Annotated in this window: 52 protein-coding genes, 3 pseudogenes and 1 riboswitch (1 of these 56 only partly in view); of the genes and pseudogenes, 10 read left to right on the top strand and 45 right to left on the bottom strand. The window is 53.3% G+C overall.

Annotation, left to right across the window (positions count from 1 at the left end; translation table 11 throughout):
• Together JQC72_RS11225 and tnpA are read right to left on the bottom strand one after the other, a co-directional pair.
• Nucleotides 1-390, bottom strand: partial view of a hypothetical protein gene (locus JQC72_RS11225; protein ID WP_205495662.1) — the start only. It extends 759 nt beyond the left edge of the window; only the first 390 of its 1,149 coding nucleotides appear in the window; it begins with the start codon at nt 388-390; its stop codon lies beyond the left edge, outside the window.
• A gap of 61 nt (nt 391-451) precedes the next feature.
• A pseudogene (tnpA, locus tag JQC72_RS11220) lies at nt 452-892 on the bottom strand (IS200/IS605 family transposase).
• A gap of 360 nt (nt 893-1,252) precedes the next feature.
• On the opposite strand from tnpA, the gene JQC72_RS11215 reads away from it, so the two are divergent.
• The gene (locus tag JQC72_RS11215; RefSeq protein WP_205495661.1) at nt 1,253-1,606 is read left to right on the top strand and encodes a L,D-transpeptidase; all 354 of its coding nucleotides are present in this window, start codon (nt 1,253-1,255) and stop codon (nt 1,604-1,606) included.
• A gap of 105 nt (nt 1,607-1,711) precedes the next feature.
• Here JQC72_RS11215 and JQC72_RS11210 read toward each other — a convergent pair whose 3' ends face one another.
• The 8 genes from JQC72_RS11210 to JQC72_RS11175 all read right to left on the bottom strand — a co-directional run bounded on the left by JQC72_RS11210 (nt 1,712) and on the right by JQC72_RS11175 (nt 11,319).
• Nucleotides 1,712-3,052, bottom strand: a complete 1,341-nt coding sequence (locus tag JQC72_RS11210) for a S8 family serine peptidase (RefSeq protein WP_205495660.1) — start codon at nt 3,050-3,052, stop codon at nt 1,712-1,714.
• Between the two features lie 483 nt (nt 3,053-3,535).
• On the bottom strand, nt 3,536-5,161 hold the full coding sequence (groL, locus tag JQC72_RS11205) for a chaperonin GroEL (RefSeq protein WP_205495659.1): 1,626 nt from the start codon (nt 5,159-5,161) through the stop codon (nt 3,536-3,538).
• Between the two features lie 63 nt (nt 5,162-5,224).
• Nucleotides 5,225-5,509, bottom strand: a complete 285-nt coding sequence (gene groES / locus JQC72_RS11200; RefSeq protein ID WP_205495658.1) for a co-chaperone GroES — start codon at nt 5,507-5,509, stop codon at nt 5,225-5,227.
• Nucleotides 5,510-6,269: 760 nt separating this feature from the next.
• Nucleotides 6,270-7,034: a twin-arginine translocase subunit TatC gene (gene tatC, locus JQC72_RS11195; RefSeq protein WP_205495657.1), complete on the bottom strand. Its 765-nt coding sequence runs from the start codon at nt 7,032-7,034 to the stop codon at nt 6,270-6,272.
• Between the two features lie 57 nt (nt 7,035-7,091).
• Entirely contained in the window at nt 7,092-7,760 is a 669-nt protein-coding gene (locus JQC72_RS11190; RefSeq protein WP_205495656.1) for a redox-sensing transcriptional repressor Rex, read from the bottom strand.
• Between the two features lie 118 nt (nt 7,761-7,878).
• Complete coding sequence (locus JQC72_RS11185) at nt 7,879-8,880, bottom strand: molybdopterin-binding protein (protein ID WP_205495654.1); 1,002 nt, start codon at nt 8,878-8,880, stop codon at nt 7,879-7,881.
• Nucleotides 8,881-8,925: 45 nt separating this feature from the next.
• On the bottom strand, nt 8,926-9,522 hold the full coding sequence (locus JQC72_RS11180; RefSeq protein ID WP_205495651.1) for a 5-formyltetrahydrofolate cyclo-ligase: 597 nt from the start codon (nt 9,520-9,522) through the stop codon (nt 8,926-8,928).
• A 540-nt stretch (nt 9,523-10,062) separates the two neighbouring features.
• Nucleotides 10,063-11,319 (bottom strand): ammonium transporter, encoded by a 1,257-nt coding sequence (locus JQC72_RS11175; protein ID WP_205495714.1) that lies wholly within the window; start codon nt 11,317-11,319, stop codon nt 10,063-10,065.
• Nucleotides 11,320-11,550: 231 nt separating this feature from the next.
• On the opposite strand from JQC72_RS11175, the gene JQC72_RS11170 reads away from it, so the two are divergent.
• The 3 genes from JQC72_RS11170 (at nt 11,551) to JQC72_RS11160 (ending at nt 15,550) form a co-directional block, all read left to right on the top strand.
• A complete protein-coding gene (locus tag JQC72_RS11170; protein WP_205495650.1) occupies nt 11,551-13,452 on the top strand; it encodes an ABC-F family ATP-binding cassette domain-containing protein in 1,902 nt (633 codons plus the stop codon).
• A gap of 257 nt (nt 13,453-13,709) precedes the next feature.
• Nucleotides 13,710-14,951 (top strand): MFS transporter, encoded by a 1,242-nt coding sequence (locus JQC72_RS11165; RefSeq protein WP_335342447.1) that lies wholly within the window; start codon nt 13,710-13,712, stop codon nt 14,949-14,951.
• The gene (locus JQC72_RS11160; protein ID WP_205495648.1) at nt 14,948-15,550 is read left to right on the top strand and encodes a transglutaminase-like domain-containing protein; all 603 of its coding nucleotides are present in this window, start codon (nt 14,948-14,950) and stop codon (nt 15,548-15,550) included. Before JQC72_RS11165 ends, JQC72_RS11160 begins: the two co-directional genes overlap by 4 nt.
• 721 nt (nt 15,551-16,271) lie before the next feature.
• On the opposite strand, the gene JQC72_RS11155 is transcribed toward JQC72_RS11160, so the two are convergent.
• The 7 genes from JQC72_RS11155 to JQC72_RS11125 all read right to left on the bottom strand — a co-directional run bounded on the left by JQC72_RS11155 (nt 16,272) and on the right by JQC72_RS11125 (nt 23,106).
• Nucleotides 16,272-16,883 carry a class I SAM-dependent methyltransferase gene (locus JQC72_RS11155; RefSeq protein WP_205495646.1) on the bottom strand — a complete coding sequence of 204 codons (612 nt, stop codon included), beginning with the start codon at nt 16,881-16,883 and terminating at the stop codon, nt 16,272-16,274.
• Nucleotides 16,884-16,915: 32 nt separating this feature from the next.
• The gene (locus JQC72_RS11150; protein ID WP_205495644.1) at nt 16,916-17,872 is read right to left on the bottom strand and encodes a 5-oxoprolinase subunit C family protein; all 957 of its coding nucleotides are present in this window, start codon (nt 17,870-17,872) and stop codon (nt 16,916-16,918) included.
• Entirely contained in the window at nt 17,869-18,636 is a 768-nt protein-coding gene (locus tag JQC72_RS11145; protein WP_205495642.1) for a LamB/YcsF family protein, read from the bottom strand. The genes JQC72_RS11150 and JQC72_RS11145 overlap by 4 nt, the downstream gene beginning before the upstream one ends.
• Nucleotides 18,637-18,656: 20 nt before the next feature.
• Complete coding sequence (gene pxpB / locus JQC72_RS11140; protein ID WP_205495640.1) at nt 18,657-19,388, bottom strand: 5-oxoprolinase subunit PxpB; 732 nt, start codon at nt 19,386-19,388, stop codon at nt 18,657-18,659.
• A gap of 552 nt (nt 19,389-19,940) precedes the next feature.
• The gene (locus JQC72_RS11135) at nt 19,941-20,876 is read right to left on the bottom strand and encodes an aldo/keto reductase (RefSeq protein ID WP_205495633.1); all 936 of its coding nucleotides are present in this window, start codon (nt 20,874-20,876) and stop codon (nt 19,941-19,943) included.
• Nucleotides 20,877-20,889: 13 nt separating this feature from the next.
• Nucleotides 20,890-21,861, bottom strand: coding sequence for an LLM class oxidoreductase (locus JQC72_RS11130; protein WP_205495631.1), 972 nt, complete (start codon nt 21,859-21,861; stop codon nt 20,890-20,892).
• A gap of 30 nt (nt 21,862-21,891) precedes the next feature.
• Complete coding sequence (locus JQC72_RS11125) at nt 21,892-23,106, bottom strand: MFS transporter (protein WP_205495629.1); 1,215 nt, start codon at nt 23,104-23,106, stop codon at nt 21,892-21,894.
• Between the two features lie 206 nt (nt 23,107-23,312).
• On the opposite strand from JQC72_RS11125, the gene JQC72_RS11120 reads away from it, so the two are divergent.
• The 5 genes from JQC72_RS11120 (at nt 23,313) to JQC72_RS11100 (ending at nt 28,555) form a co-directional block, all read left to right on the top strand.
• Nucleotides 23,313-23,645 (top strand): winged helix-turn-helix transcriptional regulator, encoded by a 333-nt coding sequence (locus tag JQC72_RS11120; RefSeq protein ID WP_205495627.1) that lies wholly within the window; start codon nt 23,313-23,315, stop codon nt 23,643-23,645.
• Between the two features lie 278 nt (nt 23,646-23,923).
• Nucleotides 23,924-25,543 carry a DcuS/MalK family sensor histidine kinase gene (gene dcuS, locus JQC72_RS11115; RefSeq protein WP_419179864.1) on the top strand — a complete coding sequence of 540 codons (1,620 nt, stop codon included), beginning with the start codon at nt 23,924-23,926 and terminating at the stop codon, nt 25,541-25,543.
• Between the two features lie 14 nt (nt 25,544-25,557).
• Nucleotides 25,558-26,262 (top strand): response regulator, encoded by a 705-nt coding sequence (locus JQC72_RS11110; protein WP_419179865.1) that lies wholly within the window; start codon nt 25,558-25,560, stop codon nt 26,260-26,262.
• A 231-nt stretch (nt 26,263-26,493) separates the two neighbouring features.
• A complete protein-coding gene (locus tag JQC72_RS11105) occupies nt 26,494-27,777 on the top strand; it encodes a dicarboxylate/amino acid:cation symporter (protein ID WP_205495625.1) in 1,284 nt (427 codons plus the stop codon).
• Nucleotides 27,778-27,976: 199 nt separating this feature from the next.
• The gene (locus JQC72_RS11100; protein ID WP_419179863.1) at nt 27,977-28,555 is read left to right on the top strand and encodes a hypothetical protein; all 579 of its coding nucleotides are present in this window, start codon (nt 27,977-27,979) and stop codon (nt 28,553-28,555) included.
• Nucleotides 28,556-28,694: 139 nt separating this feature from the next.
• Here the strand turns inward: JQC72_RS11100 and JQC72_RS11095 are convergent, their stop codons facing one another.
• The 28 genes and pseudogenes from JQC72_RS11095 to JQC72_RS10960 form a co-directional block, all read right to left on the bottom strand.
• The gene (locus tag JQC72_RS11095) at nt 28,695-29,744 is read right to left on the bottom strand and encodes an LLM class flavin-dependent oxidoreductase (protein ID WP_205495623.1); all 1,050 of its coding nucleotides are present in this window, start codon (nt 29,742-29,744) and stop codon (nt 28,695-28,697) included.
• Between the two features lie 230 nt (nt 29,745-29,974).
• Entirely contained in the window at nt 29,975-31,414 is a 1,440-nt protein-coding gene (locus tag JQC72_RS11090) for a 4-hydroxyphenylacetate 3-hydroxylase family protein (protein WP_205495622.1), read from the bottom strand.
• Nucleotides 31,386-32,870: a 4-hydroxyphenylacetate 3-hydroxylase family protein gene (locus JQC72_RS11085; protein ID WP_205495621.1), complete on the bottom strand. Its 1,485-nt coding sequence runs from the start codon at nt 32,868-32,870 to the stop codon at nt 31,386-31,388. Before JQC72_RS11085 ends, JQC72_RS11090 begins: the two co-directional genes overlap by 29 nt.
• A 67-nt stretch (nt 32,871-32,937) precedes the next feature.
• Nucleotides 32,938-33,741 carry a MetQ/NlpA family ABC transporter substrate-binding protein gene (locus JQC72_RS11080; RefSeq protein WP_205495619.1) on the bottom strand — a complete coding sequence of 268 codons (804 nt, stop codon included), beginning with the start codon at nt 33,739-33,741 and terminating at the stop codon, nt 32,938-32,940.
• A 10-nt stretch (nt 33,742-33,751) separates the two neighbouring features.
• Complete coding sequence (locus tag JQC72_RS11075) at nt 33,752-34,414, bottom strand: methionine ABC transporter permease (protein ID WP_205495617.1); 663 nt, start codon at nt 34,412-34,414, stop codon at nt 33,752-33,754.
• Complete coding sequence (locus JQC72_RS11070; RefSeq protein ID WP_205495614.1) at nt 34,407-35,177, bottom strand: methionine ABC transporter ATP-binding protein; 771 nt, start codon at nt 35,175-35,177, stop codon at nt 34,407-34,409. Before JQC72_RS11070 ends, JQC72_RS11075 begins: the two co-directional genes overlap by 8 nt.
• Nucleotides 35,178-35,557: 380 nt before the next feature.
• On the bottom strand, nt 35,558-36,754 hold the full coding sequence (locus tag JQC72_RS11065) for an acyl-CoA dehydrogenase family protein (protein WP_205495607.1): 1,197 nt from the start codon (nt 36,752-36,754) through the stop codon (nt 35,558-35,560).
• A gap of 17 nt (nt 36,755-36,771) precedes the next feature.
• Entirely contained in the window at nt 36,772-37,857 is a 1,086-nt protein-coding gene (gene sfnG, locus JQC72_RS11060; protein ID WP_205495605.1) for a dimethylsulfone monooxygenase SfnG, read from the bottom strand.
• On the bottom strand, nt 37,848-38,432 hold the full coding sequence (locus tag JQC72_RS11055; RefSeq protein WP_205495603.1) for a hypothetical protein: 585 nt from the start codon (nt 38,430-38,432) through the stop codon (nt 37,848-37,850). The genes sfnG and JQC72_RS11055 overlap by 10 nt, the downstream gene beginning before the upstream one ends.
• 27 nt (nt 38,433-38,459) lie before the next feature.
• Nucleotides 38,460-39,053: an NADPH-dependent FMN reductase gene (gene ssuE, locus JQC72_RS11050; protein ID WP_205495602.1), complete on the bottom strand. Its 594-nt coding sequence runs from the start codon at nt 39,051-39,053 to the stop codon at nt 38,460-38,462.
• A gap of 223 nt (nt 39,054-39,276) precedes the next feature.
• Entirely contained in the window at nt 39,277-40,770 is a 1,494-nt protein-coding gene (locus tag JQC72_RS11045; protein ID WP_205495599.1) for a cobyric acid synthase, read from the bottom strand.
• Nucleotides 40,771-41,027: 257 nt separating this feature from the next.
• Nucleotides 41,028-41,570, bottom strand: a complete 543-nt coding sequence (gene cobO, locus JQC72_RS11040) for a cob(I)yrinic acid a,c-diamide adenosyltransferase (protein WP_335342446.1) — start codon at nt 41,568-41,570, stop codon at nt 41,028-41,030.
• 49 nt (nt 41,571-41,619) lie between these two features.
• Nucleotides 41,620-43,023 (bottom strand): cobyrinic acid a,c-diamide synthase CobB, encoded by a 1,404-nt coding sequence (locus tag JQC72_RS11035; RefSeq protein WP_335342445.1) that lies wholly within the window; start codon nt 43,021-43,023, stop codon nt 41,620-41,622.
• The gene (locus JQC72_RS11030) at nt 43,020-44,150 is read right to left on the bottom strand and encodes a cobalt-precorrin 5A hydrolase (RefSeq protein ID WP_302104778.1); all 1,131 of its coding nucleotides are present in this window, start codon (nt 44,148-44,150) and stop codon (nt 43,020-43,022) included. Before JQC72_RS11030 ends, JQC72_RS11035 begins: the two co-directional genes overlap by 4 nt.
• Nucleotides 44,147-44,938 carry a precorrin-4 C(11)-methyltransferase gene (gene cobM / locus JQC72_RS11025; protein ID WP_205495595.1) on the bottom strand — a complete coding sequence of 264 codons (792 nt, stop codon included), beginning with the start codon at nt 44,936-44,938 and terminating at the stop codon, nt 44,147-44,149. The genes JQC72_RS11030 and cobM overlap by 4 nt, the downstream gene beginning before the upstream one ends.
• Nucleotides 44,935-45,645: a precorrin-2 C(20)-methyltransferase gene (gene cobI, locus JQC72_RS11020; RefSeq protein WP_205495594.1), complete on the bottom strand. Its 711-nt coding sequence runs from the start codon at nt 45,643-45,645 to the stop codon at nt 44,935-44,937. The genes cobM and cobI overlap by 4 nt, the downstream gene beginning before the upstream one ends.
• A gap of 341 nt (nt 45,646-45,986) precedes the next feature.
• Nucleotides 45,987-47,204: a precorrin-6y C5,15-methyltransferase (decarboxylating) subunit CbiE gene (cbiE, locus tag JQC72_RS11015; RefSeq protein ID WP_205495593.1), complete on the bottom strand. Its 1,218-nt coding sequence runs from the start codon at nt 47,202-47,204 to the stop codon at nt 45,987-45,989.
• On the bottom strand, nt 47,167-48,303 hold the full coding sequence (locus tag JQC72_RS11010) for a cobalt-precorrin-5B (C(1))-methyltransferase (RefSeq protein ID WP_205495592.1): 1,137 nt from the start codon (nt 48,301-48,303) through the stop codon (nt 47,167-47,169). The genes cbiE and JQC72_RS11010 overlap by 38 nt, the downstream gene beginning before the upstream one ends.
• Nucleotides 48,304-48,313: 10 nt before the next feature.
• A complete protein-coding gene (locus JQC72_RS11005) occupies nt 48,314-48,961 on the bottom strand; it encodes a precorrin-8X methylmutase (RefSeq protein WP_335342444.1) in 648 nt (215 codons plus the stop codon).
• Nucleotides 48,912-49,736, bottom strand: coding sequence for a precorrin-6A reductase (gene cobK, locus JQC72_RS11000; protein WP_205495710.1), 825 nt, complete (start codon nt 49,734-49,736; stop codon nt 48,912-48,914). Before cobK ends, JQC72_RS11005 begins: the two co-directional genes overlap by 50 nt.
• 222 nt (nt 49,737-49,958) lie before the next feature.
• Nucleotides 49,959-50,837 carry a sirohydrochlorin chelatase gene (locus JQC72_RS10995; protein WP_205495589.1) on the bottom strand — a complete coding sequence of 293 codons (879 nt, stop codon included), beginning with the start codon at nt 50,835-50,837 and terminating at the stop codon, nt 49,959-49,961.
• Nucleotides 50,838-50,855: 18 nt separating this feature from the next.
• Entirely contained in the window at nt 50,856-52,481 is a 1,626-nt protein-coding gene (gene cobJ / locus JQC72_RS10990; RefSeq protein ID WP_205495588.1) for a precorrin-3B C(17)-methyltransferase, read from the bottom strand.
• Nucleotides 52,482-52,492: 11 nt separating this feature from the next.
• Complete coding sequence (locus JQC72_RS10985; protein ID WP_205495587.1) at nt 52,493-53,809, bottom strand: sigma 54-interacting transcriptional regulator; 1,317 nt, start codon at nt 53,807-53,809, stop codon at nt 52,493-52,495.
• Nucleotides 53,810-53,833: 24 nt separating this feature from the next.
• Nucleotides 53,834-54,352, bottom strand: a complete 519-nt coding sequence (locus tag JQC72_RS10980) for a HEAT repeat domain-containing protein (protein WP_205495586.1) — start codon at nt 54,350-54,352, stop codon at nt 53,834-53,836.
• 11 nt (nt 54,353-54,363) lie between these two features.
• Entirely contained in the window at nt 54,364-54,558 is a 195-nt protein-coding gene (locus tag JQC72_RS10975; RefSeq protein ID WP_205495585.1) for a CbtB domain-containing protein, read from the bottom strand.
• A 188-nt stretch (nt 54,559-54,746) separates the two neighbouring features.
• A complete protein-coding gene (locus JQC72_RS10970) occupies nt 54,747-55,403 on the bottom strand; it encodes a hypothetical protein (RefSeq protein ID WP_205495583.1) in 657 nt (218 codons plus the stop codon).
• Complete coding sequence (locus tag JQC72_RS10965; protein ID WP_205495582.1) at nt 55,390-55,866, bottom strand: hypothetical protein; 477 nt, start codon at nt 55,864-55,866, stop codon at nt 55,390-55,392. The genes JQC72_RS10970 and JQC72_RS10965 overlap by 14 nt, the downstream gene beginning before the upstream one ends.
• A gap of 252 nt (nt 55,867-56,118) precedes the next feature.
• Nucleotides 56,119-56,312: riboswitch (cobalamin riboswitch) on the bottom strand.
• A 350-nt stretch (nt 56,313-56,662) separates the two neighbouring features.
• Nucleotides 56,663-57,098, bottom strand: a pseudogene (locus JQC72_RS10960) (helix-turn-helix domain-containing protein); the annotation flags it as partial.
• Between the two features lie 12 nt (nt 57,099-57,110).
• Here JQC72_RS10960 and JQC72_RS10955 point away from each other — a divergent pair.
• Nucleotides 57,111-57,404 (top strand): annotated as a pseudogene (locus JQC72_RS10955) (MFS transporter); the annotation flags it as partial.
• Nucleotides 57,405-57,671: the final 267 nt, after the last annotated feature.

Here is a 57,671-nt window from a genome sequence, read left to right as displayed (position 1 = left end):
CATTGCTGCAAATCCTTCACTTGCCCATTTTTCCAAACGTTTGTGAGGTGTTTCTCCTGATAAATCATATACAACCTCTTTTTGATAGGGGATCTCCACTTCCTTCGGCTCCACCGTCTGTGTTTTGGCGGGATCTGTCATGCTGAAGTTCAGCTCCAGTCTGCCATCCCCGGTCAGATCGACCAGATCAACCCGTTGCAACTCGCTTCCGCGTTCGGCAAGGGTCACTTTCTTCCACTCATCATCATCGATCTTCTCCACAATCAGCACATGAATTTGCTCCGTTTTTCCCCTTTTTTGATAAAAGGCGATGCCTTCCAGTCTTTGATCTCGATTCAGATCAACCATCATGATTTCTTTTTGAAGGAGTCCCTGTTTCGCATGTATCAATTTCGCACCTTTTGGCAAATTTTTTAGGATCGTTTGTTGAATCTCTCCTTTTGTTGGCGGTTCAAAACCAAATAAAGGAACTGAGCAGCCGGATAAAAGAAAGATTCCTATCAAACAAAGCAATAACAATCGCTTCAAAATTGCCCATCCTCTCTACAAGTAATTCCGAACCAGCCTGATTAACAAAGTATGAGCGTGTCCGCAAACTGGGCAAATGAGAAAGTGATTGAATTCTTGTCTCCGTTTTCTGGAAGTCACCCATTTCATTTTTGGTATGACGTCAGATGGCGAATTACTGGGTGGCAGTTTAAAAACAGATGTCTGTGATCTGTCATCACCTCCATGGCAAGGATATTCCAGCTATTTTCCTGACAAATGTCTTTCACCAACTGTTTGAATCACTCTTCCACTTGGTTTATCAACAATTTTCTGCGATAAGACGGGCAGAAAACAAAGTGATTGCAATCAGAGATACCGTCGTTTTCTTCTTTTGAATCAGTATTTTATTTATACAGAAACAACCAAAAACAAAAAGATGTTGCTCTAAGCATCCTTCCCAGATGTCACCGAGCAACACCACCTTTCATCCCACGGTTCAAGCCATGAGCTTTCAGGAGATGAAAAGACATCCCCATTATAGCAAAATATCTCTTTTCCGAGAGAAAAGAAAAGAGGAATATATATAAAAATATATATTTTCAATGGATTGACCTGACCAAGCACATGTTTTGGGGATAAATATGTTCCATTTATCTGTCTGACAGTGAGATGTTGTTTTTAGCATGGAAATCATTGATCCGTGGCAACTCCTCACAACGACACCCTTTCGCCCATAAACTGTTGTGAAAGGAGGGTGTTGGATATGCCCAGAATTGACATCTCCCTGTCAAGAAGACGTCTGTTTCTGTATGAGGGAAATGTGCTGATCAGGAGCTATCCGATCGGAATCGGTAAAATCGCCACGCGAACCCCTATCGGTCGTTACGTGATCATCAACAAGGTTCCCTACCCGTACAGTCGCCCGGGTGGCCCTCTCAGTCCCTACGGCACACTGTGGATGGGCCTGTCCCGACCTGGATACGGCATTCACGGAACCAATCGCCCGTCCTCCATCGGTAAGATGGTATCCAGGGGTTGTATCCGCATGTTCAACAAAGACGTGGAAGATCTTGGACGAAGAGTCGGCATCGGTACATCGGTGACGATCAGCCCCTGACGCTCCGTCCTCTCACAGTCAACACCCCGAGTTTTCCCACCTCTTTCCCTTAACGGAAAAACCCAGGCGCCCTGCCGGGCAACCTGGGTTTTTTGGCTTCAGCGATCAGCGTCGTACGTTTTTCGCTGCGACAACTGCTTGATATGCATCCACATACCCTGCGCCCACCTGATACTCCTGATAACCGCTCATCGGTCGGGCCGTCTGCACCAACAGGTTTTTCACCTGATCCGGCGTCAATTGCGGATTGGCTTCCAGCATCAACGCCACGACGCCGGAGATATGCGGCGTGGCCATACTGGTGCCGCTCGCCGTGGTGTAATACGGCAAATACTGAGGAGGGATGTACTGCACGTCTTTCCGCGTACCCAACAGATTCAACACCAATCCGGTGGTGGATTTGGTGGATACAATGTCCACACCCGGAGCAGTGATGGTCGGATGGAGCAACGGATCTCCCGGCACGCCGCGTGAGGAGAAATCGGCCAGCTTGCCGTCTTTTGTCCCCGCTGCCACCCCGATCACCCATGGTGCCACCGAATAGGGGTTCAGCGTGTGATTGTCCGGCCCCTCGTTCCCCGCCGCAAATACGACCACCATACCGGCATCGTGCGCTTTTTTGCTGGCCACGTTGATGGGGTCGTTCGGGTCGTAGTCCCCGGTCGTTCCCCAACTGTTGCTGATCACCCGGATGTGGTATGCATTCCTTTTCTCCAATACGTAGTCAAACGCTTCCAGAGCCCATATGACGGTGATGGCTTCTCCCGTTCCGATCCCGACCAGTTTGGCTCCGGGTGCCACCCCTTTGTACGTACCGTCACCGGCTGTACCGTTACCCGCGATAATCCCGGAAACATGCGTCCCGTGACCGCTGGTGGTATCTGTGTTTTCCACATTTTCGAGATAAACCGTCTCCCCGCCGAACAGCGAATTCCCCAACAATATCTTTACATTTTGAACGGTTGTCTCTCCAAATTTCAGATCGGGATGTGTCGCATCAATACCCGAGTCGATTACCGCCACACCAACACCTTTCCCGGTGTAGCCCAGCTTGTTCCATACACGATCCGCCCCGATGTACGGAACGCTGTCCTTCAACAGGTACCGCAGGGGTTTGTCGTAGTAGATGGAACGAATCTCCCCACGTTGGAACAACTGTTGCAGTTGTACGTAAGGGCCTTCCACCGCCACCATCGGCAAATGCCGGAATGTCCGCGTTTTCAGCCCCAGCGCCTGAAGCAGCGACACATCGGCAGCCGTTGGTTGATCATAATATGTGACGACAGCACGAACTCGGGACAAGTCCGTCAACTTGCCCAATTGATCCACGTTTTGCAATATTGGGTCCACTTTTGGTAAAGAAGCCGCCTGAGTCCCTCCGGCCGGTATCATCCAAGTCGTCAACAGCAGCCAAACCAATGTCACAACCACCATCCGGCGTCGCATCGCCCCACCACCTTCGAAGATTTTGTATTGATTGGGAGTTTGTTCCCATTATATCTCCGGTGTCGACGACCGCCCATCCGGCGGAATCCCTATTTCCCTCGGACAATGGTTATAACTCTTCGGAAAACTTCAACTGAACATGAGACTGCTGACAAAGCGGTAAAATCACTCGCGCTTCCGGGTGAACCGTTTTCCTTCTCGCTTCTGTTTTGCTGCGCTCAAAGGTGGCTCATTGGAAAACGGCCACCCTATTTTAGGGTAGTGGGTCCGAAGTTCCCGTCTGGCGACTCTAGCGGTTATAGCGGTTACAATGGAGCGGAGACGGGAAATCGAAGCCTGCGGACATTGTCACCCCCCTGCGAACAGGGGGTGTCGGGTAAACATAAGGCGACACACACTTTCCCGGGAGTCCGACCGATGCTCAAGACAAAACAAAAGCCGCCGACCTCAAACGGTCGACGGCTTTTGATCTGCGGGAGACGATTACATCATCCCGTCCATGCCGCCCATGCCCGAGTTGTTGTTGTTGCCTTTTTCCTCTTCCGGTTTGTCGGCCACAACGGCTTCGGTGGTAAGCACCATCATGGCCACGGAAGCGGCATTTTGCAGCGCGGAACGGGTCACTTTGGCCGGGTCCACAACACCGGCTTTGATCATGTCGACCCACTCGCCGGTCAGGGCGTTGAATCCGATACCCACATCTTCTTTTTTCAGGCGTTCCACGATGATGGAACCTTCCAGACCGGCGTTGAAAGCGATTTGACGTACCGGCTCTTCCAGCGCACGTTTGATGATGTTGACACCGGTTTTTTCGTCGCCGGACGCTTCCACCGCTTCCACCGCGCGGATGGCGTTGACCAACGCGGTACCGCCGCCAGCCACGATCCCTTCTTCCACCGCGGCACGAGTAGCGTTGAGCGCGTCTTCGATGCGCAGTTTTTTCTCTTTCATTTCGGTTTCGGTTGCGGCACCCACTTTGATGACCGCTACGCCGCCAGCCAGTTTGGCCAGACGCTCTTGCAGTTTTTCTTTGTCAAATTCAGACGTGGTTTCTTCGATTTGTTGACGGATTTGTTTGATGCGGGATTCGATTTCCGCTTTGTCGCCATAACCGTCCACGATGATGGTTTCTTCTTTGGAGACGCGGACTTGACGCGCGCGACCCAGATAGCTGATGTTGGCGGTTTTGAGATCCAGACCCAGCTCTTCGGTGATGACTTGACCACCGGTGAGCGTGGCGATGTCTCCCAACATCGCTTTGCGGCGATCGCCGAAGCCAGGTGCTTTCACAGCCACAGCGGTGAAGGTTCCGCGCAGTTTGTTGACCACCAAGGTCGCCAAGGCTTCACCTTCCACATCTTCGGCGATGATGAGGAGCTGCTTACCTTGTTGCACCACTTTTTCAAGCAGCGGCAGAATGTCTTGGATGTTGGAGATTTTCTTGTCGGTGATCAGAATGTACGGTTCTTCCAGCACGGCTTCCATCTTGTCCGTATCCGTAATCATGTACGGAGAGATGTAGCCGCGGTCGAATTGCATCCCTTCCACCACTTCCAGTTCGGTGGTGAAACCTTTGGATTCTTCGACCGTGATCACGCCGTCTTTGCCCACTTTTTCCATCGCTTCCGCGATCAGTTGGCCCACTTCTTCATCGTTCGCGGAGATTGCAGCCACTTGCGCGATGGAGTCTCTGCCTTCGATCGGTTTCGCGATCTTTTTGATTTCATCCACGGCAGCGGCCACGGCTTTTTCGATCCCTTTGCGCAGGATCATCGGGTTGGCGCCGGCCGCCACGTTTTTCAAACCTTCACGGATGATGGCCTGGGCCAACACAGTAGCGGTGGTCGTACCATCACCGGCCACATCGTTGGTTTTGGTCGCCACTTCTTTCACCAGTTGGGCGCCCATGTTTTCAAACGGATCTTCCAGCTCGATTTCTTTCGCGATGGTCACACCATCGTTGGTGATGAGCGGAGAACCGAATTTTTTCTCCAGTACCACGTTACGTCCTTTCGGACCCAAGGTCACTTTCACAGCGTTCGCCAGCGCGTCCACACCGCGCAACATCGCACGACGCGCATCTTCACTGAACTTGATTTCTTTCGCCATGATTCGCTTCCCCCTCCTGTATGTAGGGTGGTTTTATTTTCAGAAGGATGTTGTCAAGCCGGTTTACTCTTCCACAATCGCCAAGATATCGTTTTCGCGCAGGATGAGATATTCTTTATCTCCCACTTTCACTTCGGTACCCGCGTATTTGGAGAAAATGACGCGGTCGCCTACTTTTACTTCCAGCGCGATTTTTTCGCCGTTTTCATAACGACCGGTACCCACAGCGATAACCTTACCTTCTTGCGGCTTCTCTTTCGCCGTTTCCGGCAACACGATGCCGCTGGCCGTTTTTTCTTCTTTTTCGATCGCTTCGATCACCACGCGATCGCCCAAGGGTTTGATCATGGGAAACACCCTCCTTCACGAGCGCATTTTGTCGGGGTTTGTTAGCACTCATCCAATCTGAGTGCTAACACCAATTATAATGATATGCATATGATCCTCATTTTGCAAGACCTCAATTGTAAAAAAATTGATTTTGAAACGGAAGCGGAGCCGTTGTAAACATCCCGAATCCGGGCACAAAAAAGCGGGTCGCCGGCGTGTATTTCCGCCACGCACCCGCTGAGGGCAGATCTGATCTCCGGTTTTTCAGACATGAAACGTGTTTGACACTCCACACGTCTGAAGACGTAGGATTCCCGGGTTGTTGGCATCCGCAGTCCGTTTCCGCTTGGGACAACACCCGGGTTCAGGGGAGGTCATCACCCCGTCCCATGCCGTTCTGCAGCAACGGTGCATGTACCGCATGGTCGGCGTACCTGCGACCAACGGAAGTGCCCGTGGTATTACCGGTACGCTGGTTCCGCTTGACTCACGATCATGGTTTTACCCAGTGGGAGTCTTCGCCATCGGAACCTCCTGCCATGACGTACAAAATCCGACTGCCAGCAGGATGAGCACACTTGATGAATACACCATGCCTGACTATCCCCGTGAAGGGGATAACGGGCAAAGCACATCCCGCCATTCAAATACCTCAAGGGTACTTCCTCTGGTCGCCGCGGGCTTTCTGACAGCCATTTCTGTAAACCGCCTCCCACCATTCTCGCGTTGTCCGACGTGCTCAACAGTGTGGTCGGAGAAATCATTTCCAAAGAGATGGTTATGCCGACGGCTCACCGTCACCGTTCTTTTCCTTTTCCACTTCTGCCTCCCGCTGCATCCGCCGGTACACCCACATACAGATGATCACGCTGATCTCATACAGCACAATCATCGGTAAGGCGATCAAAATGTTGGTGACGATATCGGGCGGCGAAATCAAAGTTGAGAACACCACCAGCGCCAAATAGGCAAACCGGCGGAATTTCTTCAATAATGCCGGTGTGATGACAGAGAGCCGCGTCAAAAACATGACCAAAATCGGCAGCTCAAACAAAAACGCGATCGGGAAGACGATGTTGAACATAAATCGGAAATAATCATACAACCCGTATGTCTCCTGGGCCCCCAACTCCTGCGTCAAATTGGCCGAGAACCCGATCACATAAGGAAAAATCACCTTGTAGGCGAAAAGCAAACCGCCAAAAAACAAAAGGATCGCGAGTGGAATGTAGCTGAGCGTCACTTGGCGTTCGCGCGGACGCAAACCGGGTTCGACAAATCTCCAAATGTGATATAGTGCAACGGGCAACGTAAAGATCACCGCGATGAGAAACGCCGATCCCATGTAGATGCGAAACGCCTCACCAGGTGAAAAGATATGAAACGAAATGTTGGCCGGAACGTCCTTTTTCACCCAATCGATAATCGGCCCCGCGTATAGAAACCCCACAACCAAAAAGATAAAAAAGAACACCAACACCCATATGATCCGTTTGCGCAATTCGGCCAGGTGCTCCGTCAACGGCTGAGTCTGATCATCCATCGTTGGTCAAACCTTCCCTTGTCGTATTCAACCGTTTGTCCACGATGTGATCCCCCATCACAGGTGGTCTGCGGATGAGGGTTCGCGATCTTCTTCGGGCGGAAACTTTTTCAGGAAATAGATCAGCGTCTGCAATTCCGTCGTCAAATCGATGTGGTGGATCCGTACATTGGGTGGTGCCGTCAGCCGGGCAGGCGTAAAGTTCAAGATCCCCCGAATGCCCGCGGCCACGATGCGGTCCGTGACTTGCTGGGCGGCATTGGCCGGTACCGTCAGGATCGCCACCTCGACGTTGTGCAGTTCCTTCACTTCCGAAAAACGATTGATCGAAAAAATCGGGATGCCGTCAATCTCCTTACCCACTTTGTTGGAATCGATATCGAATCCCGCCACGATCTTGGTATTGTGACTGCGGTAGAAATTGTACCGCAACAACGCCGTGCCCAGATGACCGACACCGACCAAGACCACGTTGGTCACTTCGTCCTGCTTGAGGAAATCCCGCAAAAACTGAAGCAGATAATTGACGTTGTACCCGTATCCCTTCTTTCCCAACTCTCCCAAATAAGAAAAATCACGTCGAATGGTTGCCGGGTCGATCTGCAAGGCTTCGCTCAGCTGGGCAGAAGACACACGTTGCTTCCCGATGGCATGCAACTTCTCCAAATATCGGTAATACAGGGGTAACCGTTTCGCGGTTACTTGGGGAATCTTCTGATCAGCCATTTTCGCCTCCATACCCGAACGGTCCGTTGAGACCGTGTATTCTCCATTAACCGGATCGTGCAATTTTCACAAAGTGTTGCTATCAACATCATACAACGGAGCCATTCCGCCTGCAAGATCAACACGCATGCAGGCCACCGTGCCCCAATGTGATAATATCCTCCCGCGTGATTTTCTCACCTGCCAGGATACGAGGCAAAAAGACGTCAAACGAAGTAAACGGATCGTGCAACACACATCCGGGAAGCCCCATCAACGGAATCCCACGATAGTAGGCGATCAACAACATCGAGCCGGGCAACATCGGGCTGCCGTAACTGACAATGTCGGCTCCCAGTTCGGCGATGGCACCCGGTGTGCGATCATCCGGGTCGACCGACATACCGCCGGTGACGAGAATCAAGTCTGCGCCCTGATCGGCAAACGCCCGGATTTGTTGGGCGATCATCTCCTTGTCGTCATCGGCAAACGTTTGCCCGATCACTTTGGAACCGTACCGTTCCACTTTGTCCCGTACGACCGGACCGAAGCGATCCTGAATCCGACCGTGGTACACCTCGCTTCCGGTCGTCACAACACCGACCCGGTGCGGACGGAAGGGCAACACCTCCAGCACGGGATGTTCCTGCCGACCGGCAATCGTCTCCACTTGCTTGATGCGGCTTTCCGGTACCACCAACGGGATCACGCGGGCGGCTGCCACCCGTTGACCCGCCCGGACCGGCGTGTGCGTTTTCAACGTGGACAGAACCACGTGTTCCACACGGTTGATCGCCGTCAACGTCGGGACATCCACCCGGAGCAAACCGTCAATCCGCGACACGATGTCCACTTTCCCCTCTTTCGGAGGGGTCAGCTCCAACACCTCGTCCGAGCGCATCGCAGCGCGGGCGATCCGATGCGCCGCATCATCTTCGTGCAATTCCCCTTCGGCCAGCTCCAAAACGTATACATGCTCTTTGCCGATGTTCAGCAATTTTTCGATATCCTCTTCACGAATGGTATGACCCTTGCGAAACAGCGGCCCCTTGAACTCACCCGGAACGACCGCCGTCAGATCATGTGCCAACACCAAACCGACCGCTTCTTGGGTTCGCACTTCTTTCAGCTTGCTCTTCATTTCCTCCCCCTCCTGTCTATTTTAACGGTAAATCCGCCCGGGTAGTCACAGATCACTTTCTTCGGCAAAATGCCACACCCGCTCCGGCGTGATGACAACATGCATCCGTTGATCGTGCGCTTCAGGAAACACGGTTGCCACCATCTGAAACGGATAAGCCACACCAATCCGGATCATGTCGGCTCCCGCCCCGGAGAAAAACCGGTCATAATAACCGCCCCCATAACCGAGGCGGTATCCCTTTTCGTCAAACCCAATCCCCGGCACCACAGCCAAGTCCACTGCGGCAGGTATCACGCCATGACCGGCCTTTGCCGGCGGTTCCAGGATTCCGTATGCCCCCTTGGTCAACGGGGTATCAGGATGGATCGCATACAGTTCCATCGTTTTCGATTTTGGGTCCGCCTTGGGCACCACCACGCGCTTCCCCGCTTGCCACGCAATCCGGATCGCAGCCCATGTATCCACTTCTTTCTGAAAGGGAAGGTAAAAAAAGACCGTACCAGCACGCCGAAACGTTTCCAGGTTTATCAGGGTTTCCGTGATGGCCCGCGACCACCGCTGCGTTTTCTCAGTGTCCATCGCCTGCCGCAACCGTAGCAGTCGTGATCGCAGCCGTTTTTTTGCTTCTTTTTGATCCACGGCGTCGCGCCTCCCGTCCTCAAACAGCATTTCTCCATTCACTCTACATTATTGTATCGAAAAGGGAGGCATCCTGCCTTCAAAACCAATATATCTTGTTCTCGGTCGGAACGGCTCTTTCAATCTTCGCTCTGTGTGGTTGATTGCGGAAACAGGATTGCTGAAATCGAGAAATCACCAGGGTGTGTCTGGTGAATAGCGTCCACAGTCCACATTGTTTTCCGGCTCATTTCGCCAGTGCCCTGCAGAGAAGCAGATGATGACTGCTCCTACCCTGTGACAGGACGCAGACAGCGTACGCTTTGCTTTGAGGTAAATACGCGATTTCAATTCTGTACTTCCGAGTCTTCAGTCAGACGGCCCCTTGCTTTACTCACCCGGAAACACGGCTTCCTTACAGAATAACCAGACACGCCCTGAAGATCGGCCATCAATTAACCTTTTCCCGTTCGACGTCCGTTTTATCCCATACACAAAAAAACTCTCAGGCGGTTCAGACTTGAATCCGCCTGAGAGGGTAACAAAATATCTTTATGGTATTCAGCCTCTCGATGCCAAGCCGCCTGATGAAGCCGCAGCCCGAGCAGGCACCGCGCTCAGCGCCGGTTGCGACTCCTTCTCCGACTCATCAGCAGCAATGCCGTGATACACCAAATCGAGACCTTGCTCTTCTTCCTCGGCGGACACCCGAACCCCCATCAATTTGTTGACCAACAAGCCCACGACAAAGGCGGATACAAATCCCCAAACCGAAGCCGCTGCCGCCCCTGTCAATTGCACGGTCAACAAGTGGGTCTGACCGGTGATCAGGAATCCTTCCTTCAGGTCAAACAAGCCGACGGCGATGGTCCCAAACACACCGTTAAATCCATGGACGGCCACGGCACCCACGGGATCGTCCACCTTCAGCTTATCCACCCATTCAGTGGCCAAGATCACGAGTATACCGGCTACCAACCCGATCACGACAGCAGTCGTCGCGGAGACGAAGGCGCATCCCGCCGTAATCGCCACCAAACCGGACAGAAACCCGTTGATGGCCATTCCTGGATCGGCCGTCTTCAGGCGCATGACACTGAACAGGATTGCCGACGCTCCACCGGCGGCCGCGGCGATGAACGTATTCAGCGCAATGTCCGCCAGCCGTCCATCCATCGCGTTCAAAGTGCTGCCCGCATTAAATCCGAACCATCCAAACCACAGAATAAACCCTCCGGCGGCCGCCAACGGGATGTTGCTTGGAGCGAAATCGCCTTCCCGGTCATAACGGTTGGCCCGCGGACCCAAGATCATGGCCAGCGCAAGGGCGGCAAACCCTCCCATCGCATGAATGGCCGCCGATCCGGCAAAATCTTTCATCCCCATTTGGGCCAGCCACCCGTCGGCCGACCAAATCCAGTGACCGGAAATGGGATACATCAAACCACAAACGGCAAGTACGATTACGATATATGAGGAAAACTTCACCCGTTCCGCCACAGCACCGGAAATGATGGATGCAACGGCGATGGCGAATCCGATTTGGAACAACACATAGGCTTCCATCGGCAGTCCTTCGGGACCGGCCGCACGGCCCGAACCGACGACACCGAAAACATCTTTTCCAAACATCAGATGAATCCCGATCACATAAAAAGCCAGTGCACCAAACGTCAGATCCACAACGATCTTCATCGTGGCATTGACTGCGTTTTTACCGCGAACAAACCCTGCTTCCAGCAAACTGAAGCCGCCCTCCATGAAAATCACCATGGCGGCCGCCATAACCACCCATACCGTATTCAGTCCCGCTGTCATACTCACTTTTATTTCCCCCGAGTCACATATTTTCTTAATAGAGAGTATAAATCATGATGTCATTTTTATCAACTGTTTATGTTAGATTAACTAACATATTGATATATGAAATGCTGACAAAAGTCTTCGGCTTCCTCTGATCGTACGGACATCCGATCCCGCACCTACGGATTGCCCTTTGGCCATCGCTCGGCTACACTGGTGATACGTGGGAAAGGTTGGGATTCAATCATGGTATTATTGCAAGCCAAAGGAATCGTAAAATCGTTCGGCGCCACTCCCGTTCTCAGGCAGGCTGATCTGATGATTCGCGAAAAAGAACGGATCGGTCTGATCGGTGTCAACGGCGCCGGCAAATCCACGCTGGTGAAGATCCTCATCGGCCAAATCCCGCCGGATTCCGGCGAGTTACATGTGGCCAAAAATGCCCGGATCGGGTATCTTGCTCAAGACGCGGGACTGGCAAGCGACCGGACCATGTGGGACGAGATGCTCTCCGTGTTTGAACACATAAGGGCTATGGAGCGGGAATTGCGCCGGATGGAGCAGGAGATGGGAAGTGCCGAGGTGTTGTCCAACCCGGTCCGATACCAACAGATCATGGACCAATACGCCGCCCTGCAAACCCGTTTTGAAGAAGCGGGGGGTTACGGTTATGAAGCGCGGATTCGCGGTGCGCTTCATGGTTTGGGGTTGGCGGATTTGCCCTGGACCGAAACGCGTTGCTCCGCTTTGAGCGGCGGGCAAAAAACTCGGTTGGCACTGGCCAAACTGCTTTTGGAAGAGCCGGATCTACTCATTCTGGATGAGCCGACCAACTATCTCGATATGAACGCCTTGGCCTGGTTGGAGCAAACGCTGTCCAGTTATCCCGGAGCCTTGTTGGTGATTTCCCACGACCGGTATTTTCTCGACCGGTTCGCCCAGACCATCTACGAGATTGAACAAGGCCGGACCACGAAATATACGGGCAATTATACCGCTTATGTCCGTCAGAAAGAAGCGATGTTGGCACAGTTGGAAAAAGTCTATGAGCAGCAACAGGAAGAGATCCGAAAGATGGAAGAATTCATCCGGCGCAACATCGCCCGCGCTTCCACAAGCAAACGGGCGCAAAGCCGGCAGAAGGCGTTGGAGAAAATGGAACGGATCGAGAAACCGTTCCGGTCGGACGCTGCGGCTGCCATCCGCTTCGAAACGTCCGTCACCAGCGGTCGACAAGTGTTGCAGGTGGAAAACCTGTGCATCGGATATGACCCCGCAACTCCGTTGGCCCAAAATCTCACCTTTCAACTGGAGCGCGGCGAACGCGTGGCCTTGCTCGGTCCGAACGGGACAGGGAAAACCACCCTGCTCAAAACCATCGCAGGCATGATTGCGCCGTTGGACGGACATGTTCGCACGGGTACCGGTGTCATACTGGACTTTTACGACCAGGAACAACAAGAACTCGATCCGTCATCCACCGTGCTGGATGAACTGTGGAATGCTCACCCTGAGCTGAACCTGACCCGGATACGCACTGTGTTGGGACAATTCCTCTTTCAGGGAGATGACGTGTACAAACGGGTCAAAGAGTTGAGCGGCGGGGAAAAGGCCCGGTTGTCCCTGGCCAAACGAATGCTCAACCGCGCCAACTTTCTTCTGATGGACGAACCGACCAACCATTTGGACATGCGAAGCAAAGAACGGTTGGAAGAAGCGTTGGCAGCATATACCGGGACTTTGCTGTTCGTCTCCCATGACCGGTACTTTATCAACCGACTGGCCACCCGCATTTTGGAACTGTCACCGAACGGCGTGCGATCCTATCCCGGTAACTATGACGATTACTTGGCGAAACGGATCGAAGAGACGTCTGAATCGGTACAAAACGATGTCAAACCGGCGGAAGCGCATCGGGAAGAAAACCGCAAAAAACGGCAGGAGGAACGCCGCCGTCAACAGATCATCGCCCGGTTGGAGCAAGAAATCGAGGAGCTGGAACAACAACGGGCCAATATCAACGAACAGCTGTGTCAACCCGATGTCTATACCGATCCGGAAGAGAGCCGACGCTTGCAGGAGGCGTTGGAACGGGTAGAAACAGAGCTGAATGAGAAAACGGAAAAGTGGGCAGAAATGGCGGAGTGAACAGGTGCGACAGGTTGCCGATCCGTTTACGGCGGACGGCAACCTGTCTTCTTGATCCGACGACTCCACCCTCACTGTCAATGATCATGTTTTGTGATCGATCCAATCAATATCATTCATTTCAAAAAATATAAAGAATATATTATCATCTATATCAAGGTTCATGACTCCTCAACCGATCAGCAGGTACGGAGATCTTGAAAATCCAGGATCGATCTCCTCCCTTATACACTGAACAAGTAGGAGGACTGTCAAAAGTGCAGCTCCATTCATCCATGCAACAAGATCGATTCGAAGCCCCACCATCCTCTTCGTATCGCTGGATGATTTTGGCGGTGGCGACTTGGGTACAAGCGACGGCCACCTTGGTTACCTACGGAGTGGGACCCCTTGCGGCGATTTGGCAAAAACAATGGGGATTGTCCGCTGCGCAGGCCGGACTGTTGGTGTCTGCCGTTCAAGTCGGGCCTCTGCTCTCGATGCTCCTGATCGGCCACGCATTGGACCGATATGGGGAACGGTGGCTGGTCAGTCTGGGAGCTTGTATGTTGGGGATGACGTTTTTCCTTGTCTCCTTTACGACTCACTACCTCCTGCTGCTGTTGTTGCTCGGCATCGTCGGGATCTGGTACGGTACGGCCCAACCCGGAGGAAGCAAGGTGATTCTGCGTTGGTTCCCGAAAAAGGAAAGAGGACTGGCAATGGGCGTGCGACAAGCGGGCATCCCGATCGGGGGAGCCATCGGCGGCACATTGTTGCCATACTTGTCCCTTCACTTCGGTTGGCCTTCCGCCGTGTATGCGCAATCCGTTCTTGCCGTTGCCGGAGGCCTGCTCTTTCTGGCGTTGTATCGGGAACCGCAGGTTCCTCCCAAACATCAACGGCAGACAAACAGCCGTTTCCGGCAAAAGATCAAGGCCATCACCAGCAATCGCAAAATGTTGCCCATTTTATGCACCGGTATGATCATGGTGACGTTACAGATGGTGCTGGTGGGTCATTTGATGCTTTTTTTCGGCAATGAAAAGAAAACGGGACTGGTGATCGCAGGACAGCTGTTATCCACCGCGTTGATCTCCGGTATGGCGGGAAGAATTGTCCTCGCTCACATCAGCGACCGGTGGTGGGGAGGAAACAGGGAGTCCGTGCTTCACCTGTCAATATGGGCATCCGTGTTCGGCGTAACCGCACTGATTTTCCTGCCCGCCGTCCCGCCCGTCTGGTCACTCTTTGTGCTGTCCGCTTGGTTGGGCTTTTTCGGCATCGGTTGGTTCAGTTCATTTCTTCTGGCTGTCGCGGAACAGGCTCCGCCGCAATCGGAAGGACTGATGGTCAGCTACGCATTGACGCTGAACCAGGTTGCCATCATACTGGCGCCGGCATTGTTTGGGTGGATCGCCGATCTCACATCCTATTCTATTGCCTGGTCGCTGTTGGTCCTGTTGTTGCTCGGAAACGGACTGTTGCTTGCAAAAAAGAGAAGGGAGGACGTTGGATGAAACTCTTCTGCGAATCTGCCGATCTGAAAGACTATTTGGATGAGCTGGAAGAAGTGGACTACTCTCATCCCCTGATCCAGGAGAAAGTCCGGGAAATCCAAGCGGCACACCATTCACCGCTGGAACGGGTGAGAATCGCATATGAGTTTGTACGCGACAAAATTGATCACTCCTGGGACATCCAAAGTACGAGAGTAACCTGCAAAGCATCGGAAGTTTTGCAATACGGAGAAGGAATTTGTTATGCCAAATCCCATCTGCTGGCCGCCCTGCTGAGGGCGCAGGGGATTCCGACGGGATTTTGCTATCAGCGGTTGACGCGGGGTGACACCCCGGACACCGGGTACGCCGTTCATGCATTGAACGCCTTTTACCTGGATACCGTAGACAAATGGGTACGTCTCGATGCCAGGGGCAACAAACCGGGCGTGCAGGCCGAATTTTCGATCGACGAGGAAAAACTGGCATTCCCGGTTCGACCGGAAATGGATGAAATCGACTATCCCGTCATCTACGCCAAGCCGCAAACCTCCCATGTGTTGAAGAAGCACACCAATGCGCTTGAGATGTATCAATACCATCTGCCGAAACGACTGTAGGGCGTGCCTGATTTCCCCTGTCCCTTTACCGGCTCGCTCCACCTGCACCCGGCAAGAAAGCAGTTTGCACTCCGCACGTCTGAAGACGTGGGATTCTTGGGTCGTTAGCGTCCGCAGTCCGTTTCCGCTTTGGACAACGCCCAGGTTCAGGGGTGTGTCATCACCCCGTCCCAAGCAGTTCTGCAGCAACGCTGCAAGTACCCGCCTGGGCGGCGTACCTGCGACCAACGGAAGTACCCGTGGTATTACCGGTACGCCGGTTCTCCTTCACTCACGCTCATGGCTTTACCCGGTGGGAGTCTTCGCCACCAGAACCTCCTACTATGACGTACTAAATCCTACTACCAGCAGGATGAGCACAGCTCGATGAAGATTCTGACATTCCTTGTTTTCCCTGACAATCCCTGTGAAGGGGATAACTGGCAAAACTTCTTTTCTCCACGATTCAAATACCCCAGGGGTACTTCCTATGGTCGCCGTGGGCTTTCAGACAGCCATTTCTGTAAAACCACTCTGTACCGGGAGGGGCAGGATGCGGGCAGCCGCTTCTTCCATTCTTCCAGAGGAAATGGCCCCCGATTAGATGCACGTGCTTTTCCGGCATTTCGCTCGGCAGTGGCTTCTGTCTTCACTCACCCGGGACTCACCCGGAAAATCATTGGCCCCTTAGCGGAATGACCAAACATACCCTCAGGGAGGCAAGTGAAATCTCAATCAAAAGTCAAATACCTTTCCGAAGTTCGATGATCCGGTATCTTCCCCCAAACAGGGAAGGTTCATTTCCCACAACATGAATCGGCAGATCTCGGGCGATCGTTTCAAAGGAACGGTTTACATCCGTTCCCAACTTTCGGGTAATTTTGTTTAGCATTTGACTGAACCGGGAGAGCGACTTGTTGGAAGGTCGAAATTTATCAAAGATGAGGATTCGCCCGCTTCCTTTTAACACCCTGATACCTTCCGTCAACGCTTGCCGCGGATTTTCGGTGACACTCAAAACCAGGTTGAAAAAAACGGCATCAAAGGTTTCGTCGGGAAACGTCAATGCTTCCGCGTTCATCTGTTGCAGGCGAATGGTCGAATGGTGGACCTTTTTGCGGGCCTGTTCCAACATTTCCGAAGACAGATCGATCCCTGTCACCCGTACTCCCTCCGGAATATAGGCGAAATCCAGGCCCGTTCCCACCCCCACCAGCAAGAGATGCTCATTCGGTTGTAGACGGGCCCGTTTCACTATGCTCTGACGAGCCGAACCAAACCACCGGTTTTGCATGATCCAATCATAGAACGGCGCCCACCTTCGATAGATTTGCCGATTCGTCTCGTGATTCATCCGTTTTCCCCCTCCCATCCGGCTAAATCCGGTCAACTCCTCACTCCTGCCATCAACAAACGCAGCAATTGTTCTCTCTCCATCGCCAACCGCTGTGCCTCTTCCACACTCACCGCATGAAAGGAAATGGCGCCGCCGGGAAGCGTTTGAGCCACCAATGGCAAATCCGCGGAAATGATGGTGGCAATCCGGGCATACCCGCCCGTCGTTTGCCGATCTGCCATCAAGATGATCGGTTGACCGTCGGCAGGCACCTGTACCGTGCCCATCACCGTTGCATCGGAGAAAATATCAGCCCCGCGACGGTGCGTGATGCGCGGACCCTGCAAGCGGTAGCCCATGCGATCGGCTTGAGTCGTCACGGTAAACCGGTGATGCAAAAATGTGCGGACACCCTCTTGGGTAAATGCCTCATGATCCGGTCCCAACACCACTCGTACCGTGGGATTGCGAGCGTAACGGGGGAGGTGTCGCCGCGACAAACATCTTTTTCCCTCTTTCGGAAGGTTTCCCGCCGCCGTTCCAACTGCCAACGCATCTCCCTTCTGGAGCGCCCGGCCGCCCAAGCCGCCGATCCGTCCGCGGAGATACGTCGATTTGCTTCCCATCACCACGGGCACATCGATCCCGCCGGCAACCGCCAGATAGGCACGAACGCCGCACACCGGCCCTTGAAAGCGCAATACCTGTCCTTTTTTCACAGTAAACCCGCACCACATGGGAACAGGTTCTTCGTCCACCGTCGCTCCCAAATCGGCACCGGCAATCGCGATGAGGCAATCCCGGTGAAATCCGAATGCCGCACGGCCCATGGTAATTTCCAGCCCCGCTTCGTCCCGGTCGTTTCCGACCAAAATATTGGCCGCCTGCAAAGCAAAGGGGTCCATCGGTCCGGAGACAACCATGCCATACTGTTGATACCCCCAGCGGCCGCCGTCCTGTACCGTTGTCAACAAACCGGGCTCCAACACTTCCAGTGACGGCTTCACAGCTCCCCCACCCTTTTTACTTGAATGCCGTTTGCTTCAAATGCCTGCCGCAACCGGCGAACAAACGCCACCGCCTCCGGCTGATCGCCATGGACACACACCGTGTCCGCACGGATGGCCAGATCGGAACCGTCAGCAGCGGTCACTTTTCCTTCGCGAATCATGCGAATTACTCGTGCCACGGCACGGTCCGGATCATGGATCACCGCATCTGGTCGTGTTCGCGGCGTCAGTGTGCCATCCGGCTCATATTGACGATCGGCAAACACTTCTTCAGCCACACGCAGTCCCGTTTGACGACCTGCCCGAACCAACTCGCTTCCGGCCAACCCGAACAGGATCAAGCGTTCATCCACCCGGGCCACCGCTTCCGCCACCGCCCGGGCGATTTCACTGTTGACGGCGGCAACGTTAAACAACGCTCCATGCGGCTTCACGTGTTGCAGCTCTCCCCCGCAAACCCGAACAAAAGCCGATAAAGCTCCCACCTGATACAACACCAGATCGAACACTTCCTGCGGTGTCAGCTCCATCCACCTTCTGCCGAACCACTGCCGGTCGGGCAAACCGGGATGCGCCCCGATCGCCACCCCTTTTTCCAGCGCCAATTGCACGGTACGATGCATCACATGGGGATCACCTGCATGAAAACCGCATGCGATGTTGGCTGACGTAATCCAGTCCATTACATCAGTGTCACGCCCAATCCGATAGATCCCGAAACTTTCACCCAGATCACAATTGAGATCGATCCGGTCAGCCATGTTTTCACCTCTTTCTCCGGTCACGTCTTATCCATCAGCCATTCTCCCGTATTCCATACATCTTCGCCTTTTTCCAGCGCTTCCGTGATGCTGAGGTACTCCGTACGATCTACGGGACGGAATCGCAAACGATCCCCTGCCTTCAGTAGTACCGGCGGATTGCGGATCGGATCGTAGAGTGGAATCGGCGTTCGTCCGATGATCCGCCAACCGCCCGGTGTGGCAATCGGGTAGACACCCGTCTGTTCACCGGCGATTCCCACCGAACCAGCCGGTACGGATGACCGCGGCGTCGCCAGTCGAGGGGCGGCAATCTCTTTGGGCAGGCCACCGAGATAGGGAAATCCGGGGGCAAACCCCATCATGTAAACCACATATTCCACCGAAGAGTGAATACGGATGACTTCTTCCGGTGTTTTGCCACACCACTCAGCCAATGATTCCAGATCGGGGCCGTATTCGCCACCGTAGCAAACAGGCAGGGAAATCATACGGGGCTGTGGCAATGGTTCTTCATCCAGCTGTTCCGCCAGTCTTTCAAGGGATTGAACCAATTGCCGGTATGTAACTTCGCCAGGGCGGTACAGCACCGTCACAGCCGTATAGGAAGGGACCCACTCGATCACACCCGGTATGGATTGCCTCTCCAGCGCTCTGCACCATTGTCGAACCCTGTCGTGAACGGAAGGTTCGATGCGGTCCCCCAGCCGAATGCGCACCGCCTGATCTCCGATCGGGTGAAAGGAAAGCATGCCGATCCTCCTCATGGAAGAAATCCATTCCAGCTCGCTACCGTTTCACATTGACTCCCAAGTCATGTCATCATGGTAAAACGGATGCTTCTTTCGTACCATGCAAAATCTCCCTGGAGCCAAGGAGGACATGCCCATATCTGAACATCTCTACTTCCTTCCGAAATTTTAACATAATTTTGGCGGGCACTCATTCCTCTCACAGTCCGTCCTTCGTCCACCCCCCGAAAAACTGGTTTCCATTACAACATGTTTCCCACGATTCACTGATTTGTGAAGCTTTCCCTTTCAATCCCAATGAAACGAAATGACTTCTGTGGAACACAGAAGCCATTTCGTAAGATCTCTTCGACTGTTTGGTTCGCGTTGATCCAGGCATCACTGTATTGACAGCCGCCTTTGTTCCTTTTGTTCGTTCTGTAAAAGCTTGTTGCATCCCTCTGGTCGCGTTAGATGTACCATTTCGTGGGATGGCATGAACGACGCTTCACTCGAAATAAATCCTCCCACTTGTGATGGCGCCTATTTTATCCCTGATTGTTTATACCCTTTTCAGTTATCAGTCATTCTATCCAACGCGATGACATCTTCGGATTCAAGTTTCCATTCTGCGGCGGCTGCATTTTGAATCACTTGCTCTTTGTTTTTTGCACCGGTAATGACTGTGGCTACGGCCGGTTTTGCCAGAAGCCAGTTGACCGCGACTTGCGCCAACGGCTTGTTGTAACGATCCGCGACAGTACGGATTTTCTCCACTTTTTCCAAGTTCGCTTCAAATTCCCCTTCTTTAAAAAGCGGATTGAACCGGCGTCGAACGTCATTTTCGGCAATTTTCGTCCCTTTGTTGAACTTCCCGGTAAGCAATCCCTGGGCGAGAGGACTATATGGAATAAATCCCATCCCAACACGTTCGGTGTAAGAATACTCGGCCTTTTCCACTCCACGCTGGAGCAAGTTATATGGAGATTGGAGAGAAACGACATTGGCGTATTTTCGCGCTTCTTCCATTTGCTCCACAGAAAAATTGGAGACGCCAATATAACGGATTTTTCCGCTTTGGACCAGTTCATTGAGTGTTTCCATGGTTTCTTGGATCGGCGTCTTGTGATCCGGCCAGTGCACTTGATACAAATCAATGTAGTCCGTGTCCAGGTTTTTCAGGCTTACATCAATTTCGCGCAAGATGTTTTTTCTGCTGACATCAATCACAAAATCACCTTGATTGTTCCATATAATGCCAAACTTTGTGGCGATGATGACCTTGTCACGCATCGGCTTGAGTGTTTTTCCGAGAACCCGTTCAGATTCCCCATAACCGTAGAAAGGTGCGGTGTCAAAAAAGTTCACCCCATGATCATACGCAGTCTGGATCGCTTCCACGATCTCTCGTTCTTCAACAATTCCCCAACCCGATTTTCCGGCGGCCCAGCCCCCGAATCCAATGACGGAAGGATATAGCTCACTGTTTCCTAAACGTCTTTTTTCCATTATAATTCCTCCTTTATTCATTTGAATGATGGAACTCCGGCAATACATATTCAGCCAACTCGTGCAATACTTCCGGGATCGGACGCTGAGAGTGGCGAAAATGGAAAGCGAGATGATGGACCCCAATTTCCTCCAATTTTTGCAAGTGTCGAATCAGTTCGTTTCTTCCAATCGTGGCTCCGAACTTCAGCGGCTTCGGCGGGTGGTTCGGATCCTCATGGAGATCCAAGTGATACGCGGAAATATAAGGTTTGATCTCTGTCAATCCATGATCTTCATGTGCCTTTTTCCACTCTGCAATCTGGTGTTGGGTAGAAGCAATTCCTCTGGGGTAATGGAACCATCCATCCAGATGTTGAACGATCCAGTCGATTGTTTGCGTTCCCCGGCCTGCCATGATGAGTGGAATCGTATCCTGAACGGGCTTGGGAAGCAGATCGAGTTGGTTGTCAAACAACATCTGATCTTTGTTCCAAGCCTCTTTGATCATCCGAACACTTTGCCGCAAAATTTCCCCTCTCTTTTCCGCCTCCACTCCGAATATCGGAAACTCCACGGGGCGATCTCCCGTTGCAATCCCCATCACCAAACGCCCGCCGGAGAGTTGATCAATCGTGGCGGCTGCTTTGGCAACGTGATAAGGATGGCGCAGCGGAAGAACAATGGCTCCCGTTCCCAATATGACATGATCGGTGATGGCGGCCAGATATCCCAAATAAGCAAAGGGATCAAACAATTGCGCTGCATCACCGAAGCGATTTGGATCAAAAAAAGGAACATCCCGTATCCATATGGATTTGAAACCAAGTTGATCCGCCAATCGGGCATACTCCGCATGGTGTTCCATATTGGGGACACCGAAGGGGCGTCTCTCTTTTTTTGCTCTTTGGAGTCCCGCCGGAGACCAGTCGTTATCCAACGGGAGCTCTACCCCCAATGTCATGCGGCGGGAAGGGATCAGCTTCTTCAATGCAGAGACGCTCATGAATTTCACCACCTTTCTCATGAATGGGAATCAAGCTTGTTCTTTTCGCTCCAAAGCCATACTCCAACCGCTCAGAATTACAGCCCCTGCAACCATCAATGCTCCAACCCATGAAGTATGGATGAGTCCCAGGGAATCCGTGACCATCCCACCCAAGCAGGACCCCATTGCAATTCCGGCATTAAACGCGGCAATATTGATGGCAGAGGCCACATCCACTGCCGAAGGGACATGCTTCTCAGCCAACTGAACAACATAAAGTTGAAGTCCGGGAACGTTCATAAAAGCGAGAAGTCCCATGAAAATGATCGTAATGAGTCCCGTTGCCTTAAAAGGCGCGGTAAAGGTCAAGATAAACAATACGATCGCTTGGACGATAAACATATAAAACAGCGCTTTGACGGGATTCCGATTCGATACTTTGCCTCCGATGATGTTGCCAATCGCGATCGCGACCCCATAGGCAAGCAGAATCATGCTTACTGTACTTGCTTGAAATCCCGTAATTTCCTGCAGCAATGGAGAGAGATACGTAAAGACCACGAACGTCCCGCCATAGCCCAAAGCGGTGATAATAAAGACAAGCAGCAAACGGCCGTTGGTGACAAGTTTCAGTTGATCCGCAAATGTTGCAGACATTCCCTGACGGAGCCGAGAGGGAATGAGAATGGCATTGGCGATTAATGAAATCAGGCCAATCGCAGCAATTCCGGCAAAGGAATATCTCCAGCTGAATGTCTGTCCGATAAAGGTTCCAAACGGAACACCCGTAACAGTGGCCACAGTCAGACCGGTGAACATAAATGCAATGGCACTGGCTCGACGGTCTTCCGGAACCAGATCAGCCGCGATGGTCGACCCAATGGACATAAAGATGCCGTGGGAAAAGGCTGAAATGACACGAGCAACAAGCAAGATCCAAAAGCTCGTGGCTGAGGCGGCCAGGCTATTTCCGATCACAAATACGATCATGATCCAGATGAGCAGCGTCTTTCTTGACATCGATGAAGTAAGAGAAGTGAGAATCGGTGCTCCGAAAGCCACTCCCAAGGCATAGAGAGAAACCGTCAGGCCAGCTGTGGTGACAGGAACATGCAAATCTTTCGAAATGGATGGCAGCAATCCTACACTGATAAATTCCGTCGTTCCAATGGCAAAAGCACTAATGGCCAACGCGAGCAAGGCAAAGAAGCTGTGACTTTGTATACTTCCGCTTTTTGCGCGGTTTAAAGTTTGTGTGGTCATAAAGAAACCTCCTTGGACAGTAAATGAATATATGATTTTGGAAGATATTAGTGTCGACAACCACAAAACTTATTATGTAACATATACTTATTAATAGGAAGTACGTACTTTTTGGTGATATTGTTACTTGTCAGTGTGATAGGTACCAGCAAGTAATATAAACACCAAAAGGGAACCCGACTGATCTGCGGGAAAGGAGAAACGCAATGAAAAAAGCGGAAAAAGTCTATAACATACCGGTCGAAGCAACATTGGAAGTAATCGGAGGCAAATGGAAAACCGTGATTCTCTGCCATTTAACCCATGGGCCGATGCGTACGAGTGAGCTGAAAAGAGCCATGCCAAATATCACACAAAAAATGTTGACGCAACAGTTGCGTGAACTGGAAAAAGACGGTGTAATCAATCGCATTGTTTACAACCAAGTCCCGCCTAAAGTGGTTTATGAATTGAATGAGTTCGGTTGGTCGTTGAAGCCTGTTTTGGATCAGATGTGCGCATGGGGAGAGGAGTATATCAAAAGAGCAGCGACCCAATAAAGCAAAGAAAGCAGAGGAGCCGGTGCAGACACCTCTGCTTTCTTTTACATTCAAGTACCGGTTAATCGAGTGGTTTGTTGTCTCAATCTATGAATATCGAAATAAACACTCACTGTGCACGCTGAAAATGTTGGAGATGGCTGTCCGTTTCCATGGGTCTTCTTGACGATCAGGAAATCCTCGGGAAAAGAGTATAATAGGGTTATTCCTTCATTCCCGGCAAGTGACCATTTCCCACAAGAACCTTCAACCCGAACCGCCAAGTGATTTACCGCTTTGTGCCCAATACAACCGAAAGGAGGGCGATTGGGATTCAAAAGCAATCGATCCGCCTCCATACGGCGATGGCAATCTTTGTGTGCAGTGTCGTCATCGCGGCCTTAACCGTTACCGGCCTGTTGATCGCCAAGGAAATCGCCCGCCAAACGGAAAAAAACCTTGCCGGGAAAGCGATGAACATTGCACAGATGGTGGCCCGTTCGGAGTTGGTCATCGAAGCGTTGGAAGGAAAACGGGACGAGGCAGGGATTCAATCGTTCGCGGACGGTATCCGCCGCGCCACAAACGTCCGCTTCATCGTTGTGATGGATATGCATCATATTCGCAAATCACACCCTGATCCGACCAAAATCGGAAAGCGTTTTGCCGGTGGTGACGAAAACGAAGCGATGCGGGGAAAAACATACACCTCGATCGCAGAAGGAACGCTCGGCAGGTCTTTGCGGGCTTTCGCACCGGTCCGTAACTCCCGCGGAAAACAAATCGGGGTCGTTTCCGTCGGCATTCTGTTGAACCAAGTGGAAGAAGCAGTAACCCAAAGTACCCGCATCGTTTACATCGGCATCGGGTTCGGTGTCTTGGTGGGAATACTGGGTGCATTGGTATTGGCCAGAAAAATCAAAAACGTCCTGTTCGGATTGGAACCGCATCAGATCGCCAATCTGTACCAAGAACGGAATGCCATGCTGGAGTCCGTTCGAGAAGGGATCGTGGCGGTGAACCGAGACGGACGAATCGTTGTGGCCAATTCGGAGGCAATGCGCATGTTCCATCGCGCAGGGATCGACGAAGATCCCATCGGAAAACAAATCGAGGACTTCCTGCCAACTTCCCGTCTGATGCACGTACTGGAAAGCGGGACCCCGGAGTACGATCAGGAACATGCTTTAAACGGTATGACGTTGGTGGTCAACCGGGTACCGGTCAAAGTGGGGCAAGAAGTGGTCGGAGCCATCGCCACTTTCCGTGACAAAACCGAATTGAAACAGTTGGCTGAACAACTGACCGGCGTAAAGCTGTACGCGGAAGCTCTTCGCGTGAAAACCCATGAATTTATGAACCAGCTGCATGTCGTATTGGGTATGGTACAGATCGGAGAGTATGAGAAATTATCTTCGTACATCCAGCAGATTACCCATCATTATCAAATGGAGATCGGTTCCGTGTCCCGGCTGGTCAAAGATCCCGTCCTCGCGGGATTTCTGTTGAGCAAATTCAGCTCCGCCAGGGAACGCGGTGTCAACCTGCATATTCAGGGAGAAGGTGTGTGGCCGTCACTGAGACCGGAACTGACGGAAGAGTTGATTACGATTTTCGGGAATTTGATTGATAACGGGATCGATGCGGTGGAAGAAAGTCAAACGAAAGAGATCCACGTTTCTCTGTCATTTGACGGAAATGTACTTTCCCTGACCGTAAGAGACAGCGGACAGGGAATACCGGAAGAACTGCACGAGAAAGTGTTTGAGAAAGGCTTTTCGACCAAAGGGAAAGATCGCGGTTACGGATTGTTTTTGGTGCGACAAAGCATTGCGAGGTTGGGAGGGCGTTTGTCCATGACATCCAACAACGAGGGGACAATCGTTACGGTTCACTTGCCGTATGAAGAAAAGGAGTGAATGCGTTGATCCGGGTGTTGATCGTGGAAGATGATCCGATGGTGGCAGAAATCAACCGACGCTATCTGACATCCGTACCGGGATTTGGTTGCAGCGGAATTGCATCCAATGTCACCGAAGCCTTGGAGTTTTTGCGGAACAATTCCGTGGATCTGGTCATGTTGGATATCTTCATGCCGGGAAAAAACGGGTTGCAGTTGTTGACGGAAATCCGCAAAGAAGGAAAAAGTGTTGACGTGATCGTCATTTCCGCAGCCAATGACATTCAAAACATCAAGCAGGCACTCCGACTCGGAGCGGTTGATTACTTGATCAAGCCCTTTACGTTCGAACGGTTGAAAACAGCATTGCAAACGTATCAAAAAGAACAGGAGATGATTCAAGAACAGAACGAGTGGAACCAAGAGGAGCTGGACAAGCTGTTGCTTCATCCGGATCAAACACGTTCAACCTCCGCCAAACTCCCGAAAGGTTTGACACGGGAGACACTGCAACGCGTGGTGAAGTCAATTGATACCTTGAAAAGCGGGTTTACGACAGAAGAACTGGCCCGAGACATCGGCATTTCCCGCGTGTCCGCCCGTAAATATCTGAAATTCCTGACGGAAATCGGCTGCTTGTCGGTCGAACCGGTTTACGGAACGGGCGGTCGTCCCGTCTATCGGTATGATGTGAAGCAAGGCCATACCGTACGGATCGCCCCATACTTGGAAACGTGATATCGCACCCGTTAAACAATGGGGTGCTTTTTTGCTTATTTTAGTTACAAAATGCTTTTCTTACTTGCGCATGATTCACAAAATGTCCATTTTCACGTAACATGATAGACACAATGTATCAAACATTGATATATTTAGTAATGAAAGCGGTTTCCATTTCCGGATCTGTATGACGGCAAGTTTTTTTCCAGGAATCGAACCGGCCAGATACAGCAAAGGAGGTCAACAAGGATGAAAAGATTGGTCAACAATCTGACCTTTCAGGTGCTGACCGCTATTGCGATCGGTATTATTTTGGGTACTTTGTCTCCTGAAACGGCCAAAGCGATGAAACCGATTGGAGACGTTTTCATCAACATGGTAAAGATGGTGATCGCCCCGATTGTCTTCCTGACCATCGTTGTCGGGATTGCCAAGATGGGCGATATGAAAAAGGTGGGGAGAGTAGGCGGAAAAGCGCTCCTCTACTTTGAGATCGTCACCACCATCGCTTTGGTGATCGGCCTCATCGTTGCCAATGTGGTGAAACCGGGCGTGGGCGTTCATCTGGACCCGAGTCAAGGGCAGGATCAAGTTTCCCAATATGTCAGTGAAGGGAAGAAGATGAATCTGGTTGATTTCCTGGTTCATATCGTTCCTTCCAACATCGTGGATGCCTTTGCCAAAGGCGACACCCTGCAAGTCGTCTTCTTCTCCGTACTGTTCGGGTTCGCTTTGGCCGCGCTCGGCAATTTCGGGAAACCGTTGATCGATCTGTTGGACCAGATCTCCAAAGTGTTTTTCAAGATCGTCAACATCATCATGCGGGTGGCTCCGCTCGGCGCTTTTGGAGCGATGTCCTACACGATCGGAAAATACGGGCTGTCCTCCCTCATTCCGCTGGGCAAACTGATGCTGTCCGTCTACATCACCATGTTCCTGTTCGTCTTCGTCATCTTGAATCTGATTTGCCGGATGTATGGGTTCAGTCTGTGGCACTACTTGAAATTCATCAAGGAAGAATTGCTCATCGTGCTGGGGACCTCCTCGTCCGAATCCGTTTTGCCCCGCATGATGAAGAGGATGGAAGAATATGGATGTTCCAAATCGGTGGTTGGCTTGGTTCTGCCGACAGGCTATGCCTTCAACTTGGACGGAACATCGATCTATCTGACCATGGCCGTTGTGTTCCTGGCCCAGGTGAGCGGCGTTGATTTGAGCCTGACACAGGAACTGACGATTCTCGCCATCCTGATGCTGACTTCAAAAGGTGCGGCTACAGTGACAGGCGGCGGGTTTATCGTGTTGGCCTCCACGCTGAGCGCCACACATGTGATTCCCTTGGAGGGATTGGCCCTGTTGCTCGGTGTGGACCGCTTCATGTCTGAAGCGCGGGCCATTGTCAACATGATCGGAAACGGCATCGCCGCAATTGTCGTGGCCAAAAGTGAAAACGAATTCCATCCCAATCATCCGCAAGTCGGCAAGCAAGAAGGCTCTACTCCTTCCGATACGATAGGAGCGGACGTGTCGTGAACTTGACGAATTTTAAAATAATTTAAATAAAAATATGACCGGCTACCTGTACGTGCAGGAGCCGGTTTTCATTTCTACTATATTCCGGGCGTTATAGGCTTGCGTATATTTTAGTAACTTGCTCCACAATTGTCGTACGTTTTGTTCATCTTTTGCATTTATTTAAAACAAATCCAACAAAAAAGGAATGGATAACAAGATGGCATATACCAACGAAAAGATCACTGTCATTGTCGAAAAAAAAGGAAAACGAACCGTAACCAAGTCTCCGCTGTCTGGAAAATCAAAAATTGTGATCGTGATCAACAACCAGTTCACCAATGCACCCAATACCACGCAAATTGCGAGTGGGGCCGGTCGAAGCAGTGCTGCAGGAAGCAATGCGGCCATCGCTTCATCAAACACTCGTCAGCAACAGAGTGTGGGAGCCGGAGGAAAAGCCAAAAACCTCGGAATAAAGGGGAAACGGTATGAGCCGCACATAAAACATGGAAAGAGGGACAATGCCAAAGAAGTCGTGATTGTCATCAATAATCAGGTCGCCAAGCGAAGCAAACGCAAACCCATTTCGTCGGCTACCCAAGTGGCAAGCGGCAGTGGCACTTACAGCACAAGTGGTACCAATTCCGCAATTGAAAGCTCCAATACCAAACAGCAACATGCCGTTGGCGGAGGCCCAGGGTCTCGCGCAATCAACAAGTTGATCAAGGGGCGACGAAAATCAGTGAAGCGTTCTCGGCATTCCACACGTTTAAAACATCGCAGAAACTCACTTTAGGCGCCGTGGGCCTCTTGGTTCATTCGCGTCCGCAGTCCGTTTCCGTCCAGGGCTCGTCCTCCGGCTTGTGCGATTCTGCGTTTTTACCGTATGTACCCACAAAGACGTTACCTTACCCACTTGTTTTCACCTGTCACGCTCATTTTTCCACCAAACCGGCTATTTTTTTGATGACATTTTCCTGAAAGGGACGCAATTCATCCAATGGAAAGCGAAATGCCATTAACACCAAATCAATACCGGCTTGCTTTAACTGCTCCATTTTCTCTCTCACTTGTTGATACGAACCGATCAGACCTGTGCGAAATCCCTCGTTGTTAGCGACGAAATCACTGATGGATGCGGATTGGGACCACATGCCGGTTGCTCCTTTGGCGTAATGTTGAAAGTTTCGAATGGCAGTCAGATCCGCATGCTCCACTATATCGTCGTATTCTTTCACTGCTTCTTTTTCCGTCTCTCGCGCAATGACAAAAGCGTTCACAGCGAATCGTACCCGTCGATGGTGTTTTTTCGCTACCGCACTGACTCGTTCCATCTGCTGTTTTAATTGTTCCAAAGGCGCTCCATTCATGAAATACCAATCTGACTGCCTGCCCGCCATCTCCTGTGCCTCTTCGGAATTGCCTCCCTGGAAAATGGCGGGGTACGGTTTTTGGATGGGGGATGGCTGCATTCTCCCACCTTTGATTTCGTAGTAATTCCCCCGGAAGGAAAATTCGTCGTTCTGCCACAGCCCTTTGACGATTTGTAAATATTCCTCTGAACGCTGATATCGTTCCGTATGATTGATCCAAGGGATTCCAAACATCTCCTGTTCATCCTGAAACCAACCACTGACCAAATTCATATGCCAACGCCCATTGCTGACGTGATCCAATGTGGCCCCGATTTTCGCCAACGTCACAGGCGGCACAAAGCTTGGTAACACAGCAGAAATAAAATGAATCCGTTCCGTAACCATCGCCAATGGTCCCACAATCGCCAAGGGGTCCAGTTGTCCCCCTGAAACATTGCTGCCGCCCAGCCCTCCCTTGTATCGGGTAGGAAAAAGGATGAAATCGATTCCCAATTGATCAGCCAACTGAGTTAATCGGAGATTGTAGGTAAAACTGCCGTCAGTGTCCTGATCAACCCGGGAACGCAGGAATCCCCCGGAAATGTTCGATCCCCAAATCGCAAATTTCATCTTTTGGTCTCTCTCCTTCTTTCCCATTGTGGGAGGCAACCTTGAAACAACGGCAAAACAAGCTTTCCTGCCCGCTCAATTTCTTTCGGATGAGGGAATCCCGACAAAATGAAATGATTTCACCTTCCTTGACATACTCAATTTAGCCTTCCTTACCTGCTCGGGGTTCCGACCACTCGGTACCGGCACCTTTTCGAACGGTGCTGATACCTGCCCATTTTCTTTGTTGGTCATCTCGCCGGCGATTTGGCCAATTGCCATACCTGATCGATGAGAGGTTGTTTATTGTATTGGACATATTGGCTGGCGTAAGTCCTTACAGGATCTCCCGAGTAGAATCGCTCATACAGCTCATGCCTGGACGCCAACGGACTGCCGATCAAATCCCAGGCCAACTTGAACAACCGGATTCTCTCCTCAGCGGACTTATTTGATCCCCGGTAATAGCGATCCACAAAAGATGCGATCGGCCCCGAAAGCTCATCAAGTGTGGAGGGAACTTGAATAAACCCGCCGGCACCGATTTGTTGCAAGATTTCCAAGGCACGCGGATAATATCTCGAACCCAGATTACGGGCCGTTGTAAGCGGTTCGACCGCCGGAACCCAAACGCCGTCTTCATTTGGCTTGGCCTGATCATGTGCGAAAAGAAGCAAAGCCCTGATCGTTTCCACTTGGATCATCAGTTCGCCCAGCTTTTCCTGCACATGCAAAAACCGATGCGCACCAATCGTTTGAGCCAGTTCATGTCCGATGGCCGCGATGAATTCCAGCTTACTCAACAACCGGACAACCGTTGGCTGCTGACTGAGTGCCGTCGCCACCGGGTCTTGACGCAGGACCCAAACGGCCTCCGGATCATCTTGGATAAATACCCGCTCCCATGGGATCAAGGCATCATCAAAAACAACAACCGCATCCATTTCCTCAAAACGCGAACTTAACGGATGGTCTTCCTCATGTTCGGAGGCAAACGACTCCCGGCAAATGAGATGGACCCCCGGGGTGGACACGGATACCGCAAACATCGTGGCATAGTGCGCTTCACCCTGCGGACGCCGGTGAAAAGGATACACAAAGATTTCATCGAAATAGGGAGCACCGGTGGCAATCATTTTTGCTCCACGGACAACGATTCCGTCCTCTGTCTTCCTGACAATCCGCAAATGCGTGTAGGGATCATCCAATTCGGAAGATGATTTGGCCCGATCCACTTGCGGGTCATGCAAAGCTGTCGTGGAAAACCAATCTTGATCACGGCTTTGCTGATAGTAGCGCTCGATTTTGTGTGCAAACTGCCCATCCTTGCCACCAAGCAGATGCCGACTGGCATACCAACCGGTTAACAGTGATCTTGAATAATCCGATAAACGGCTCATCATGCCGAATGTAGCATCACTCCATATTTGGTACGCGCGCGCCTTGCGCTTTAAATCTTTTCTACTGTACGGAACCAGATACGCCAAATGGACGGGTTCCCCGGTATCGGGGGATCTAAATGTCAGATCATCCCTCGTTTCAGGATGGTCCTGTAAATCCAACAAGGAGGATATGGTATCGATAGTCCCTTTAAATGCCCGGTGTCGGGTGATATCCTGCACTTGCTCCCCATTCAACCAGACACGCCTTCCATCTTTCAATCTAGATCGATAACGTTGGCTTGCGCTCACCCGGTGTATCCTCCTTTTGTCTGATTCGTTTCCAAAAATCCTCCAAACGCTGTTCCAATCGCTCTTTCTTGCAGTTCAAATATTGGTTCGCATAGGTTCGTACAGGGTCACCGAGATAAAATCGTTCATACAGCTCGTGCCTGGAACCCAACGGGCTGCCGATCAGATCCCAAGCCAACTTGAATAAGCGGATGCGACTCTCTGCATCTGCTTTCGCCCCGCGATAATATTTCCTGATCAAACCCGCCAATTCCCCATGAATCTGCTCGATTTTCGAAGGTACCTGGATGAACCCGCCGGCTCCGATCTGTTGCAAAATCTCAATCGCTCGCGGATAATATCTCGGTCCCAAGTTCCGGGCAGTTTCAATCGGTGTCAAATCCGGGAGCCATGTTCCGAATTCATCAGGCCTGGCCCCCGCTTCCGAAGCATGCAGGAGCGCGCGAATCGTTTCGATCTGAATGACGATTTCCCCTAACTTCTCCTGCACATGGAGATGATGATTGGCTCCGATGACATCCGCAATGGCAAAAGCGACGCCAGCCACAAATTCAAGCTTCACCAGCAAACGAACAACCGTGGAATGATAAGCCAGGCTGTTTGCCGTCTCATCCATCCGCAGTTGCCAGACAGCTTCCGGATTATCATGCAAAAATACACGTTCCCATGGGACAAATGCGTCATCAAACAATAAGATGGCGTCCATTTCGTCATATCGGGAACTGATCGGGTGATCTTCGGCTTGTTCGGATGAAAACGACTCCCGGCAAACGATATGCAAACCAGGCGTATTTGCCGGAATGATCATCATGTGGGCATGTTCAAGATCACCCTGTTGAATCCGATGGAAAGGGTAAACCAAAAAATCGTGTGTATAGGGAGCTGCGGTAGCGATCATTTTCGCCCCGCGCAAAATCACCCCGTCTTCCGTTTTCCTGACAATCCGCAAAAAGGCATCGGGGTCTTTTTGTTCAGACGGACCCTTGGAGCGGTCAATCTGCGGATCCAACAAAGCTGTAGTTACAAAACGGTGATGGTCACGTGCCTCCTCATAATATTCGGTGATTTTTTCCGCAAAATGCCGATCAAACACCTGATATCTTTCCCTTGCTGCATACCAACCGGTCACCAGGGAGCGCGCATACTCCGAAAGCCGGCTCATGACCCCGTGCGTCCTTCGGTCCCACAGTTCAAAAGCGACTGTACGCCGCTTGATATCATCCATACTTGTGGGCACAAGATATGCGTTGTGTACGTACTCTCCCGTTTTGGGGCTTTGAAATCCGACCCGGTCGCGCGTCTCAGGATCATTCAAGGTATCGAACAATTGTCTCAACGTGTTGAGCGTACCTTGAAAAGCCGGATGCGCAGCGACATTTTCCACTTTTTCATTGTCCAACCAAACGGTACGCCCATCCTGTAAACTGTTGATAAATCGCTCGCCTACGGTCGTCATCGGTTCGCTCCTTTCCTGCCCATCCCATCAAAAGAAGCATCTCCTCTTCAAAGAAAGCACCTTTCCATTAAGGCTTAATAAAGCCTTTGAATTCCCTGTCAATCAATTCGTCAAATTCTTTGGACCGGTATGCATCGACCAGATCTTTGACAAACGGTTTCTCTTTATCCGAAGTGCGCACGGTCAAGACAATGATGTAGTTTTTCGGTGTCTGTTCTAGGTTGATGGCATCTCCCAATTTCAACCCCGATGCGATCGCATAGTTCCCGTTTATCAGTGCAAAATCCACATCATCCAATGACCGTGGAAGTTGGGCTGCCTCCATCGGAACAATTTCAATTTTCTTTGGATTTTCTGTAATATCTTTTTCAGAGGCATGCAGAACATCGGCGCCAGGTTTCAACTTGATCAAGCCAAACTTCTGCAACATGCCCAAGGCACGGGCTTCATTGACGGGATCGTTCGGCAGGGATATTTTCGTTCCTTCTTTCACTTCTTTCAGGGAATCGTGTTTTTTGGAATATAGCCCCATGGGCACGGTTGGGATCGGAATCACGCCTGTCAAATCTACGTGATTCTCTTGGATGTAATTCTCCAGATAGGTGGTATTTTGAAAAACATTGGCATCAATTGAACCGTTCACCAAAGCAACATTCGGCTGTATATAGTCATTGAACTCGATCAGTTCTACTTTGTATCCTTTTTTTTCTAATATCGGCTGAATCCCCTTTCTGATCTGGTCACTATAAGGCCCCGCCGTGGCACCGATTCGAATCACTTTTTTCTCAGCCTGGATCGTACCTTCACAAGCAGCAGATATGAGGGACAAGATGAGGATGATGAGAAGAATAACAAACGGTTTTTTCTTCATTTTGAGCCCCCTATCTTTTATCCAGAACGTGTGCCAATCGACTTCCGACGAATTGAATGATCTGGACCCATATGATTAACAGGATGATCGTGGCAATCATCACTTCGGTCTGAAAGCGATAATATCCGAAACGGATGGCCAAATCGCCGATTCCTCCTCCACCCACCGTTCCCGCCATCGCGGAATAAGACAACAAACTGATGGAAGTCACGGTTAACGCCGACACAATACTGGAACGAGCCTCATTCAGCATGACCTTCCAGATGATTTCCAATGGGGAAGCTCCCATGGCCACGGCTGCTTCAATCACCCCTTTCGGGATTTCTCTCAACGATTGTTCAACCAAACGGGCAAAATAGGGTATCGCGGCAATCGACAGCGGAACGGAAGCAGCGATCGGCCCAATCGTCGTACCAATCATCAATCGGGTCAGTGGGATGAGAGCGACCAAAAGAATGACAAACGGCAAGGATCGTACTGTATTCACCACATAATTGACCACTCTGTGAATCACTTTGTGTTCAAAAATTTGCCCATGACCGGTAACAAAAATCAGAATTCCCAATGGCGTGCCGAAGAGCAAAGCCGAACCTACCGATATCCCCACCATCGCAAAGGTTTCCCCAATCGCTTTCCAAAAATCAGGTGCCAAGGAAAGAAGATTGTTAAACATGTGCCACCCCCGTGGACAAATCCCGTTCACTTCGGCTTTCAAACAGCAATCTCGCTATATGGGACTTTACCGAAACAGGTGGATCTGAAAGGTTCAATACCTCCACCAAATGTCCATTTTCCAAGACGGCAACTTTGTCGCATATTTCTCTGACCACTTCAATCTCATGTGTAACCAGTAAGATGGTGACCTGATAGGCTTGGTTAATCTTTCTCAAAAGAGAGAGAACCGATCTGGTTGTCTGCAGATCGAGCGCAGAGGTAGGCTCGTCACAAAGCAGTACTTTTGGGCGATTGGCCAAAGCACGTGCGATGGCAATCCGCTGTTTTTGCCCCCCGCTTAATTGCGAAGGATAGACGGACGCTTTGTCTTCCAGCCCGACCAAGTGCAGCAACTCTTTGACGCGTTTCCGCCGCTCCATTTTGGAAAGCTTTGAGATTTCAAGCGCAAACTCCACATTTTCTGCCGCTGTTCGATTGCTGAACAAATGAAATTGTTGAAATATCATACCGATGGATCGTCTGGCCAAACGGAGTTCTTTTGGTGACAGACTCGTCAGCTCCTGTCCGTCAACAAACACCTTGCCGCTTGTAGGCCTTTCCAGAAGGTTGACCATCCGCAGCAATGTGGATTTACCGGCGCCGCTGGAGCCAATGATACCGAAGATATCCCCTTTCTCTATGGAAAGGTGAACAGGCGCTACCGCCTGAAACGGACCATTCGCCGTCTGATAGATTTTGGAGACGTTCTCCAACTTGATCATACAAACCCTCCTTTCCAAATCAGTGACTTTTGTCTATTTGTCAAAAAAAGTCTCAGGGGCTGGTCGACCGGTTTTTATGATGAGCCGGCAGCCCCTTTACCGGCTGCAACCATCCTCTGTTTCATGATTTGGATATGGTTGTTGGTGTTTTTCACCTGGAGCGCTCTGGTAAATACTGTTCAATTTCATTGCTCGCTCCATCTTCGTCCGGCAAGCAAGCAGGTCATGGCCGCTTCAGACCCGGAGCGCGGAACGCGGGAAATGTACGCTTCAGGAAATTGCCCGCGATCTCATTCCTGCGATATCCGGGTCTTCGCTCGGCCGGGCAAATATTTGCTCCTTCATGGGTTTACCAGACACGCGTGTCACTATTAAAAGGCTTATTCTCCCCCTTCATACCACAACTCCAAGGGCAACCCGACCAACGCCTTTCCGATCCATTCCCTTGCAATGTTGTTGGACGGTCCCATGGCGATCCCCGCACGCGCATCTCTGTACAGACGCTCCAATACCCCGCGTTTGTACCCGTATCCGCCGCTGACATCCAGCGCCACCCGTGCGGCCTGATTGGCCACTTCGGCAGCGTGGATTTTGAACTCCACCAGCGGAAGCAGCAATTCCACCTGGGGACGTCCCGCCGCCTGCAGGGCATCCAGCTGTTGCGCCAAATGAATTTGCCAGGGCTTGAGACTTTCGATCAACACTTTCGCTTCGGCCAACTGTTGACGAATCACCTGATAATCCGTCAACCGTTTATTGAAATCCCGATGGATTGTCCCTTTGGCATACCGGGTCGCCTCTTCCAGCGCCGCTTCGGCTACCCCCAGCCAGACAGATCCCAGTCCGATCAAATAGACAGGCGACACGCCGTTTTCCACGATCTCTTTTCCTTGTCCCTCCCGGCCCAATCGGTCCCGGGCATGTACCCTCACGTTTTCATAACGAAGGGAGCCGCTATGATTTCCTCTCACGCCAAGAGCATCCCATACCCCCGGGTGGATTCCGGGCAGTTTTCCGTCAACGATAAAAAAGCTGATGTCCGTCGGTTTTTGTGCACCGGGTGACCGGGTTTGAAACACGTAGAAATCCGCCTGTCCCGCGCTTGTGGTGAACGATTTCTCGGCATTGAGAATATACTTTTCGCCATCACGTGCGGCCTCGCTCAAATTGAACCACCAGTGACCGCCGGTCGCTTTTTCGCTTGTGGAATATGTACCGATCAGTCCTTGCCGAACCGGTTTGAGCCATCGCTCCTTCTGGTCGTCATTGCCGTAGAGTGTGATCGTTTGTACGGCACCGACATGCATCACGTAAACCAATGCAGTTGAAGCGCACCCTTTTGCGATTTCTTCGGCGGCAATGGCAAATGCGACATGATCCAAGCCACGTCCGCCCCATTCTTCGGGGATGAGGACCCCGTTCCATCCCGCCTCGGCCAACGCTTGCAAATTTTCCCGGGGGAATCGACCTTCACGGTCGACTTGTTCCGCCCGCGGTTTGATGACACGCTCCACAATGTCCCTCACTTCTGCCCGGTATACCTCGTAATCCGACCGTACCTGCAATGCTTTGCTCATGTATGCTCCCCCTCTGCTCAGCTTTCAACCGATTCAACGGTTTTCTCCAACTGTGCTTCTTTTTGACGAACCAATGGAATGACTCTTTCGCCGAATGATTGCAAATCCTCATCATAATGCAAAAATCCGGTCAATATCAGGTCGACACCGATTTTCTTCAGCTCGATGATGCGATCCGCCACTTGTTCAGGCGTTCCGATCAGTCCCGTTTTAAACCCGTCATTGTATTGGACCAAATCCTTGAAAGTGGAACGAGCCCACATTCCCTCCCGTTCCGGGGAGGCTTTGCCTGCAAAACGAACTTGATCTCTGAAACCTTCCACGGCTTCGGCATCGGCATGCTCGATAATATCCCGAAGCACTTGTTGCGCTTCTTCTTCCGTATCTCTGACAATCACAAATCCATTGACCCCGAACTTGAGCGTTCTTCCTTCCCGGGCGGCCAACTCTTTCACTTCATCAATCTGGGCTTTCAACCCGTCGATGGTGTTTCCGTTCATGAAATACCAATCGGACACTCTCGCCGCCATTTGTCTGGCCGCCTTGGAGTTTCCTCCCTGGAAGATCGGCGGTTGAGAGATGGGTTTCGGTTTGAGCGGAGCTTGATTGATCCGGTAGAAATCTCCCCGAAATGTCGCTACTTCTTTCGTCCACATCTCTCTCAGCACCCTGATAAACTCTTCGGAACGGCGATATCGTTCGTCATGATCCAACCATGGTTCCCCATATCCATGAAACTCCCCTTTAAACCAGCCGCTGACGATATTGACCGCCGCCCGTCCGTGGCTGATGTGATCCAACGTTGCGATCATCTTGGCAACCACTCCGGGGTGCCACAAACCGGGCAAGATGGCGGCAATGAGATTCAATTTTTTTGTTACGCTTGCCAAAGCGGCCGCCAGGGTGATCGCCTCCAATTGATTCTCCGCTCCATAACTGGCAATGAATCGGGTCTGTAGCAAGGCAAATTCAAAGCCGACCTGTTCCGCGATCCGTGCATACCTTGCATTTGCTTCAAACGACCAATCGGTTTTTTGAGGAAGCTTGGAGATGACCAACCCCCCACTGACATTCGGAACCCAATAAGCAAACTTCAATGCCATGGATCATTCACCTCCGATATGGAATCATCTGCTGCTGATCGCACTGAAGCGAAGACGGCTTCCTGATTGAGAAACTGCGTGAGTGTGGAAATCAGCAACCCTTTTCCGAATTTGATTTTTTTGCCATTCCCCTGGTGAAGTTGGGATTGTTGCACCTGATTCAAAAAAGAGAGGATCGTCATGCGACGCGTCACAATGTCTTTGATCCCGAATTGGAACAGCCTATCGTCTATCGTATTGTAAATGCCCCTGTTTACCCCGTACTGGCGCAGGCACCAAGCAGCAAACCGATAATCCGGCAGATGAACGATCTTTTGAATTACGGTGGTATCGGTTTTCTTGGCGGACATACACTTCCTCCCTTCTCTGAAATAAAGCGGACCTTTCAGGTTGTTGGCTAAGTTATCAACCTCCGCATATCGCGCGTGCATTGCTCGCTCCACCTGCGCGCTGCATAGAACCAGGTCAAGGCCGCTCGAACCGGGGAGCGCAGGGAGCGGGCAACGTACGCTTCGCTGAAGAGGAGATTGACCGCGATCGGATTCCCGCTTCTCCGCTCGGTTGGGCTTGATCAAGTCGTTCACCCGGGAAAGCTTTGCCCCCTAGGCATGACTGGACACATCCTCCGCCACTTTGCCAACAGCCTCATCTTTCCTTCGTTTTGCATGCCAATCAGTCTCCTCCAACAGCTCCTGAAGTGAATCGTCCAATCGTTGTTTCACCTCCGCTTCCAATTCCACTTGACCTTGTTCGTTCCATTTCACCAGTGAATCAACAACATAAACCCCGGCCAAAATGGTACGTGCCCCCAGCACTGAAAGTACCGGTTTCAAGGCATAATCGATGGACAGTAAATGGGCGATGCTCCCTCCGATAAAGAGAGGCAGAATGACCTTTTGAGCCAATCCTTTTTGCGGCAACAGGTCCAGGTAGGTTTTGAGAACCCCCGTATATGAAGCCTTGTAGACCGGGCTGGCCACAATGACGGCATCCGCTTTCTCCACCGACTCATTCGCTTGTTGAATGGCGGGACTGTCAAAACGAGCGGAGATCAGATCCTCCGCCGGAAGATTGGAAACGTTGATCCATTCGACCTGCGCTCCCTTTCCTTCCAACACTTTTTGTACATACTGAATGATGCCGTTCAACCTCGAGGTTTTTGATGGACTTCCGGAGAGAATCAGGATGTGGGCCATCATCATGTCTCCTTTCTGAAAAAGGGATAATAAAAAAGGTACCTTACTGCGGTTCCAACCCGCAGGTAAGGTACCTTCAGTTGACTGATCGGTACACCAATTTCAATAATTCCTATAAATTTAGTATGCTTTAATCATATCAAAAGGTTAGGCTCCAGTCAAACATTGTGTGAAAAATATGAGCAGACACTCATATCGACAGGCCATGGCGGATCATCTCCTCCTACAACCCCATGATCTGCTTCACCCGCTCCATGTCCACGTATTCGCGAATCCACCCGGCCAGTCGGGCATAAATCGCGTCCCGATCCTCAGGGCGACCGAGATGCTCCTCGGAACGGGGCGGCAAACCCTTTTTCCCGCGTAAACGATTGATCCAGGCATGGGTGAACGCCCCGTTGTCAAACAGGCCGTGCAAATAGGTGCCCCATACGCTTCCGTCGGTCGAGACAGCGCCGTCCAAACGGCCGTCCGACCACTGCAACACCGGACCCGCATCCGCTCCCCGCTCGGTTCTGCCCAAGTGGATTTCATAGCCGGAGACGATTATGCCCCGCGCCCAATTTATCAGGGTTTCTCCGGATGTCCGGACCGTCCGTTTGTCCGGAATAAAGTGCGTCCGGATGTCCAACATGCCCAATCCCGGGTGAACACCGGGACGTGATTCCGTTCCGTCGGGATCGTGTAACGAAAGCCCCAGCATTTGATACCCCCCGCAGATGCCGACGATTTCCGCTCCCTGGTTTCGCAGGCATTGGATGGCCTCGGCCAACCCCGATGCATGTAACCACGCCAAATCCTCAACGGTGTTTTTGGTGCCGGGAAGAATCACGGCATCGGGCTCACCCAATTCCTTGGCCGATCGGACATAACGGAGACGGACGTCGGGGGCGTCAGCCAATGGAAGAAAGTCCGTGAAATTGGAAATCCGGGGCAGGCGAATCACAGCGATGTCTACAAACTCACGGGACACGGGCATTTTCAACCGGAGCGACTCCAGAGACAGCGAATCTTCCGGGTCTACTCCGGTTTCCAGATAAGGCACCACACCCAGTACGGGAATACCGGTCCGCCGTTCCAACCATTCAATACCGGAGTCAAGCAGTTCCCGTTTACCGCGAAATTTGTTGATGATAAAGCCTTTCACCCTCGCCCGTTCATCCGGGTCCAAGAGCTCCAATGTGCCCACCAGCGAAGCGAACACACCTCCCCGTTCGATGTCCCCGACGAGTATGACGGGGGCGTCGGCCAGTTTGGCCACCCGCATGTTGGCGATGTCCCGATCTTTCAGGTTGATTTCCGCCGGGCTTCCCGCTCCCTCGATCACCAGCACCTCGTATGCTTCGGCCAGAATCGACAGGGACTGACGAACTGCGGACCACGCTTTTTCCAGCACACTGCCGCGATAGGCGCCCGCCTCCATGTCGGCATAACGGCGTCCTTGCACGATCACCTCTGAGACCATATCCCCTTTTGGCTTGAGGAGAATGGGATTCATGTGGACAGTGGGTTCGATGCCCGCCGCTTCCGCCTGGACACCCTGAGCGCGTCCGATTTCGCCCCCGTCGGCGGTGATGGCGGAGTTGAGCGCCATATTTTGTGATTTGAACGGCGCCACCCGATACCCTTCCTCAAAAAAATAGCGGCAAAAGGCCGTGCACAACACGCTCTTGCCCACATCGGAACCCGTCCCCTGCAACATAATCGCCTTGGCCATCCTGATCTCCTTTCCGTTTCAGCATGTGTCTGTGACGGGATTGAAGCGGCAACGTTTCCGGCAAGTGACTTGCCAAGTCCGACGGAGCAAAGAACCAGAAAAGCGCAGCATGCCAATTGCGGGCAATTTCCTCTCAGCGGAGCCAACTTTGCCCGCTCCTGCACTTCCGGTTCGAAGCGACCTGAATCTTCTTCCCTGCAGGGCGCAGGTGGAGCGAAGCCGGAAAGCATTGCAGACGATGATTCACCTGACCCGCCCTAGAACTCAATTCCTTTGACGGCGGGAACGCCTTCATCATAGTAATGCTTGACGGCGTGGATCTCCGATACAAGGTCGGCCCGGCCGATCACTTCCGGGTGCGCATGCCGACCGGTCAAGACCAGATGGACGTGGGACGGGCGATGATCGATTACCTCCAACACCTCGTTCAGCGGCAGCACATCCTCGATGGGAAATTTGCGAATCGCCAGCGCGTTGTTGATCTCATCGAGAATCACCAGATCATACTCGCCGCTCATCACGGTTTGTTTGGCGGTCCGCCAGGCGGTTTCCAAGGCGGCGCGGTGCTCTTCCGGCGTACGGGTCCAGGTAAAGCCCACGCCCAGTTGACGGACTTGCACTCCCAACCGCTCCAACGTGATTTGCTCGCCGTAGGTACGTTGCGGGGATTTGATAAACTGCAACACCGTCGTTTTCATGCCCCGGCCCACTGCCCGCAGCACCAATCCCAGCGCGGCCGTGGTTTTTCCTTTCCCTTCTCCGGTGTAGACCAGCGTCAATCCCTTTCGCGTCTTCGGCACCCATGTTTCCGTCACGGGTCCGTATTCGGACGTTGTTCGTTCACCTGCGTCATGCTCTTTCCCTCCGCTTGCCGTATTCCCTGCACATCGACAACCAGCGCCGCACCATCTCCGGACGGGAGGCAAAATGGAGATGGACATACCCGGCCAACACATTTCCCCTGACGTATCCCTCCATTCGGGTGCCGAACCGACCTTCACAAGCGTATGCATGCGGGTAGTCCTCCGCCTCGGGCGTCAAGGCGGAATAATGAAACTCATGTCCCCTCGCCTTTTTTCCTTTTTCCAACAAGACGGAGTCGGACAAAGCCCTCACTTCCCGGTATCCCAACGCCGCCAACCGATCCCGCATCGTCACCTTGGCAGGGATTACCCCGACCATGGGATGTTCGCGCCCCTCCCGGTCGATGATCGCTTTGCACAGATACATGTAACCGCCGCATTCGGCAAACGTGGGCAATCCCTCAGCGATTTTACGGCGAATGGAGACCTTCACGTCCTCCGCCTGTGCCAGCTCCGTCACAAACTCCTCGGGAAAACCACCGCCGATCATCAGCCCGTCCGCCTCCTCCGGGACGGATTCTCCCGCCAACGGGCTGAAAAACCGGAGATCGGCACCGGCGAGCGTCAATAACTCCAGATTTTCCGGGTAGTAAAAATGGAAGGCGGCGTCGCGGGCGACGGCGATCACCGGACGCCGCCCCTCAGAAGCGGCGGAAGAAACGAAGAGGCGATTCTCCGGCCACGCCAGTGCCGGCGCCTCGTCGGCGAGGGAGATCAACGCGTCCAGATCCACCCCTTGCTCAATCACATCGGCCAACCGTTCAAACAAGGGTTGCAGCTCCCCCCGTTCAACGGCGGGGATCAGGCCAAGGTGACGCTCGGGAATATCCAGCTCGGCATTGCGGGGTATCCAACCGAGGACGGGAATCCCGCATTCCTGTTCGATGGCCGCTTTGGCCAGCCGATAGTGCCCTTCACTGCCCGCTTTGTTGACGATGACACCGCGGATGGCCACCTCGGGATTGAAATGTTGGAACCCCATAACGATGGCCGCGACGCTCCGTGCCATACTGTGGATGTCAACGACCAAGACAACCGGACTTTGCAGGAGGATGGCGATATCGGCCGTACTTCCGGTGTCGTTCAGCGGGTCTTTCCCGTCGTAGAGACCCATCACACCCTCCACGACCGACAAGTCCGCTCCTTCACTCCCGCGTAAAAATATTTCACGGACGCGATTGCGGGGCATCATCCACACGTCCAGGTTGCGCGACGGTCTGCCGGTCACCGCGGTATGGTAAGTGGGATCGATGTAATCCGGTCCAGCCTTGAACCCCTGGACCGTCATGTTTCTTCGGCGTAACGCCGCCATCAACCCCAGTGTAATCGTGGTTTTACCCACGCCGCTTCCTGTCCCGGCGATGACGATTCTCGGTCGATGTTCCTTCACCGGACGCCCGCCTCCATTGGCTGATGGGGTACCACGGCAACGGAAATCGTGACGTTGCCGCTCTTTTTCTTCTCCATCAGCCATGTCTCCGCTCCGGCCGACAGCAGTGCCGCCGGCTCGCTCACGCCGTATGCTCCCGTGTACCGGTACACGACTTCCGACGGGTGCGGGAGTGGAACCGTGTTGAGCTCTTCCGGCGTGTACACGATGAGCGGCCAACCGTATTTCTCCGACAATGCATTCAACCCCGGTTCGTCCTTTTTCAGATCGATGGAAGCGAGGTTGCGGACACTGCGGACCGACAGACGCAGTTCGGCGAGCGTCTCCAACACCACGTGCTCGATTTCCTCCATCGGCGTACCCCGGTTGCACCCGATACCCAGCACGATCACTTTGGGCCGGTACAGCACGCCGTTGGTCAGGAGCGCCCGTTCCTCCTCCTCCGTCAACAACCGGTGGGTTACCACCAGCGCGGCGTCAAATCCCGCCTCGATCGCTTCGGCGGCCGAACGGTAAACCCGGATGTGGGATGGCAGCGGTTTGTCATACGTCCACCAATTCCGCTCTCCCGATTCCTGCACGACGGCGATCCGTTCCTCGTTCACCACGGCGGCACTGACAGGCGTCACCTTGTCAAAGTTTTCGATTTCCCAACCGAAATCGCGACCGAACAGATCAACCGCGATCGTTTGCTGAACGTCGGATGCGGTGGTGATGACGGGCCGCGCCCCCAACAGGGAAGCGACGCGCCGGGTCAACGCATTGGCCCCGCCGAGATGACCGGACAGCACGCTGATGGCATGTTCCGCCCGGTCGTCAACGACCACGACCGCCGGGTCCGTCTTTTTGTCCTTGAGCAAGGGAGCAATCATGCGCACGACCGCACCGAGAGAAATGAAGATGACCAATCCGTCATAACGTTGAAACAGATCGGGCAGAATCAGGCGGACGGAACCGGTGAACAGGTGGATGCCCTTGTCCGCCTCATCCCCTGTGGCGAATTTCTCCATATAGTAAAGATCCGCCCCCGGCATCTTGTCTCTCAGTGTGCGTGCCAGCACCGTTCCGTGTTTGGTGATGGCGACGATCGCCACGCGTTCCGATGTTTGGGCAGGATCACCGCTCATGGCTGCTTCACTCCTTTCCGGTAACTGTGCGTAAAGGTTTTGTCGTACAGTTTGGACCGGAACGTTCCCTTTTTCTCCAGCTCCGGGTCCAGTGCCCATCCAGCCAAAATCATTGCGTGACTGCGTATACCCGCTTCCCGCATGTCCTGGTCCAACCGGCCCAGTGTGGTGCGCACCACCTTCTGATCGGGCCACGTCGCCCGCTGGACCACTGCCACCGGTGTCTCCTCCGACCAACCGGCGGCGAGCAGCTCGTTGGTCACCTTTTTGGCCAATGTCGCACTCAAAAACAGGGCGATGGTGGTATGATGCCGTGCCAAGTCCGCCAGCCGTTCCTTTTCCGGCACGGGGGTACGCCCTTCCGCCCGGGTGAAGATGACGGTCTGGGTAAGCTCGGGAATGGTCAGCTCCACTCCCAACACGGCGGCTGAGGCAAACACCGAGCTCACCCCCGGTACCACTTCAAACGGAACCCCTTCTTCGCGAAGCAGGGCCATCTGCTCAAACGTCGCTCCGAAAACGGCCGGGTCTCCGGTGTGCAGGCGGACCACGCTTTCACCCCGGCGGACGTGACTGACCATGGTTTGAACGATCTCCTCCAACGTCATTCCCGCACTGGGGTATATCCGCGCACCGGTTTTGGCTCGGCCCACCAGATCTTGGCTCACCAACGAATCGGTGTAAACGACGGCGTCCGCCTCTTGCAAAATCCGCAGACCCTTCACCGTGATCAGATCGGGATCGCCCGGACCGGCGCCGATGATGTACACTTTCGGTTCCAAGCTCATTTTCTCACCACCATCAAAGTCAAGTAACCGAGACGTGCACCGGCCAATTCCTCCACACGACGCCAGATCATTTCCTGTTCCGACGTGGCTTTGCTCACCACCATCGCTTTTTCGGTCAAGCCCAATTCCCGCAACAGGTCGATCATCCGGTCGAGCACCTTGGCCACTTTGAGAAACACCACCGCGTCATGCTCCAACAGTGCTTTTTTCATGGCCGCCCGATCTTCCGTCGCCGGCACGATTGCGATTTGCTCATCTCCGTCCGCCAATGGGATGCCGAGTCGGGAAGCGGCGGCGTTGACCGAGGAGACACCGGGGACGGAGACGATGTTCACCTCCGGGTGGGCCTCCCGCATACACCGGCTCATGTGTATAAACGTACTGTACAACATCGGATCACCTTCGGTGACGAACGCCACGTCTTTCCCTTGGGAGAGTCGCTCCCACACCGTTGTCACCGTTTTGTCCCACTCCCGTCGCAATATCTCCTGATCCCGCGTCATGGGAAACACCAAACCCAGCATCTCTTTTTCCGCCGGATTCACGTAGGTTTCCGCAATGGTCAACGCGTAGCTCTTTTCTCCCATCCGCTTTTTGGGATAAGCGATCACGGGAGATTCCCGCATAATGCGGAACGCCTTGACCGTGATCAGTTCCGGATCACCCGGTCCGACGCCCAGTCCGTACAAAGTGCCGATTTTACTCATTCGATCTCTCCTCCCATCGCCAAAGCGCGTCTGCTCGTTCACCTTGGTCCGGATGAACCGTTTTCCCTCTCCCTCCTGAATGGCTGCGCTCAAAGGTTTCTTGCGGGAAAATGGTCCCCTCTTCTCGAGGGGAGCGGATCCGAATTTCCCGTGCAAGGGCGTGTCTGATCAATATTGACCCTTTGTTTTCCCGGCTTGCTCCACCTGCACCTGCGGAAGCCATTCAAGTGCTTTTAAGGTCTGCGGTAACCCATTCCCGATCGTTCTCCTCACGGTGAAACCACTTTCCGGGAAAAGGCTTCCCTCAGTTTCACCATTGGCCGGACACGCCCCGGTTTCTTTCATCGCGATCCGACAATGATGAAGACGGGGTTGAATCCCTCCAGTCTGGTCAGATTCAAAATCGGCTTGCTGCGGGCGGTTTGCACCATGGTGACGCGTGTGTCGAATCCGGCTTCCGCCAGTCCTTGCCGTGTCTGATGCAGCGTTTCCAGTGTCGCCGCATTCACCACGATCCGGCCGCGCGGTTTCAACCGGGCGCAGCAGACCTGCAGCAATTCCCGCAGTTCGCCGCCGCTGCCGCCGATAAAGATCGCATCCGGATCGGGAAGTTGATCCAGTCCGTCCGGCGCTTTGGCGTGAATGACGGCAAAGTCGGCGCGAAATTTCATTTTGTTGGCTTCAATATTGGTTAGATCCGCTTCATTTTTCTCAATGGCAAACACCTGGCCATAAGGGGCCATCCGTGCCGCCTCCACCGAAACCGAACCGGAACCGGCACCGATGTCCCACACCACACTGTCGGGGGCCAACCGCATTTCGGACAAGCTGAGTACGCGCACCTCTTTTTTGGTGATCAAGCCTTTGTCCGGTTTGCGCTGGGCAAACTCATGGTCGTCGATGCCCATCCCCCAACTCGGCGGATCGGCATCCGACTTCCGCTTGAGAATGACAATATTGAGAGGAGCGAATGACGCTTCGGCCATCTCCTCCAACTCCCACCAACGGCACCGCTCCCCTTCACCGCCCAGATTCTCGGCGACAAACGCCCGATATTCGGTCATGCCGAAGCGGATGAGATAGCGGGCGATGGCGGAAGGATCATTGGTTGCATCGGTCAGCAAAGCCACTTTTTCCTTGCCGTCGATCCGCTGTGCCAATCCCGCCAATTTGCGGCCGTGCACGCTTTCGACCGCCGCATCCTGCCAGCTCTCTTTCACGCGGGCGAACGCCAGTTGCAACGAGCTCAAATGCGGGTGAATCTCCACCTGCTCCGGACCCAGTTTGCGTGCGATCAGCCCGGCTATCCCGTAAAACAACGGATCGCCGGACGCCAGCACGACGACCCGTCCGTGATGTCTCGCCCTGTCGATCCGTTCCAACACCACACCGATCCCGTTTTTGATCGGAATCCGATCGGCGGAACTATCGGGAAAAAAAGCCAAATGCCGCTCTCCCCCGACCAGGGTGTCCGCCTCTTCGATCCACTGGCGATAGAAAGGGAACAACCCATTGGCTCCATCATCCCCCACACCGATGATTTTCACGGGATGCATCATGCCACACCGACCTCCCCAACAATGCGCCTTTCATCGTGACCAGCACCGTTTCCACATTGATGCCGCCGCCCGCGTGTTCCCATCCCCGGCGACAGACCAATTGGCTCAACCGTTCAAAAAAAGCCGGATACCCCGCTTGTTCCATCAACTGCCCGGCATGCGTCGCCGTGTTGGCCTGCCGGACCGCCTCCACCAACTCGGGCGGGGCGCCCACTTCCCGGGCCACATCGGCCAAAAAGCCGAAATCGACGGGGGCGCTTTTGGAATGAACCATCATCACCCCTTGGGCCACTTTGGAGAATTTGCCCATCATCCCCACCAGTGTCGCTTTTTCCGCCCCCGCCCGTTTGGCCTGCTGCAAAGCGAATCCGACAAAATCGCCCATCTGGATGAACGCCTCTTCCGGCAGATCGGGAAACAGTTTCATGGCGTATTTCTCACTGCTTCCCCCCGTCGTCAACACGAGATGACGGCATCCGCCCGCCAGTGCCACGCGGATCGCCTGGGCCACACTGGCTCGGTAGGCCGCTGTCGAAAACGGTACCACGATGCCGCGCGTTCCCAGAATGGAGATACCGCCGACAATCCCAAGCCGCTCGTTCAATGTTTTTTTGGCGATCTCCTCACCTCCCGGGACCGAGATCACCACATGGATTCCCCGCTCAATCCCGTAGCTGGTCAACACTTCATCCACCGTTTGACGCAGCATTTTTCGCGGCACGGGATTGATCGCCGCCTCTCCCACCGGGACGGGCAACCCCGGCTTGGTGACGCGACCCACTCCGGGACCGCCGTCAATGTTCACGCCGGGTTCCTCCCTCCATGAGACGGTGGCGACGATTTCGGCACCGTGAGTGGCGTCGGGATCATCCCCCGCATCCTTGATCACGCTGCATCGCGCTTCCTTCGCCGTAACCGTCCCGTTTTCCACGGTAAAAACGGCCGATTGTCCGATAGGCAGCATGATTTCCACCCGGTCGGGAACCCGTCCGGTGATGAGCGCCGTCAGTGCGGCTTTGGCCGCGGCCGTCGCACACGATCCGGTCGTATATCCGTGCCGCATTCCCCGCTGATCGGTCGCTTCCGACGCCTGTTTCATGACCGCTCCCTCACTTCTCCTGTTCCGCCATCAACGACAACGCGTTGACAATCGCGACGGCCGTCGGACTGCCTCCTTTTCTGCCCCGGTTGGTGATGAACGGCACGTCCAGCTTGGCCAGCTCTTCTTTGGATTCAGCGGCTGACACGAAACCGACGGGAACGCCGACGATCAGGCCGGGATTTGCCTCCCCCGTCCGAACCAACCGGATCAGCTCCAAGAGGGCTGTCGGAGCATTGCCGATCGCGAAAATGCCGCCTTCCGCTTCGCGTACGGCTTTGCGCATGGACACGATGGCCCGCGTCGTTCCCAAACGTTTCGCTTCCGCCGCCACATCCGGATCGGAGATGTACACCCGTACGTCCCCGCCAAACCGCTGAATCCGCGGTTTACTGATCCCCACCTGCACCATCTGAACGTCCGCCACCACCGGTTTGCCCGCCCGAATCGCCGCAATCCCGGCCCGGACGGCATCGGGGTGAAACAGCAGGCTCCGTCCCAACTCAAAATCGGCCGAGGCGTGAATCACCCGCTGGACGACCGGATATTGTTCGTCCGTAAATGAATGCTCGCCCAACTCCTCGGTGATGATGCGAAAACTGAGCTGTTCAATCTCCTCGGGACGTGTGGTGACCGGTTGAAACTCCCGTGGTGTCACGGTTGTCCTCTCCCTTCCATTGCTGTATGTGCCGGATGATCTTGTCCGGTTCGGCATAAACGGTGCCGTAATCCAGACGGGGGCGGGAGATGAGAATCACATGCAATCCCATCTCCAACGCCGTCGTCACCTTTTCGTCCACCGCCCCCGCTTTGCCGCTCTCCTTGGTCACAACCACATCAACGTCGAAATGGCGGTACAACGCCCGGTTCAACTCGGGACCGAACGGCCCCTGCATGGCCACGATCTGTTTTTGCTCGATCCCGAGCGCTGCACATTTCTCCATATTTTCCTTGCGCGGCAACATCCGCGCTACCAGCTGAACACCGGGTTCATGCAGCAGCCGTTTGGCAAACACGTCCAGTGTCTTGCTTCCGGTCGTCAACATGACGACTCCTTTCAACCGGGCGGCCGCTTCCGCCGCCGCCTCATATGAATCGACGACCGTCAGGCGCGGGTGATGGTCATATATCCACGCCGGCCGTTCATAGCGAACATAGGGCACACCCGCGGTCCGAGCCGCCTCCATCGCGTTGCGGGACGCTTCTTCCGCAAAGGGATGGCTGGCGTCGACAACCCCGTACGCACGCGTTTCCCGGATCAGTGCGGCCATCTCCTCCGCCGTCAATCTCCCTACCCGCACATGCAAATCGGCATCCCGCAAACTTTTGGCGGCGTTCTCCGTGACCACCGTTGCCAAAAGCGGATGTCCCGCCTGTCGGATGCGAACGGCCAACTCCCGCGCATCACTGGTTCCGGCCAAAAACAGGATCATTGTCTCTCCTCCCGTTTCGCGAGTGGTACCATGAATCGTCGTCTGCGGTTCAGCGTGCATCATAGCGAACTCCTTGCTTTTGTCCGGTTGCTTCGGGGTAAGTCATTTCCGATTTTTTCGAGGACTGCTGACAGAGTGAATGAACCCATCGCGTTTTCAGGTGCGCCGTTTTCGCTCTCTTCTGCAAAGCCTGCACTCAAAGATCCGTTAAAGCAAATGGACTTACAACGGTTGGTCAACCTGCTCATGGTGGTGATCATCATGATGATGGTGATGATCGTGATGGTGGTGATGAAAATGATGACCGTTGGCTTCGGCGACCGACGCCAACCGCTCCCAATCCAATCCCCGCCCGTCGGCGGCTTTCAACAGCCGGTTCACCATCACGCTGACCAATCCGTCATCCAGCCCGAGATAGTCGGTCATACTCAGCTGAACACCTGCAAACCGGTCACGAAGGTCGCTCAAGCGGCTGTCCATCCGTTTGATAAGCACGCCGGTAAACAGCAGATAGGGCAGGATGATGATGTTTTGAGCCCCCAGCCGAACACATCTCTCCACTCCCTCTTCCCATCCGGGTTCCGTAACCCCGACAAATGCCGTTTCCACCCATCGAACCGGAAGACGCTCCCACAACAACCGCGAGATTTTGAACAAATCGCTGTTGGCCTCCGCATCACTTGATCCCCGGCCCACGACCAGTACGGCCGTATCGCTTTCGCTTCGGTCTTCCGGCAGATCGGCGATGGATCGGACTCGGCGTTCCAAAATGGACACCACCGATTGATCCACCCCGACCGGACGTCCGTATCTGAACGTCACATCGGGATATTGGCGGGCGGCTTCCCGGATCGCGAGGGGGATATGTACCTTGGCATGCCCCGCAAACAAGAGCATGATGGGGAGCACTGTAATCCGTTTGGCCCCTTTTTCCACACATCGGCGGATGCCTGCGGGGATGTCCGGTTCGGCCAGCTCCAAAAAACATGTCTCCACAACCGGAACAGAGAGATGCCGTCCAATCCGTGACGTAAAATCCAGCAACTGGGCGTTCCCTTCCGGGTCCCGACTGCCGTGACCCACAAACAAACAAGCTTCCATCGGTTTTTCCTCCTTGCTTCAGTCCCCGCAGACGATATCCACCGTTACCGGCTGGGGTTGTTCCCGATACCGGAACCCGCTCACCTCTTGGACACGTTTGAAAAACTTGTGGAACCGCTCGTTGGGGTGCCCTTTTTCCGCATATTCCCGCACAACGTTTTCCACCGCCGCCAGCATCTCTTCCGGCGTGAGGCCTTCCGCCACCCGCTGGGCGGGATGGGCATTGCGACCGATCTTTTTGCCGCCCAGAAACAAATCGTACGTGCCGCGTCGGTAGACGATCCCGATATCTTCCGTCACTGCACCGTAACAGGCCATCGCACAGCCGTTGAAGCCGATTTTCAATTCTTTGGGGACGTTCATCCCTCCCAACCGGCGGTTCAACTCCTCGGCGTGCGGAATCGACTCGCCTTTGTCGCCATCGCAAAAATCGCATGCCTTGACCTGTACCACATCGCCGACGGGGTGAACCGACCATCCCGCATCGGTCAGGCGGCGGACCACCGAGTCCGGATCATCGGTCGGAATCCGCAGAATCATTTGATGATCCGGCGTATACGTGATTTCTCCTTTGTCTCCCGCCAGCGATGCCAGTGCGGCCATTTGGTTCGGCGTCCACTTTTTTTCTGCGACACCGGAAGAAATGGCCACTTCCAAAATCGGGGTGACATGGGGCACCGCAGCGGGAGCGGTGCCGATGGCGGGAACCTTGCCTGCGGCCTGAAGAAGCGCCAACGCTTCCTCGGCCCATATGACCGGTTCTTTCGTCTCTTTTGTGCCCGTTGGATGCGGCTTCTCCGTCTGCGCGTTGAGAGACCACGGCTCAGCTTCCGTCCGCAGACGTTCATGCAGCTTCAAAACCTGTTCCTTTTGGGTTAGTGTATATTTGCGCTGGTAACCGCGCGGTGTGATCATCAATCCGTGATGGACAAAAGTGGTGGAGTTGCCGATCAATACTGTTGTCAACATGCCGATCTCATGTTCCAGCATCTCACCCAGCGTCGTGATCACCACGTGTTGCCGTTCCCGATAAGCGCTTTTCACCAGGCCGACGGGTGTGTCCGGTGACCGATACTGAAGCAGGATGCGTTGGGTTTCCACGATCTGGCGGGTACGGCGTCCGCTTTTGGGGTTGTACAGTGCGATAACGAAATCGGCTGCCGCAGCCGCTTCAATCCGGCGGGCGATCATTTCCCAGGGGGTGAGATGGTCACTCAGGCTGATCATACAGGCATCGTGCATCACGGGCGACCCCAGAAGCGCCGCGCAGGAGTTGATCGCTGACACCCCGGGGATCACCTCCACTTCCACGCCTTCACCCGGACGCCATCCTTTTTCCACCAACACCTCATACACCAGCCCGGCCATTCCGTACACGCCTGCATCGCCGCTGGAAATCACGGCCACCTTTTTTCCGCTCTCGGCCAGCTCAACCGCCGTCTGCGCCCGACTGACCTCTTCCGTCATGCCGGTTTGCACGATTTCCTGATTGTCCAATAAATCCCGGATGATGTCGACATAGGTGTTGTATCCGACGATCACATCACTGTCGCGGATCGCTTCCCGCGCCCGGTGCGTCATGTGATCAAAATGACCGGGACCGAACCCCACCACGTACAACTTACCGCGGTTTTGCTCGTTCATTCCTCTCCCTCCTACCTGGACGGAATGGATGGTTGTTTCCGCTCAGCATCCTGTTTGCCGTAGCACATCGGCACCAGTGAACCCTGTTGGTGGTAAAGCGGGCGAATCCACACCGCCGCTCTTTCCACATGAGAAGGCATGACCAGGTCGGCTCCGGCTTCTTTTGCCAAATCACCCGCCGCACGAATCAATCCACCCAAATCGCGAAACCGGGTCGTCAATGCCGACGGCTGGCCGGCCCACACTCTCGCCTGTTCGATCACGGCATCAACCGCTCCCTTTGTGAAATGGGGGATGCGACCGTCCTTCCGCACTTCCTGCGCGATAAAACGGGCCAATCGGAACCGGTTGGCAGGCGTATCCGGCATCGAGTTGTTCATGTGAATCTCATAACCGTAACCCCGAATCCGGGAGCGCAATGCCGGATGCAATCTGTCCAGATCGGGCGGATTGCCTGCCATCACGAGGAGAAAATCGCACGGAACGGGCCTTGTATGAATCATGCTGCCGCTGGAACCTGCATGCCGTCCCGTGATGGCCAGCTCTTTTTCCTGAAAAGCGGTGAGGAGTCGCTGTTGTGTTTCCATGTCCAACGTGGAAATCTCGTCGATGAACAAAATGCCGCCGTCCGCCCGGTGAATCGCCCCCGGTTCCACCAAAGCGTGGGGCGGGGTCTCCAAACCACCCGACTGATAAGGATCATGCCGAACATCTCCCAACAAACCGCCCGCATGTAACCCGGTGGCATCGACGAACGGAACCCCCGTTTCCTCCGAGCGGTCAATCAACAAGCGGGGCATCAGCATCAGCTCTTCCCTCCACCGTCGCCGTCGGGACAAGTGAATGAGAGAATAAGCCAACACCGGGCCGATCGCCAACAACCACCACTCCTGTCGCGTCCAGGCGTAAAACAGTGAAACCGTCATCGTCGTCATGACCAACATCACCATCAAAAACCGGACGGCTTTCAACCGATTGCGGACTTTCATCCGCCACCGGTCCACTTCTTTTCTCCCCTCTCCCGCAGGTACAATCCGCACCAGTGGCTGGTTATATTCGCGAGGATTGGCGCTAACCAGTACATCCCTTTTTTCCGACGGCATCATCGTATCGGCCATTGCCCGGGCCAACATGCTTTTGCCGGTTCCCGGCTCGCCCACCAGTAACACCGAACGGCGTTGTCTCGCCGCCCTTCGCACCCACTCCACCGCGTGATCCTGACCGATCACCTGATCCATGAGCGATTGGGGAACGGGAATGTCGGCGGTTGTTTCCCAGTCCGGCCACACCTCGTCCCATTTCCCGGTTAAGCTCTTCTCTTGTACCACGGATTCCCTCCTTTCCTCCCGACATCATACCGGCCAGAAACGGGTAACCGTCCGCACCCGTTCGCTCGGGTCCGACCGCAATTGTTCGGCGGCTTCCCTGATCGGCAGGCCTGATCGGCCATCGCGCAACAGAGGAATGAAGGCCATCGCCGCCGTTTGGCGCACTTCGGGAACGGGAGATGTCACCCATCCGGAAAACCGGGCCCATTCCCGCTCCCCACCCTGTGCCAACAACTTGGCAACCGAGAAGGCGGCCCCTTCTCGCACGCGAAAGTTTGGATCCTGTGCCAACTGACAGAGCAACTGAGCGGTTTCTTCCTCCCGATACGGCCAACAACCGTACAATTCCCTTCCGGCCAGATGGCGAAGCACCCAATGGGGGTGTGTCGACCACGCCGCCAACACATCGCCCCCCCTGCCCGGCTCTCTGTCCAACAACAAGCGTACCGCCAACAATCCCCATTTCAGTCCACGGTAATCCCACCGGTCCGCCAGCGTACACAACCATCTTTCCCAATGACGCAACAACCATCTGCCCGCCATCATGGCCTCCCTCAGTGACAGGGAATCAACATCAGCGCGTGCCGGAATTCGTGTGTGGCATCATGGATGGGCGGATACCCGGAAAACAACAAGGTGTACAGCACCACGCCCACCATCACCAACACCGCCACCATCTGAAAAGGCAACGACCACAGCCAACGGAATATCCGACGATGTTGTCGCTCATGACCCACTTGATACGCCATACTTACTCCTCCTTTTGGGTTGAGACTGCTGAAAAGGCCCTTGAACTGCCGGCAGCTCCGGATGCACCGTTTTCCCGCTCGCTCCGGTTTCGCTTGCTCAAATGCCGCTAGCGGGAATGTTCGTTTACAAACGGAGTTCCTTTGGTGGAACATACCCTGAGATTGCGCGGCTGCAGCAATCGCGAACCTCACAGCCCGGCAGCAACCTCATTTGTTTCGTGATTCTGCCGGTTTTGTGTTCGTCTTTCCCGCCAAAAAGCCAATCCCGAACCGATCATCATGCCCACAGCCGTTATCCCCAACAGCAACGTGAAAGCCTTTGCCTGTGCCGATCGCGGTGGCGGCAATGTCTCCACATCCACTTGTACCTGTTGAGTTGCAAACGGCTTCGCTTCCCCCGGCCGGTAAGCGAGGAGTAACACTTGATGGGGCGCACCGTCAAAAAATTGAACGGCAAATCGAAAATGTCCGTCCTTTATCTGCACGCGGCTACGGAACACCGTATTCCCATGCTCCTGATTGCGGGCAACCAACTCTATCTCCGCCGGATGAGCGGGAGTTACTCCCGCCAATTTTCCTTGGTAATGTGCCAGATGTCCCACTTCCGCCCGCTTGTCCAACCGCAGTTCGGACCAACCCGTAGAAGGGGCTGCCAGTACAGAAGTATGGGGGATCAACAGCATCATCAGGCATAGCCCGACCCAGACCGGCAGGAGAGAACCCAATCCCCTTTGACGTTTGTTCCATCGGGATCGCCCGCCACCCACCCCGATTTCATCAATGGGAGAACGCCCGCAAGAGACGACAGAACCGGCGGTTAGCAAATCGCGCTTACGTTTCTGCATGGCTTCGAACCCTCCAACGCGTCAAGATATATCCGGACAAACCGCCCAATCCGAACAGTCCGGCGAGCAACAAAAACAGATTGCGCACTTCCTGCGGATTTTCCGGGATGGTCAGTGTCACCGGTTTCGGGACACTTTTGCCCCCATCCGTCCGTTCCAACATGATGTGGTACGTTCCCCGAATCGGAAACAGATACGTGAACCGCACCTTCCCCGCATTGACCGCCATCGTGCTGTCCAGCAAAGGTGTCCCTTCCACCCGGGGAAAATCGGTGGACAGTACACCCGAAGCCGGGGCGAACATCTTCACCCGAACCGATGTACCGTCCGGCCATTCACCGGCGTCCAGTACAACCTGTGCCGGATGCTGGTCCGGAACGGCTTTTTCCAACGGTACCACACGCTCCTGAGCCGGATGCTGTGCCCCGTGATTCTCATCACCGTGGGCCCACGCCGTGGACACCCCCCACCAACAACACACCCCCAGCAAGCATGCTCCTATCACACTGCGAAACATAAAGAACCTCCCCTGCCAAAAAATAAAAGCACCTCCAAATGGAAGTGCTTAAATCGCGCAGTTGTGCCTCAACCCGACCGAATGCAGCGACTCCCGTCTGAGGGCCTGAAAAAGGTACACGAATCCCCAGGCGGGCTGCGCTCATCCAGCGGACAATCGTCCAGCCCGATCTAAACACCTCCCTATCCTCGTAGGTCAACGGTGTTGTTGGAAAAGGCAGGTCTCCTGGCTCATGGATCATCGCGCACCCATACCGGGCCTTCCCATCGTCACACTGACGACAGTGACCGCGGTATCGCTCCCCATTCACAGTGGCGGGACCGCGCCGGATTTTCACCGGCTTCCCTCTTCGGGAGTGGGCGAACCACTCCACCTTTTCCCTTTTGATATACGATTGTCAAACATCACCATCAAAATCTCTATTTATTGTATCGAAGGAAAAAGAGATTCGCAACTCGGAGTTTTTTTCATTGACCGAATGTGAAGTCGATTCCCCCGTTTTTGTTCCGCCGGTCCCAAATCAAGCCTGTTTTCCGTTTTCACCCGTTGTAATGGGAATGGTTATTTTCATCATCATACTGCAATCTTTCTACTTGAAACCGGCTCTGCAAACATCGCCGTCAACGTCTCCTCCCTTTTGAGAGGGATCTGCCTGCCGCTTGGTGATCCGGCACACCCACCACTCAGGATAATTTGTAAGGCAAGTCTATTTACTCCTTTGAAATCCTGGAAATGAAATCGTTCAGGAAACATTCTCCCGTTTCTCGGGGTAAATGCATGTCGATGGTTGATGATTATCCCTATACTGTTTTGGAGTGACGCCTGTAAACTTTTTAAATACCTTGGTAAAGTAGCTTTGGTCGTTAAAATTTAGGCGCGAGCAAATATCTGCCAAGGAGTAATCAGTTAGAATCAGTAATTTCTTCGCTTCTTCGATTTTTTCACGTTGTATATATTTACTCAGGGGGATACCAACTTCTTTTTTAAACAATTGGGACAAATAACCCGGTCTCAGGTCCACTAATTTAGCAAGCTGTGGAATTGTTATTTTTTCATATATATTGTTAAAAATGAAGTTTTTGCATATCGTTATTTCTCTTGAGTATTTTTCGTACCCTATCGGCAAAATCACAAAAAGCCTCTGTCATGATGTTAGTTATTTCTTTTATCTCTGTTAATATGGAGAATGGAAATCGGGGGTCAGAACCGAAGGATTGGTTTACAGTGCAGGAAGCTTCGGAACAAAGGTAGGTACCGGTTTGGGTTCGGCACTCATCGGTTGGATCTTGGCCTTGGGAGGATATGTCGGAGGAAGTGCTACGCAAACAGATTCAGCTCTACTCGCCATTAAAGCCCTATTCATTTATATCCCGCTGGCCATAGGAGTGATTCAATTTGTTCTGTTGCTGTTTTATAAACTTGATAAAGAATATCCTCTGATCATACAGGAGTTGCATCAACGAAGGGGAGAGGTAAGGCTGTAGATGTCACGGCCAATCTACGGTATAAATCGCTACCACACGTGTGGTTAGGAGGAAGCGCATCCCCTGCTGAAATCGTGGGAATTCCAAGAAGGAAACCAACCTGTGAAACATGCAACCGGTAAAAAGACGGCTCTTTCCGGGCCGTCTTTTTTTGTGACCACCCAACTCTTAACAACAACCAAATGACCGGTTCCGGAACCTCTTCCACCTAGACTCCTGCCATCGTGATGCTTTCATGCTTCAGATCCGGTTGAGATCATGTTCGAT

This window comes from Polycladomyces zharkentensis (assembly GCF_016938855.1).
In the GTDB taxonomy this organism is placed as follows: domain Bacteria; phylum Bacillota; class Bacilli; order Thermoactinomycetales; family JIR-001; genus Polycladomyces; species Polycladomyces zharkentensis.
Note: the sequence above shows the minus strand (reverse complement) of the source record. Positions and strands in the feature narration are given on the sequence as shown.

Coding starts and splice junctions, on each gene's coding strand:
- JQC72_RS11075 (WP_205495617.1), bottom strand. CDS start 34,414: ATGTTTAACAATCTTCTTTCCTTGGCACCTGATTTTTGGAAAGCGATT.
- JQC72_RS11155 (WP_205495646.1), bottom strand. CDS start 16,883: ATGAATCACGAGACGAATCGGCAAATCTATCGAAGGTGGGCGCCGTTC.
- JQC72_RS11130 (WP_205495631.1), bottom strand. CDS start 21,861: ATGAGCGTCTCTGCATTGAAGAAGCTGATCCCTTCCCGCCGCATGACA.
- JQC72_RS11030 (WP_302104778.1), bottom strand. CDS start 44,150: ATGAGCGGTGATCCTGCCCAAACATCGGAACGCGTGGCGATCGTCGCC.
- JQC72_RS11085 (WP_205495621.1), bottom strand. CDS start 32,870: ATGACGACCGTAGGCGAGCGATTTATCAACAGTTTACAGGATGGGCGT.
- cobI (WP_205495594.1), bottom strand. CDS start 45,645: ATGAGTAAAATCGGCACTTTGTACGGACTGGGCGTCGGACCGGGTGAT.
- JQC72_RS11170 (WP_205495650.1), top strand. CDS start 11,551: ATGGTATTATTGCAAGCCAAAGGAATCGTAAAATCGTTCGGCGCCACT.
- JQC72_RS10970 (WP_205495583.1), bottom strand. CDS start 55,403: ATGCAGAAACGTAAGCGCGATTTGCTAACCGCCGGTTCTGTCGTCTCT.
- JQC72_RS11190 (WP_205495656.1), bottom strand. CDS start 7,760: ATGGCTGATCAGAAGATTCCCCAAGTAACCGCGAAACGGTTACCCCTG.
- groES (WP_205495658.1), bottom strand. CDS start 5,509: ATGATCAAACCCTTGGGCGATCGCGTGGTGATCGAAGCGATCGAAAAA.
- tatC (WP_205495657.1), bottom strand. CDS start 7,034: ATGGATGATCAGACTCAGCCGTTGACGGAGCACCTGGCCGAATTGCGC.
- JQC72_RS11045 (WP_205495599.1), bottom strand. CDS start 40,770: ATGGCCAAGGCGATTATGTTGCAGGGGACGGGTTCCGATGTGGGCAAG.
- JQC72_RS11095 (WP_205495623.1), bottom strand. CDS start 29,744: ATGAAATTTGCGATTTGGGGATCGAACATTTCCGGGGGATTCCTGCGT.
- JQC72_RS11135 (WP_205495633.1), bottom strand. CDS start 20,876: ATGGAAAAAAGACGTTTAGGAAACAGTGAGCTATATCCTTCCGTCATT.
- cobJ (WP_205495588.1), bottom strand. CDS start 52,481: ATGAACGAGCAAAACCGCGGTAAGTTGTACGTGGTGGGGTTCGGTCCC.
- JQC72_RS11125 (WP_205495629.1), bottom strand. CDS start 23,106: ATGACCACACAAACTTTAAACCGCGCAAAAAGCGGAAGTATACAAAGT.
- JQC72_RS11100 (WP_419179863.1), top strand. CDS start 27,977: ATGGCATATACCAACGAAAAGATCACTGTCATTGTCGAAAAAAAAGGA.
- JQC72_RS11080 (WP_205495619.1), bottom strand. CDS start 33,741: ATGAAGAAAAAACCGTTTGTTATTCTTCTCATCATCCTCATCTTGTCC.
- cobM (WP_205495595.1), bottom strand. CDS start 44,938: ATGAGCTTGGAACCGAAAGTGTACATCATCGGCGCCGGTCCGGGCGAT.
- JQC72_RS10995 (WP_205495589.1), bottom strand. CDS start 50,837: ATGGAAGCTTGTTTGTTTGTGGGTCACGGCAGTCGGGACCCGGAAGGG.
- JQC72_RS11185 (WP_205495654.1), bottom strand. CDS start 8,880: ATGAAGAGCAAGCTGAAAGAAGTGCGAACCCAAGAAGCGGTCGGTTTG.
- JQC72_RS11210 (WP_205495660.1), bottom strand. CDS start 3,052: ATGCGACGCCGGATGGTGGTTGTGACATTGGTTTGGCTGCTGTTGACG.
- JQC72_RS11010 (WP_205495592.1), bottom strand. CDS start 48,303: ATGAAACAGGCGTCGGAAGCGACCGATCAGCGGGGAATGCGGCACGGA.
- JQC72_RS11160 (WP_205495648.1), top strand. CDS start 14,948: ATGAAACTCTTCTGCGAATCTGCCGATCTGAAAGACTATTTGGATGAG.
- cbiE (WP_205495593.1), bottom strand. CDS start 47,204: ATGATGCATCCCGTGAAAATCATCGGTGTGGGGGATGATGGAGCCAAT.
- JQC72_RS11215 (WP_205495661.1), top strand. CDS start 1,253: ATGCCCAGAATTGACATCTCCCTGTCAAGAAGACGTCTGTTTCTGTAT.
- JQC72_RS11105 (WP_205495625.1), top strand. CDS start 26,494: ATGAAAAGATTGGTCAACAATCTGACCTTTCAGGTGCTGACCGCTATT.
- sfnG (WP_205495605.1), bottom strand. CDS start 37,857: ATGGCATTGAAGTTTGCTTATTGGGTTCCGAATGTCAGTGGGGGGTTG.
- JQC72_RS11070 (WP_205495614.1), bottom strand. CDS start 35,177: ATGATCAAGTTGGAGAACGTCTCCAAAATCTATCAGACGGCGAATGGT.
- groL (WP_205495659.1), bottom strand. CDS start 5,161: ATGGCGAAAGAAATCAAGTTCAGTGAAGATGCGCGTCGTGCGATGTTG.
- JQC72_RS11145 (WP_205495642.1), bottom strand. CDS start 18,636: ATGGCTGACCGGATCGATCTCAATTGTGATCTGGGTGAAAGTTTCGGG.
- JQC72_RS11065 (WP_205495607.1), bottom strand. CDS start 36,754: ATGAGCAAAGCATTGCAGGTACGGTCGGATTACGAGGTATACCGGGCA.
- JQC72_RS11175 (WP_205495714.1), bottom strand. CDS start 11,319: ATGACAGCGGGACTGAATACGGTATGGGTGGTTATGGCGGCCGCCATG.
- JQC72_RS11120 (WP_205495627.1), top strand. CDS start 23,313: ATGAAAAAAGCGGAAAAAGTCTATAACATACCGGTCGAAGCAACATTG.
- JQC72_RS10975 (WP_205495585.1), bottom strand. CDS start 54,558: ATGGCGTATCAAGTGGGTCATGAGCGACAACATCGTCGGATATTCCGT.
- ssuE (WP_205495602.1), bottom strand. CDS start 39,053: ATGGCCCACATCCTGATTCTCTCCGGAAGTCCATCAAAAACCTCGAGG.
- cobK (WP_205495710.1), bottom strand. CDS start 49,736: ATGATCCTGTTTTTGGCCGGAACCAGTGATGCGCGGGAGTTGGCCGTT.
- pxpB (WP_205495640.1), bottom strand. CDS start 19,388: ATGCTTTCCTTTCACCCGATCGGAGATCAGGCGGTGCGCATTCGGCTG.
- JQC72_RS10980 (WP_205495586.1), bottom strand. CDS start 54,352: ATGGCGGGCAGATGGTTGTTGCGTCATTGGGAAAGATGGTTGTGTACG.